The sequence below is a fragment of the Kitasatospora sp. NPDC088779 genome (genome assembly GCF_040685395.1).
In the GTDB taxonomy this organism is placed as follows: domain Bacteria; phylum Actinomycetota; class Actinomycetes; order Streptomycetales; family Streptomycetaceae; genus Kitasatospora.
In genome coordinates this window covers 1-56,640 of the sequence record NZ_JBFBHW010000036.1, presented here as the reverse complement: position 1 = coordinate 56,640, position 56,640 = coordinate 1, and the positions used below count along the sequence as shown (strand labels likewise).

Annotated in this window: 50 protein-coding genes and 1 riboswitch (1 of these 51 only partly in view); of the genes, 29 read left to right on the top strand and 21 right to left on the bottom strand. The window is 72.3% G+C overall.

Annotated elements, in window-relative coordinates:
* Together dxs and AB0P03_RS28425 are read left to right on the top strand one after the other, a co-directional pair.
* A protein-coding gene (dxs, locus tag AB0P03_RS28430) for a 1-deoxy-D-xylulose-5-phosphate synthase (protein WP_363585868.1) crosses the window boundary here: on the top strand, positions 1-1,827 show its 3' portion. The gene continues 84 nt to the left of window position 1, outside the view; 1,827 of the gene's 1,911 nt are visible here — the last part of the coding sequence; the start codon falls outside the window, past its left edge; its stop codon occupies positions 1,825-1,827.
* Positions 1,817-3,226 carry an aspartate aminotransferase family protein gene (locus AB0P03_RS28425; protein WP_363631516.1) on the top strand — a complete coding sequence of 470 codons (1,410 nt, stop codon included), beginning with the start codon at positions 1,817-1,819 and terminating at the stop codon, positions 3,224-3,226. Before dxs ends, AB0P03_RS28425 begins: the two co-directional genes overlap by 11 nt.
* Positions 3,227-3,342: 116 nt before the next feature.
* Here AB0P03_RS28425 and AB0P03_RS28420 read toward each other — a convergent pair whose 3' ends face one another.
* Positions 3,343-3,618, bottom strand: coding sequence for a DUF6343 family protein (locus AB0P03_RS28420; protein ID WP_363585870.1), 276 nt, complete (start codon positions 3,616-3,618; stop codon positions 3,343-3,345).
* Between the two features lie 77 nt (positions 3,619-3,695).
* Here AB0P03_RS28420 and AB0P03_RS28415 point away from each other — a divergent pair, with 77 nt between their 5' ends.
* On the top strand, positions 3,696-3,896 hold the full coding sequence (locus AB0P03_RS28415; protein ID WP_063350104.1) for an I78 family peptidase inhibitor: 201 nt from the start codon (positions 3,696-3,698) through the stop codon (positions 3,894-3,896).
* Positions 3,897-3,928: 32 nt separating this feature from the next.
* Here the strand turns inward: AB0P03_RS28415 and AB0P03_RS28410 are convergent, their stop codons facing one another.
* Positions 3,929-4,696, bottom strand: a complete 768-nt coding sequence (locus tag AB0P03_RS28410) for a phosphatase PAP2 family protein (RefSeq protein WP_363585871.1) — start codon at positions 4,694-4,696, stop codon at positions 3,929-3,931.
* 231 nt (positions 4,697-4,927) lie between these two features.
* Entirely contained in the window at positions 4,928-5,695 is a 768-nt protein-coding gene (gene fabG / locus AB0P03_RS28405; RefSeq protein WP_350875567.1) for a 3-oxoacyl-ACP reductase FabG, read from the bottom strand.
* Positions 5,696-6,070: 375 nt separating this feature from the next.
* On the opposite strand from fabG, the gene AB0P03_RS28400 reads away from it, so the two are divergent.
* On the top strand, positions 6,071-6,967 hold the full coding sequence (locus AB0P03_RS28400) for a MarR family winged helix-turn-helix transcriptional regulator (protein WP_363585873.1): 897 nt from the start codon (positions 6,071-6,073) through the stop codon (positions 6,965-6,967).
* A gap of 242 nt (positions 6,968-7,209) precedes the next feature.
* Here AB0P03_RS28400 and AB0P03_RS28395 read toward each other — a convergent pair whose 3' ends face one another.
* Positions 7,210-8,073 carry an aldo/keto reductase gene (locus AB0P03_RS28395; protein ID WP_363631514.1) on the bottom strand — a complete coding sequence of 288 codons (864 nt, stop codon included), beginning with the start codon at positions 8,071-8,073 and terminating at the stop codon, positions 7,210-7,212.
* 457 nt (positions 8,074-8,530) lie between these two features.
* On the opposite strand from AB0P03_RS28395, the gene AB0P03_RS28390 reads away from it, so the two are divergent.
* The 11 genes from AB0P03_RS28390 to AB0P03_RS28340 all read left to right on the top strand — a co-directional run bounded on the left by AB0P03_RS28390 (position 8,531) and on the right by AB0P03_RS28340 (position 19,355).
* Positions 8,531-10,303 carry an ABC transporter ATP-binding protein gene (locus tag AB0P03_RS28390; RefSeq protein ID WP_363631513.1) on the top strand — a complete coding sequence of 591 codons (1,773 nt, stop codon included), beginning with the start codon at positions 8,531-8,533 and terminating at the stop codon, positions 10,301-10,303.
* 64 nt (positions 10,304-10,367) lie between these two features.
* Positions 10,368-12,140 carry an ABC transporter ATP-binding protein gene (locus AB0P03_RS28385; protein ID WP_363585875.1) on the top strand — a complete coding sequence of 591 codons (1,773 nt, stop codon included), beginning with the start codon at positions 10,368-10,370 and terminating at the stop codon, positions 12,138-12,140.
* 130 nt (positions 12,141-12,270) lie between these two features.
* Entirely contained in the window at positions 12,271-12,516 is a 246-nt protein-coding gene (locus tag AB0P03_RS28380; protein ID WP_363616943.1) for a LapA family protein, read from the top strand.
* Between the two features lie 47 nt (positions 12,517-12,563).
* Positions 12,564-13,292: an amino acid ABC transporter ATP-binding protein gene (locus AB0P03_RS28375; RefSeq protein ID WP_363585905.1), complete on the top strand. Its 729-nt coding sequence runs from the start codon at positions 12,564-12,566 to the stop codon at positions 13,290-13,292.
* Between the two features lie 10 nt (positions 13,293-13,302).
* Positions 13,303-14,223 (top strand): glutamate ABC transporter substrate-binding protein, encoded by a 921-nt coding sequence (locus AB0P03_RS28370; RefSeq protein ID WP_363585877.1) that lies wholly within the window; start codon positions 13,303-13,305, stop codon positions 14,221-14,223.
* Positions 14,224-14,235: 12 nt separating this feature from the next.
* The gene (locus AB0P03_RS28365; RefSeq protein ID WP_363585878.1) at positions 14,236-14,880 is read left to right on the top strand and encodes an amino acid ABC transporter permease; all 645 of its coding nucleotides are present in this window, start codon (positions 14,236-14,238) and stop codon (positions 14,878-14,880) included.
* Positions 14,877-15,746, top strand: a complete 870-nt coding sequence (locus tag AB0P03_RS28360) for an amino acid ABC transporter permease (protein ID WP_063350111.1) — start codon at positions 14,877-14,879, stop codon at positions 15,744-15,746. The genes AB0P03_RS28365 and AB0P03_RS28360 overlap by 4 nt, the downstream gene beginning before the upstream one ends.
* Before the next feature lie 107 nt (positions 15,747-15,853).
* Positions 15,854-16,768 (top strand): LysR family transcriptional regulator, encoded by a 915-nt coding sequence (locus AB0P03_RS28355; RefSeq protein ID WP_363585879.1) that lies wholly within the window; start codon positions 15,854-15,856, stop codon positions 16,766-16,768.
* 107 nt (positions 16,769-16,875) lie between these two features.
* Entirely contained in the window at positions 16,876-17,457 is a 582-nt protein-coding gene (locus AB0P03_RS28350; protein WP_363585880.1) for a cysteine dioxygenase family protein, read from the top strand.
* 13 nt (positions 17,458-17,470) lie between these two features.
* A complete protein-coding gene (locus AB0P03_RS28345) occupies positions 17,471-18,562 on the top strand; it encodes a putative sulfate exporter family transporter (RefSeq protein ID WP_363631522.1) in 1,092 nt (363 codons plus the stop codon).
* 85 nt (positions 18,563-18,647) lie between these two features.
* Complete coding sequence (locus AB0P03_RS28340) at positions 18,648-19,355, top strand: spermidine synthase (RefSeq protein ID WP_363631511.1); 708 nt, start codon at positions 18,648-18,650, stop codon at positions 19,353-19,355.
* Positions 19,356-19,495: 140 nt separating this feature from the next.
* Here the strand turns inward: AB0P03_RS28340 and AB0P03_RS28335 are convergent, their stop codons facing one another.
* From AB0P03_RS28335 to AB0P03_RS28325, 3 genes are all read right to left on the bottom strand, one after another.
* The gene (locus AB0P03_RS28335) at positions 19,496-21,214 is read right to left on the bottom strand and encodes a hypothetical protein (protein WP_363631509.1); all 1,719 of its coding nucleotides are present in this window, start codon (positions 21,212-21,214) and stop codon (positions 19,496-19,498) included.
* Positions 21,215-21,343: 129 nt separating this feature from the next.
* Complete coding sequence (locus AB0P03_RS28330) at positions 21,344-22,102, bottom strand: TetR/AcrR family transcriptional regulator (protein WP_363631521.1); 759 nt, start codon at positions 22,100-22,102, stop codon at positions 21,344-21,346.
* Positions 22,103-22,318: 216 nt separating this feature from the next.
* Positions 22,319-22,828, bottom strand: a complete 510-nt coding sequence (locus AB0P03_RS28325; protein ID WP_363631507.1) for an NUDIX domain-containing protein — start codon at positions 22,826-22,828, stop codon at positions 22,319-22,321.
* A gap of 157 nt (positions 22,829-22,985) precedes the next feature.
* Between AB0P03_RS28325 and AB0P03_RS28320 the strand changes: the two genes are divergently transcribed.
* Positions 22,986-24,209, top strand: coding sequence for a serine hydrolase domain-containing protein (locus AB0P03_RS28320; protein ID WP_363631505.1), 1,224 nt, complete (start codon positions 22,986-22,988; stop codon positions 24,207-24,209).
* A gap of 22 nt (positions 24,210-24,231) precedes the next feature.
* On the opposite strand, the gene AB0P03_RS28315 is transcribed toward AB0P03_RS28320, so the two are convergent.
* From AB0P03_RS28315 to AB0P03_RS28305, 3 genes are all read right to left on the bottom strand, one after another.
* Complete coding sequence (locus AB0P03_RS28315; RefSeq protein ID WP_363377241.1) at positions 24,232-24,555, bottom strand: nuclear transport factor 2 family protein; 324 nt, start codon at positions 24,553-24,555, stop codon at positions 24,232-24,234.
* Positions 24,556-24,803: 248 nt separating this feature from the next.
* Positions 24,804-26,327, bottom strand: coding sequence for an aldehyde dehydrogenase family protein (locus tag AB0P03_RS28310; RefSeq protein ID WP_363631503.1), 1,524 nt, complete (start codon positions 26,325-26,327; stop codon positions 24,804-24,806).
* A 269-nt stretch (positions 26,328-26,596) separates the two neighbouring features.
* Positions 26,597-27,544, bottom strand: coding sequence for a terpene cyclase (locus AB0P03_RS28305; RefSeq protein WP_363631502.1), 948 nt, complete (start codon positions 27,542-27,544; stop codon positions 26,597-26,599).
* A gap of 323 nt (positions 27,545-27,867) precedes the next feature.
* Here AB0P03_RS28305 and AB0P03_RS28300 point away from each other — a divergent pair, with 323 nt between their 5' ends.
* Both AB0P03_RS28300 and AB0P03_RS28295 read left to right on the top strand, forming a co-directional pair.
* A complete protein-coding gene (locus AB0P03_RS28300; RefSeq protein WP_363585887.1) occupies positions 27,868-30,879 on the top strand; it encodes an AAA family ATPase in 3,012 nt (1,003 codons plus the stop codon).
* Positions 30,880-31,060: 181 nt separating this feature from the next.
* Positions 31,061-32,125 (top strand): aldose epimerase family protein, encoded by a 1,065-nt coding sequence (locus AB0P03_RS28295; RefSeq protein ID WP_363631500.1) that lies wholly within the window; start codon positions 31,061-31,063, stop codon positions 32,123-32,125.
* Here the strand turns inward: AB0P03_RS28295 and AB0P03_RS28290 are convergent.
* On the bottom strand, positions 32,118-32,759 hold the full coding sequence (locus AB0P03_RS28290) for a GNAT family N-acetyltransferase (RefSeq protein ID WP_363585889.1): 642 nt from the start codon (positions 32,757-32,759) through the stop codon (positions 32,118-32,120). The genes AB0P03_RS28295 and AB0P03_RS28290 overlap by 8 nt on opposite strands.
* Positions 32,760-33,068: 309 nt before the next feature.
* On the opposite strand from AB0P03_RS28290, the gene AB0P03_RS28285 reads away from it, so the two are divergent.
* The 5 genes from AB0P03_RS28285 to AB0P03_RS28265 all read left to right on the top strand — a co-directional run bounded on the left by AB0P03_RS28285 (position 33,069) and on the right by AB0P03_RS28265 (position 39,204).
* Positions 33,069-34,346 (top strand): extracellular solute-binding protein, encoded by a 1,278-nt coding sequence (locus tag AB0P03_RS28285; protein ID WP_063350123.1) that lies wholly within the window; start codon positions 33,069-33,071, stop codon positions 34,344-34,346.
* A gap of 109 nt (positions 34,347-34,455) precedes the next feature.
* Positions 34,456-35,457 carry a sugar ABC transporter permease gene (locus AB0P03_RS28280; protein ID WP_363585890.1) on the top strand — a complete coding sequence of 334 codons (1,002 nt, stop codon included), beginning with the start codon at positions 34,456-34,458 and terminating at the stop codon, positions 35,455-35,457.
* Between the two features lie 40 nt (positions 35,458-35,497).
* A complete protein-coding gene (locus AB0P03_RS28275) occupies positions 35,498-36,403 on the top strand; it encodes a carbohydrate ABC transporter permease (RefSeq protein ID WP_363585891.1) in 906 nt (301 codons plus the stop codon).
* 37 nt (positions 36,404-36,440) lie between these two features.
* Positions 36,441-38,159 carry a glycoside hydrolase family 13 protein gene (locus AB0P03_RS28270; protein WP_363585892.1) on the top strand — a complete coding sequence of 573 codons (1,719 nt, stop codon included), beginning with the start codon at positions 36,441-36,443 and terminating at the stop codon, positions 38,157-38,159.
* A 25-nt stretch (positions 38,160-38,184) separates the two neighbouring features.
* Positions 38,185-39,204 (top strand): LacI family DNA-binding transcriptional regulator, encoded by a 1,020-nt coding sequence (locus tag AB0P03_RS28265; RefSeq protein ID WP_208869121.1) that lies wholly within the window; start codon positions 38,185-38,187, stop codon positions 39,202-39,204.
* Positions 39,205-39,313: 109 nt separating this feature from the next.
* On the opposite strand, the gene AB0P03_RS28260 is transcribed toward AB0P03_RS28265, so the two are convergent.
* Positions 39,314-40,708 (bottom strand): transglycosylase family protein, encoded by a 1,395-nt coding sequence (locus AB0P03_RS28260; protein WP_363631499.1) that lies wholly within the window; start codon positions 40,706-40,708, stop codon positions 39,314-39,316.
* Positions 40,695-40,855: riboswitch (cyclic di-AMP (ydaO/yuaA leader) on the bottom strand. Its footprint overlaps the gene before it by 14 nt.
* Positions 40,856-41,289: 434 nt before the next feature.
* The gene (locus AB0P03_RS28255) at positions 41,290-42,267 is read right to left on the bottom strand and encodes a hypothetical protein (RefSeq protein WP_363631498.1); all 978 of its coding nucleotides are present in this window, start codon (positions 42,265-42,267) and stop codon (positions 41,290-41,292) included.
* Positions 42,268-42,826: 559 nt separating this feature from the next.
* Here AB0P03_RS28255 and AB0P03_RS28250 point away from each other — a divergent pair.
* The gene (locus AB0P03_RS28250) at positions 42,827-43,090 is read left to right on the top strand and encodes a DUF397 domain-containing protein (protein ID WP_363585895.1); all 264 of its coding nucleotides are present in this window, start codon (positions 42,827-42,829) and stop codon (positions 43,088-43,090) included.
* A 379-nt stretch (positions 43,091-43,469) separates the two neighbouring features.
* Here AB0P03_RS28250 and AB0P03_RS28245 read toward each other — a convergent pair whose 3' ends face one another.
* Positions 43,470-43,991 (bottom strand): ATP-binding protein, encoded by a 522-nt coding sequence (locus AB0P03_RS28245; protein ID WP_363585896.1) that lies wholly within the window; start codon positions 43,989-43,991, stop codon positions 43,470-43,472.
* Positions 43,992-44,409: 418 nt separating this feature from the next.
* On the opposite strand from AB0P03_RS28245, the gene AB0P03_RS28240 reads away from it, so the two are divergent.
* Positions 44,410-45,276 (top strand): helix-turn-helix transcriptional regulator, encoded by an 867-nt coding sequence (locus AB0P03_RS28240; RefSeq protein ID WP_063350131.1) that lies wholly within the window; start codon positions 44,410-44,412, stop codon positions 45,274-45,276.
* A 77-nt stretch (positions 45,277-45,353) separates the two neighbouring features.
* Here AB0P03_RS28240 and AB0P03_RS28235 read toward each other — a convergent pair whose 3' ends face one another.
* Both AB0P03_RS28235 and AB0P03_RS28230 read right to left on the bottom strand, forming a co-directional pair.
* Positions 45,354-45,932, bottom strand: a complete 579-nt coding sequence (locus AB0P03_RS28235) for a TetR family transcriptional regulator (RefSeq protein WP_244293512.1) — start codon at positions 45,930-45,932, stop codon at positions 45,354-45,356.
* Between the two features lie 265 nt (positions 45,933-46,197).
* Positions 46,198-47,712 (bottom strand): MFS transporter, encoded by a 1,515-nt coding sequence (locus AB0P03_RS28230; protein WP_363585897.1) that lies wholly within the window; start codon positions 47,710-47,712, stop codon positions 46,198-46,200.
* Between the two features lie 87 nt (positions 47,713-47,799).
* Here AB0P03_RS28230 and AB0P03_RS28225 point away from each other — a divergent pair, with 87 nt between their 5' ends.
* Entirely contained in the window at positions 47,800-48,231 is a 432-nt protein-coding gene (locus AB0P03_RS28225) for a MarR family transcriptional regulator (RefSeq protein WP_363585898.1), read from the top strand.
* A 62-nt stretch (positions 48,232-48,293) separates the two neighbouring features.
* Here the strand turns inward: AB0P03_RS28225 and AB0P03_RS28220 are convergent, their stop codons facing one another.
* From AB0P03_RS28220 to AB0P03_RS28200, 5 genes are all read right to left on the bottom strand, one after another.
* On the bottom strand, positions 48,294-49,241 hold the full coding sequence (locus tag AB0P03_RS28220; RefSeq protein ID WP_363585899.1) for a M56 family metallopeptidase: 948 nt from the start codon (positions 49,239-49,241) through the stop codon (positions 48,294-48,296).
* A 140-nt stretch (positions 49,242-49,381) separates the two neighbouring features.
* A complete protein-coding gene (locus tag AB0P03_RS28215; protein ID WP_363631496.1) occupies positions 49,382-49,948 on the bottom strand; it encodes a DUF5134 domain-containing protein in 567 nt (188 codons plus the stop codon).
* Between the two features lie 207 nt (positions 49,949-50,155).
* Positions 50,156-50,911: an amino acid ABC transporter ATP-binding protein gene (locus AB0P03_RS28210; protein WP_063350137.1), complete on the bottom strand. Its 756-nt coding sequence runs from the start codon at positions 50,909-50,911 to the stop codon at positions 50,156-50,158.
* Complete coding sequence (locus tag AB0P03_RS28205; protein WP_350875703.1) at positions 50,908-51,729, bottom strand: amino acid ABC transporter permease; 822 nt, start codon at positions 51,727-51,729, stop codon at positions 50,908-50,910. The genes AB0P03_RS28210 and AB0P03_RS28205 overlap by 4 nt, the downstream gene beginning before the upstream one ends.
* A gap of 161 nt (positions 51,730-51,890) precedes the next feature.
* Positions 51,891-52,784 (bottom strand): ABC transporter substrate-binding protein, encoded by an 894-nt coding sequence (locus AB0P03_RS28200; protein ID WP_363585901.1) that lies wholly within the window; start codon positions 52,782-52,784, stop codon positions 51,891-51,893.
* A gap of 516 nt (positions 52,785-53,300) precedes the next feature.
* Between AB0P03_RS28200 and AB0P03_RS28195 the strand changes: the two genes are divergently transcribed.
* From AB0P03_RS28195 to AB0P03_RS28185, 3 genes are read left to right on the top strand one after another with little or no spacing between them, the layout of a single operon-like run.
* Entirely contained in the window at positions 53,301-54,701 is a 1,401-nt protein-coding gene (locus AB0P03_RS28195) for a DUF6421 family protein (RefSeq protein WP_363585902.1), read from the top strand.
* On the top strand, positions 54,698-55,456 hold the full coding sequence (locus AB0P03_RS28190) for an SDR family NAD(P)-dependent oxidoreductase (protein ID WP_350875646.1): 759 nt from the start codon (positions 54,698-54,700) through the stop codon (positions 55,454-55,456). Before AB0P03_RS28195 ends, AB0P03_RS28190 begins: the two co-directional genes overlap by 4 nt.
* Positions 55,453-56,529 (top strand): low specificity L-threonine aldolase, encoded by a 1,077-nt coding sequence (locus AB0P03_RS28185; protein ID WP_363585907.1) that lies wholly within the window; start codon positions 55,453-55,455, stop codon positions 56,527-56,529. Before AB0P03_RS28190 ends, AB0P03_RS28185 begins: the two co-directional genes overlap by 4 nt.
* Positions 56,530-56,640 lie beyond the last annotated feature (111 nt).

Genomic DNA, 56,640 nt, shown 5'->3' with positions numbered 1-56,640 from the left:
CGCGCGTTCCTGATCGACGCCGTCACCCGCACCGGCGGACACCTCGGGCCCAACCTCGGCGTGGTCGAGCTGACCATCGCCCTGCACCGGGTCTTCGACTCCCCGTACGACCGGATCGTCTTCGACACCGGTCACCAGAGCTACGTCCACAAACTGCTCACCGGCCGCCAGGACTTCTCCCGGCTGCGGATGAAGGGCGGGCTCTCCGGCTACCCCTCGCGCGGCGAGTCCGAACACGACCTGGTCGAGAACTCGCACGCCTCCACCGCCCTGTCCTACGCCGACGGCCTCGCCAAGGCCGCCCGACTGCTCGGCCAGCACGACCGGCACACCGTCGCGGTGATCGGCGACGGCGCGCTCACCGGCGGGCTCGCCTGGGAGGCGCTCAACAACATCGCCGAGGCCCGCGACCGGCCGCTGGTCATCGTCGTCAACGACAACGAGCGCTCCTACGCCAGGACCATCGGCGGCCTCGCCAACCACCTGGCCACCCTGCGCACCACCCAGGGGTACGAACGCTTCCTCGCCCTCGGCAAAGGTGCGCTGCAGCGCACCCCGCTCGTCGGCCAGCCGATCTTCGACGCGCTGCACGGGGCCAAGAAGGGCTTCAAGGACGCCTTCGCGCCACAGGGCATGTTCGAGGACCTCGGGCTGAAGTACCTCGGGCCGATCGACGGCCACGACCTCGGCGCCGTCGAACAGGCGCTGCGCCAGGCGCGCAACTTCGGCGGCCCCGTCATCGTGCACTGCCTCACCGTCAAGGGACGCGGCTACCGGCCCGCCGAACAGGACGAGGCCGACCGCTTCCACGCCGTCAACCCGATCGACCCGTACACCTGCCTGCCGATCTCGCCCAGCGGCGGAGTGTCCTGGACCTCGGTGTTCGGCGACGAGCTGGTCGCGCTCGGCGCCGAGCGGCCCGACCTGGTGGCGATCACCGCGGCCATGCTCCAACCGGTGGGCCTGGCCCGCTTCGCCAAGGCCTTCCCGGAACGCACCTTCGACGTCGGCATCGCCGAGCAGCACGCCGTCACCTCCGCCGCCGGCCTCGCCACCGGCGGCCTGCACCCGGTCGTCGCCGTCTACGCGACCTTCCTGAACCGGGCCTTCGACCAGGTCCTGATGGACGTCGCCCTGCACCGGCTCGGTGTCACCTTCGTCCTCGACCGCTCCGGGGTCACCGGCAGCGACGGCGCCTCGCACAACGGCATGTGGGACATGTCGATCCTGCAGGTCGTCCCGGGCCTCAGGCTCGCCGCCCCGCGCGACGCCGACCAGCTGCGGGCCCAGCTGCGCGAGGCCGTCGAGGTCGCGGACGCCCCCACCGTGGTCCGCTTCCCCAAGGCCACCATCGGGCCCGCCGTGCCGGCCGTCGAGCGGATCGGCGGGATGGACGTCCTGCTGCGCACCGGCCGGCCGTCGGAGATCCTCCTGGTCGCGGTCGGCACCACCGCCGCCGCCTGCCTGGACGCCGCCCGGCTGCTGCTCGCCGAGGGCTTCACCGCGACCGTCGTCGACCCCCGCTGGGTCAAACCGGTCGACCCGGCCCTGCCGGAACTGGCCGCCGCCCACCGGCTGGTCGTCACCGTCGAGGACAACGGCCGCACCGGTGGCGTCGGCGCCGCCGTCGCCCAGGCGCTGCGCGACGCCGACGTGGACGTGCCGGTGCGGGTGCTCGGCCTGCCGCAGGAGTTCCTCGGCCACGCCGCCCGCGGGGAGATCCTGGAGGAGACCGGCCTGACCGGCACCGGAGTCGCCGCGCAGACCGCCGTCTTCGCCAAGAACCTGCTACCGAACCGAGGAGCGAACCAGCGCCATGCCGGCTGACCCCGACCGCACCGCCGCCGCCAGCTTCGACCTCGCCGCGCTGATCGCCGAACGCGGCGCCGAGCGGTACGAGCTGCACGGCCGCCACCTCAACCCGCAGCTGCCGCGCATGCTGCACACCATCGGGTTCGACAAGTACTACGAGCGCGCCAAGGGCCCGTACTTCTACGACGCCGAGGGCAACGAGTACCTCGACATGCTGGCCGGCTTCGGCATCTTCGCGCTGGGCCGCCACCACCCGGTCGTGCGGTCGGCGATCCAGCAGGTGATGGACCTCGACCTGCCGGACCTGGTCCGCTTCGACTGCTCGCCGCTGCCCGGGCTGCTCGCCGAGCGGCTGCTCTCGTACGCGCCCGGGCTGGACCGGGTGTTCTTCGGCAACAGCGGCACCGAGGCGGTGGAGACCGCGCTCAAGTTCGCCCGGTACGCCACCGGCCGCAGGCGCGTCCTGTACGCCGACCACGCCTTCCACGGGCTGACCACCGGCTCGCTCTCCGTCAACGGGGAGAGCGGTTTCCGCAAGGGCTTCGACCCGCTATTGCCGGACACCGCCATCCCGCTCGGCGACCTCGGCGCGCTGGCCAAGGAGCTGAGGCGCGGCGATGTCGCGGCCCTGATCGTCGAGCCGATCCAGGGCAAGGGCGTCCTGGCGCCGCCGCCCGGCTGGCTGCGCGCCGCGCAGGCCCTGCTGCACGAGCACAGGGCGCTGCTGATCTGCGACGAGGTGCAGACCGGGATCGGCCGTACCGGCGAGTTCTTCGCCTACCAGCACGAGGAGGGCGTGCTGCCCGACCTGGTCTGCGCGGCCAAGGCGCTCTCCGGCGGCTACGTGCCGGTCGGGGCGACGCTCGGCAAGAGCTGGATCTTCGAGAAGGTGTACTCCTCGATGGACCGGGTGCTGGTGCACTCGGCCAGCTTCGGCGCCAACGCCCAGGCGATGGCGGCCGGACTGGCGACCCTGGAGGTGATGCGCGAGGAGAAGGTGGTGGAGAACGCGCGTCAGGTCGGCGACCAGTTGCGCGAGCGGCTGGCCGCGCTGGTCGACCGGTACGAGCTGCTCGCCGAGGTGCGCGGCCGGGGGCTGATGATCGGCATCGAGTTCGGCCGGCCCAAGTCGCTCAAGCTGCGCACCGGCTGGACGGCCCTGCAAGCCGCGCGCAAGGGGCTGTTCGCCCAGATGGTGGTCGTCCCGCTGCTCCAGCGGCACCGGATCCTGACCCAGGTGTCCGGTGACCACCTGGAGGTGATCAAGCTGATCCCGCCGCTGATCATCACGGAGCGCGACGTCGACCGGTTCGTGGACGCCTTCACCGACATCATGGATGACGCTCACCGGGGGAGCGGGCTGATGTGGGACTTCGGGCGGACGCTGGTGAAGCAGGCGGTCGGCAGCCGCTGAGCCGGTTCCGGGCCGGCTCTGGGTGGGTGCTCGGTGGCGGTGCGGAAGTGTTGCGGAAGTGCCCCGGGAGTGGGAAGTCGGCCGGGCCGACTTCCCACTCCGTGGGAGACACCGTGTCAGAGCTCGGTCCGGCGGCGCCGGATGACCACGATGAGATCGACGGTGGCGAACAGGGTGAGCAGACCGCAGGCGACGGCGAAGCCGGTCAGGGTCCCCTGGCTGGGGGCGCCGTTGGCGGGGGAGGCCGCCGCCCAGATCGCGAAGCCCGCCGTCGCGAGCGCGAACAGCGGTGTGAAGGTGAGCGACAGCAGGTAGCGGAGCTTGAGGTCGCTGCGGGCGGTGGCCGGCTCGGTGCCGCTGCGCCACGGCCGTCGCGGGGTGGTGGTGCGCATGGCCGTTCACCTCCGGGCCGCGCGGGTGGGGGCTACGATTCCAGCGTACGTCCGTGGGGGAGAGCGGGGGAGACGCGATGACGGGGTCGGACGCGGCGGCGGACGCCGAGGGCTACGCGGGGCTGCGGATCGAACGGGCCCGGGAGCTGGCCCGGCGGCACGGCTGGGCCTCGGTCCGGGTTCTGGAGCCGGGGGCGATGATGACCATGGACCACCGTGAGGGCCGGCTCAACCTCGCGGTGCGCGACGGCGTGGTCGAGCGCAGCTGGGAGGGGTAGGGCCGTCCTCCCGGTGGTCTTGGCGTGCGGGCTCAGTGGCCCGGCCGCCGGGCCAACCGCTGTTCGGCGGCGACGACCATCGGCTCCAGCAGCGGCAGCGAGAGCAGCACCAGCAGTCCGGCGGCCCAGCCGGCCAGCACGTCGGTGACCCAGTGGGTGCCCAGGTAGAGCGTGGTCAGGCCGATCGAGCAGGCGGTGGCGGCGGCGATCACCGCGCCGGTGCGCCGCCAGCGGACCGCGAGGTAGGCGAGCACGCCCCAGGTGACGACCGCGTTGGCGGTGTGACCGGACGGGAAGATGGTGCCGCCGGAGAACAGTTCGGGCGAGCCGACGTACTGGGCGTAGTGCGGGCCGAGCCGGCCGGTGACGATCTTGACCGCGCCGACCGTGACGTTGAGCAGCAGCAGCGCGACGGCCATCACCAGCAGCGGGCGCAGCCGCCCCAGCCGGTGCGCGCGCCAGCCGAGCCAGACGAAGGCGGCGATGGCGGAGGGGCCGCGTTGCCCGGCGACCACCCAGGTGTCGAGCAGCGGTTCCAGGCTGGGCCAGTGGTCGTAGGGGCGGAACAGCCGGACCGACCAGTCGAGGTCGACCAGGGCGGTGTTGAGCAGGACACCGGCCAGGACCAGCAGGTAGGCGACGCAGGTCACGGCGAGCAGGGCGGCCTGTCGGCGGCTCATCGGCGGCCAGCCGGGCTCGCGGCGGTGGACTCGTTCGGGGCTCGGGCGCTCGCGGTGGGTGGTGGTGAGCTGCTCCGGCCCCTGGTTGGGATAGGGCGCGGGGGTACTCGGGGCTTGCACGGGGGTGACCTTACCCATCCGGCCGGGGCTATTCCGGAGGGATTTGTCATTTTCCCGTGAAATCGACAATTGGCGGGGAGAGGTCCGCCCGGGGAGTGATTTCCGTGATTCTCGGATCGAATGCCAGTGTGGTGTTCGAATGATTCTGCAAAAGCCCCGGTAAAGAAAACGGAGTGGGAGGTCGGTGCGGCCGGCTTCCCACTCCGTGGTAACCCTGTGTAGGTTCCGTGCTCAGTCGAGGGGGCCGCCCGCGACGTAGATCACCTGCCCGGAGACGAAGCCGGCGCCCTCGCTCGCGAGGAAGGAGATGGTGTGGGCGACGTCCTCAGGCAGACCGACCCGCTGGACCGGGATCTGGGAGGCCGCAGCCCGCTTGAAGTCTTCGAAGTCCATGCCGACCCGGGCGGCGGTGGCCGCGGTCATGTCGGTGGCGATGAAGCCGGGCGCCACGGCGTTGGCGGTGATGCCGAACTTGCCCAGCTCAATGGCCAAAGTCTTGGTGAAGCCCTGCAGACCGGCCTTGGCGGCCGAGTAGTTGGCCTGACCGCGGTTGCCCTGGGCGGAGGAGGAGGACAGGTTGACGATGCGGCCGAAACCGGCGTCCACCATGTGCTTCTGCACCGCGCGGGTCATCAGGAAGGCCCCGCGCAGGTGGACGTTCATGACCGTGTCCCAGTCGGACTCGGACATCTTGAAGAGCAGGTTGTCGCGGAGCACGCCCGCATTGTTGACCAGCACGACGGGGGCGCCGAGTTCGGCGGCCACCCGGTCGACGGCGGCCTGCACCTGGTCGGCGTCCGAGACGTCGGCGCCCACGGCCAGGGCCCGCCCGCCGGCCGCGGTGATCCGGTCGACGGTGTCCTTCCCGGCGGTCTCGTCCAGGTCGAGGACGGCCACGGCGTAGCCGTCGGCGGCCAGTTGCACGGCGGTGGCGGCGCCCAGGCCGCGGGCGGCGCCGGTGACGACGGCGACCCGGGGGGCGGTGCTCTGCTCGGTCATGCGCGCTCTCGTCTCTCTCGGGGTGGTCTCCGCGGGGAGCGCCCCGGGGAGGGTGGCCACACCCTACCCGCGAGTAGGGAGGGCGAACAGGGTCGGAGAGCCGCACGTGACGGTCGGTAAGGACCGACCGGTCGGCTTTCTACTGAGAACGGGTTACCGAGAGGGCGTGGCGGCCGCGTAAATATGCCAATGTTGCCGAACCTGCGTCTACTATCCGCCCCTGCCTGCCAGCAAGGGCCCGCCGTTTGTATAGTGTCCGCCAGCAGCCACCGGCTGCACGGCTGGAGCGCCCTCCCTCATAGCTGGACGCCCACTCGCCGTTACTGCCCCACCCGGGTGTCCCACACACACCGGGTGTGACATCGGGACGGATACATGGTGCTGGGGGAGATCCCGACGACCCGCGTGTCCGCGCGACTGCAACAGTCGCCCGGACACCTGATTCGCGTTGCACAGCAGGTTCACACCAGGCTGTGGTCCGAGCATGTCGGAGCCGATCTCACGGCTCCGCAGTTCGCCGTTCTGCTGGTCCTGGCCCTCGAACCGGGTGCCGACCAGCGGACGGTCGGCGAGCGAGCCTCGCTGGACAAGGCGACGATGGCGGAGATGGTCGCGCGGCTGGTCCGCCGCGGCTTGGTGCTGCGAAGGCGTGACCCGGCCGACGGCCGGCGAAAACTGCTCGCGCTCTCGCAGAGCGGTGCCCAGGCGGTGCGTGAGGCCACCGGTGGTGTGGTCCGCGTGCAGCGCACCCTGTTCGAGCCGCTGACGGCGGAGGAGCAGGTGGAGATCGTGCGGGTGATGGCCAAGATAGCCAGGCTGGAGCCCGCCGCGGTCGCCGTGTTCTCCGACGCGCGGCCGACACTGGACGCGCAGCGGGCGATCGGCTACCTGATCAGGGTGGGCCAGCAGGTGCACACCAAACTCTGGTCGGAGCACGTCGGTGCGGAGCTGACGGCTCCGCAGTACGCGGTGCTGGACGCGCTGGAACTGGAGCCGGGCGCCGACCAGCGTACGGTCGGTGAGCTGGCCTCGCTGGACAAGGCGACGATGGCCGAGATGGTCAGCCGGCTGGTGCGCCGCGGTCTGGTGCAGCGCCGGCGCGACCCCTCGGACGGGCGCCGCAACCTGCTGTCGCTCTCGCCGGCGGGCCAGGACCTGCTGCACCGTTCGACGGCCGGCGTGGCCGAGGTCCAGCGGCTGCTGCTCGCCCCGCTGGACGAGGGTGAGCACGGGCCCGCGCTGGCGCTCCTCGGCAAGGCGGCGCGGCTCTAGAGGGATCCTTTGAGCGCCAGCCAAAACGATTCGCCAACGTACGGAAGGCCCGGTGTGTTGAGGGCTTGAGGCGTTGGTGGTTCAAGGAGTTGGCGGCTCAAGGCGTTGGTGGCCTGACCCGCCGGAGGCCGTTGCTCGTTGGCGCCGGCGGATCGTGGCACACCGAAGACCGCCCACCCCTGATCGGGGTGGGCGGTCGTTCGACATGACCGCTCGTCAGAGAAGTCGGACGGCGGGTGCCGTCAGTTCCAGTCGAACTCCTGCGGGTCCGGACCGATCCGCGTGCCGGTGGCGACACCGGCGATCGCGGCGAGGTCCTCGGCGTCCAGCTCGAAGCCGGCGACGTCCAGGTTCTCCCGGATGCGGGCGGGGGTGACCGACTTCGGGATCGCGATCACGCCGCTCTGCAGGTGCCAGCGGAGCACCACCTGGGCGACCGTGCGGCCGTGCTTCTCGGCGATCTTCGCCAGCGCCGGCTCGGCGAGCAGCTCCTTGCCCTGGCCCAGCGGGCTCCAGGCCTCGGTGGCGATGCCGTGCTGGGCGTGGAAGGCGCGCAGCTCGGTCTGCGGGAAGTACGGGTGCAGCTCGACCTGGTTCAGCACCGGGACGACCGAGGTCTCGTCGAGCAGCCGGGTGAGCTGCTCGGGCCCGAAGTTGGAGACGCCGACCGACTTGACCCGGCCGTCCGCCTTCAGCTGCTCGAAGGCCTTCCAGACGTTCAGGTAGCTGCCGTGCTTCGGGCGCGGCCAGTGGATCAGGTAGAGGTCGACGTAGTCGAGGCCGAGCTTGGCCAGCGACGCGTCGAACTCGCGCAGGACGGCGTCGCGGCCCTGCTCGCCCGACCAGTCGCGGGTGCCCGAGTTCCACAGCTTGGTGGTGATGTAGAGGTCCTCGCGGGCCACGCCGCCGGACAGGGCCTCGGTGATCGCCTGGCCGGTGCCGGCCTCGTTCTCGTAGATGGCCGCGGTGTCGATGGAGCGGTAGCCCGCCTCGATCGCGGTGCGGACGGCGGCCGTGGCCTCGTCGTCCGGGACCTGCCACACGCCGAATCCGAGCTGCGGGATCTGCGCGCCGTCGTTCAGCGTGACGTTGGGGATGTTGCTCACGGGAAGGGGTGCCCTCCTGGTCGTCCGTGTGATTCCAGAAAGGGGCAACTGGCACCCGGGCGGGATTGTTCCCGCCGTTCGGGGGAATCTTGCGGGGCCGGAGGCCCGCTGCGGCGGGGATTCAGGGGCCGGGTAGCGAAAAAACCTGTTGCGCGGATCACATCGGGGTTGGCAGGCTCGCGGCCATGACCTCCTGAGATCCGGGCCCTTCATGCCCTTCCCGCCTCCGCCCGGCCGTCCCGTCCGGCGCCGCTCCGGACGCGCCGATGCCGCCGGGGCGAGGTGCCGCGCTGTCGCCCGCCGCCGTCCGGCTTCCGTCGTTCGCGCGAGCCGGGCCCGCCGTGCCGCGAGACCCGCGCCTCCGGCTCGTGACCTTCTCCCGGCGTGTCCGCTCACGCCTGTTCGCACCCTCCAGCACCCTCCAGTGCCGTCCCGCACCCTCCTGTATCGGAGCGTCATGCTGCTCACCCCCCTGCCGTTGGCCGACCCCGGCAGTCCCGACCTCTCCTCACCCCTGGCCTTCCTGCGCTGGCTCCAGCGCGGCCAGCGGCGCGGGCAGGTGCTCGCCACCTGCTGGGCGCTGCTGGAGATGGGCGGCCAGGCGGCGCTGCCGATACCGCTCGGGTGGGGCGTGCAGGCCGCCGTCGACGGCGAGGCCGCCGGGATCTGGCGGGCCGGCGCCCTCGCGGTGGCGCTCGCCGTGCTGTCCGCGCTCGGTGCCGTGCTGCTGCACCGCCAGGCGGTCTGGAACTGGATCCACGCGGCGTGCCACGTGCGGCAGCTGGTGGCCCGGCAGGCCTCGCACCTGGGCGCCGGGCTGTCCTGCCGGATCGCCACCGGCGAGGTCGTCGCGGTCGGCAGCGGGGACGTCGAGCGGATCGGCTGGTACGTCGAACTCGTCGCCCGGGTCCGGGCCGCGGTGATCGTCTGGCTGGCCGTCAGCTCGGCCGTGCTGGTCGTCGAACCGGTGCTCGGGGTCGGGGTGCTGCTCGGCGTCCCGGTGCTGGCAGCCGCCGTCTGGCCGCTGATCGGGCCGTTCGAGCGGCGGTACGAGCAGCAGCGCACGCTCGGCGGCAAGGCCACCGAGCTGGCCGCCGACACCGTGGCGGGGCTGCGGGTGCTGCGCGGCATCGGCGGCGAGGAGCTGTTCCTCGACCGGTACCGGGCCGCCTCCCAGAAGGTCCGGGCCGCGGCCGTCCGATCGGCCCGGCTCTGGTCGCTGATGCAGGCCCAACAGGTCCTGTTGCCGGGCCTGTTCGTGATCGGGGTGACGTGGTACGGCGCCCGACAGGCGGCCGCGGGCGAACTCGCCGTCGGCACCCTGATCGCCGTGTACGGCGCCACCGCCTTCCTCGCGGCGCCGCTGCGGATCCTGGGCGAGGCCGCACACGCCTGGAGCGTCGCCCGGGTCTCCGCCGGGCGCGCCGTCCGGGTGCTCTCGCTCAGCCGTACCAGCGGCGTGGCCGAGGCCTCGCTGAACAAGCCGGGGAACGCCGACCTGTTCGACCCGGCGACCGGGCTGACCGCGCGGGCCGGGGAGCTGACCGCGGTCGTCTGCGGGGACCCGGACTTCGCCGGGGCGCTCGCCGGGCGGCTCGGCGGGCACGTCCCGGCCGCCGGCGACGAGCCGGAGCAGCCCTCCGTCCGGCTCGGCGGGACGGAGCTGGACGCGGTACCGCTGGCCGAGGCCAGGGCGGCGGTGCTGGTCCACGACAAGGAGCCGGTGCTGCTCTCCGGCACCCTGGCCGGGCTGTTCGACATCCCGTCCTCGGGGCGGGTCTCGGTGGCCGAGGCGCTGGCCGCCGCCCGGTCCGACGACGTGCTGGAGGCTCTGGTGGACGGCTCGCCGGAGTGCGAGGGCGACGCGATGCTCGCCCGGATCACCGAGCGCGGGCGCTCGCTGTCCGGCGGGCAGCGCCAGCGACTCGCCCTGGCCCGTGCGCTGCTGGCCGACCCGCCGGTCCTCGTCCTGGACGAGCCGACCAGCGCGGTGGACGCCCACACCGAGTCCAGGATCGCCACCGGACTGCGGGACACCCGGGCGGGGCGCACCACCGTGCTCTTCGCGACCAGCCCGCTGCTGCTCGACCAGGCGGACCGGGTGGTGCTGCTGCGCGACGGCCGGGCGGCCGTGGCCGGGCGGCACCGCGACCTGATGCGGACCGAGCCGGCCTACCGGGCCGTGGTCACCCGCGAAGAGCAGCCGGAACCGGTGGGGGAGCCGGTATGAGCGGCCGCGTGGGCACCCGCGCCGTCCGTCCCGCCCGACCCGCCGCACACCTGAGGAGCACGTCATGAAGCCCCCCGTCCATGAGGAGCAGGGGCCGGCCACCACCCTGCCGGTCGGCTCACCGGCCGCCGTGCGCGCCTACCTGCGCCTGCTCGCCCGGCGCCACCGCGGCGGGTTCTCCGCGGTGGTGGGGTTGCACTCGGTGGCCACCGTGGCCGGGCTGGTGGGCCCCTGGGTGCTCGGCAGCCTGGTCGAGTCGCTGGCCACCGGCACCGCCGAGGCCACCATCGCGGTCGCGGTCGGCTGGTACCTGCTGGCGCTGGTGGTGCAGTCCGCCTTCACCGGCTGGTCCCGGATGCGCGGTGCCGTCCTCGGCGAGCGGGTGCTGGCCGACCTGCGCGAGGACTTCCTGGTCCGCTCGGTCGCGCTGCCCACCGGCGTGCTGGAGCGGGCCGGCACGGGGGACCTGGTCTCCCGGGGCACCACGGACATCGACCGGCTGGACAAGTCGGTGCGCGAGGCCGTGCCCGAACTCGCCGTCGCCATCGTGTCGTTGCTGCTGGTGATCGGCGCCCTGCTGGTCACCTCGCCGCTGCTCGCGCTCACCTCGCTGGTCGGCCTGCCGCTGCTGCTGGTCAGCTCCCGCTGGTACTTCAAGCGCGCGCCGCAGTCCTACCGCAACGAGTCGGCCGGGTACGCCGCGGTGAACACCGTGCTGGCCGAGACGGTGGACGCCGGGCGGACGGTGGAGACGCTGCGCCTGGGCGACCAGCGGATCGCCCTGACGGACCGCAAGCTGGGCGAGTGGCTCGCCTGGGAGCGCTACACCCTGTGGCTGCGCTCGGTCTGGTTCCCGACCATCGACGCGTTCTACTCCTCGGCGGTGCTGGCCACCCTGCTGCTCGGTGGGCTGTTCACCCTCAAGGGTTGGATCACCGTCGGCGAGTTGACCACAGGAGTGCTGTATGCGCAGATGCTGACCGGTCCGGTCGACCTGATCCTGCGCTGGTACGACGAACTGCAGATCGGCCAGGCCTCGCTGGCCCGGCTGGTCGGCGTCCGCGAGGTGCCGGAGCACGAGGGTGACGAGTCCAGCCACCCGGACGGCCGCCGGGTCGAGGCCCGGGACGTCCGGTTCGGCTACCGGGAGGGCGCCGACGTCCTGCACGGCATCAGCCTGGACGTCGCGCCGGGCACCCGGGTCGCGCTGGTCGGGCCGTCCGGGGCGGGCAAGTCCACGCTGGGGCGGCTGCTGGCCGGGATCTACGCCCCCGGGCGCGGCAGCGTGACGCTCGGCGGGGCGGCACTGGCGCGGATGCCGGCCGAGCGGGTGCGGGCGGAGGTCGCCCTGGTGAACCAGGAGCACCACGTCTTCGTCGGCACCCTGCGGGACAACCTGCGGCTGGCCGCGCCCGGGGCCGAGGACACCGAACTGCGCTCCGCGCTGGACGCGGTGGACGCCGGCGGCTGGGTGGACGCGCTGCCGCACGGCCTCGACACCGAGGTCGGCTCCGGCGGTACCGTGCTGACTCCGCCGCAGGCCCAGCAGCTGGCGCTGGCCCGGCTGGTGCTGGCCGATCCGCACACCCTGGTGCTGGACGAGGCCACCTCGCTGCTGGACCCGCGCGCCGCCCGGCACCTGGAGCGCTCGCTCGCCCGGGTGCTGGAGGGCCGCACGGTCATCGCCATCGCCCACCGGCTGCACACCGCGCACGACGCGGACGTGATCGCGGTGGTCGAGGGCGGCCGGATCAGCGAGTACGGCAGCCACCCGGAGCTGGTCGCGGCCGGCGGCCCGTACGCGGCGCTCTGGCGCTCCTGGCGGGACGAGCGGTAGCGGGCCGGCGCCGTTGACCCGTACGGCACTTCAAACCCGCACGGGGCCGGATTGCCCCGTGCGGGTTACTACCTCACCCATCAGGGCGCGTAACCGGGCAAATCGGAGCCCCGGCCCGCAGACTGCTCCGGTGACCAAGATTTCGGACGGCTCGTCCGGCTCCAAACGCAGCGAGATCGCTGGGATCCCCACCCGGTACATCGGGATCGGCGTCATCGTCGTCCTCGCCGTGTGGTTCCTGTTCGCGAACCTCGACAAGGTGAAGATCCAGTTCTGGGTGTTCACCGTTACCGCGCCGCTCTGGATCGCACTGCTCGCCACGCTGCTCGCCGGCGGCGCGCTGGGCTGGCTGCTGAAGGGGCGTCGCGGCCGGTGACCAGCGCTCCCGGGCCGGCCCAGGCGGGGCCCTCGGCCTTCACGCCGCTGATCGAGGTGCGCGGCGTCAACAAGCACTTCGGGGACCTGCACGTCCTCCAGGACATCGAGCTGACCGTGGGCCGCGGCGAGGTCGTCGTGGTCATCGGACCGTCCGGCTCCGGCAAGTCGACGCTCTGCCGGGCGATCAACCGCCTGGAGCCGATCGAGGACGGCACCATCCTGATCGACGGCGAGCCGCTGCCCGAGGAGGGCAAGGGGCTGGCCCGGCTGCGCGCCGAGGTCGGCATGGTGTTCCAGTCCTTCAACCTGTTCGCGCACAAGACCGTGCTGCAGAACGTCTCGCTCGCGCAGATCAAGGTCCGCGGCCGGCCCCGGGCGGAGGCGGACGCCAAGTCCCGCGCCCTGCTGGAGCGGGTCGGGCTGGAGGCGCACGCCGACAAGTACCCGGCCCAGCTCTCCGGCGGCCAGCAGCAGCGGGTGGCGATCGCCCGGGCGCTGGCGATGGACCCGAAGGCACTGCTGTTCGACGAGCCGACCTCGGCGCTCGACCCCGAGATGATCAACGAGGTGCTGGACGTCATGCGCCAGCTCGCGCACGAGGGCATGACGATGGTCGTGGTCACCCACGAGATGGGCTTCGCCCGGGCCTCCGCCAACCGGGTGGTCTTCATGGCCGACGGCCGGATCGTCGAGGACCGCGCCCCGGAGGACTTCTTCAGCGCTCCGGAGAGCGAGCGCGCCCGGGACTTCCTGTCCAAGATCCTGAAGCACTGAGGCGGCGCCCGTGACGAGGAAGACCACGCCCGCCGCCCGGAGCCGGACGGTGCTCGCCGCCGTCCTGCTGCTCGCCGTGCTGGCCGCCGGCTGCGGCAAGCCCGGCACCCCGCCGCCCAAGGGCCCGCAGGCGAGCGCGCTGCCCAGCTACCAGGTGCGCGACGCCGCCTCCATCACCGGCTCGCCGACCCTGGACGCCGCCCGGAGCCGGGGCCACCTGGTGGTCGGCGCCAAGGAGGACCAGCCGTACCTGGGCGAGAAGAACCCGGCCACCGGCGTGTACTCCGGCTTCGACATCGAGATCGCCAAGATGGTCGGCGCCTACCTCGGCTTCCCGCCGGACCGGATCGAGTTCAAGACCATCGCCTCGGCCAACCGCGAGACCGCGCTGCAGAACGGCCAGGTGGACTTCTACGTCGGCACCTACACCATCAACGACAACCGGAAGAAGCTGGTCGGCTTCGCCGGGCCGTACTTCGTCGCGGGGCAGTCGCTGCTGGTGCGCAGGAACGACAACACCATCCACGGCCCGCAGGACCTGGACGGCAAGAAGGTCTGCTCGGCGGCCGGCTCGACCCCGTACCAGCGCATCCAGTCGCAGTACCCGAAGGCGAAGCTGATCGGCTACGACACCTACTCGGCCTGCGTGGACAACCTGATCACCGGCCAGGTGGACGCCGTCACCACGGACAACGCGATCCTGCTGGGCTACGCGGCCAAGGTGCCGGACGAGCTCAAGGTGGTCGGCCCGCTGTTCTCCCAGGAGCCGTACGGGATCGGGACTCCGAAGAACGACACCGTGCTGCGCCTGGCCCTGGACGACGCGCTGGCGCAGAACGAACAGAACGGCGACTGGAAGAAGGCCTACGACGCGACCCTGGGCCTGTCCGGGGAGCCGGCGCCGACACCGCCGCCGATCGACCGGTACTGAGAGGGCCGCGCCGTGAAAACGCTGACCGACAACTGGTCGACCTACTGGGACGGCTTCCTCGGCACGCTCTCGCTGTTCGCGGTGAGCGCCGTGCTGTCGCTGGTGCTGGGAGTGATGATCGCGGGTTTCCGGGTCTCGCCGGTCCGGCCGCTGCGAGTGTTCGGGACGGCGTGGGTGACGCTGCTGCGCAACACGCCGCTGACCCTGCTGTTCTTCATCGTGGTGCTGGGCCTGCCGCGCTTCAACATCACGCTGCCGTTCTTCGTCTTCGCGGTGGCCGCGCTCAGCTGCTACACCTCGGCCTTCGTCTGCGAGGCGATGCGTTCGGGCATCAACACCGTGCCGGCGGGGCAGGGGGAGGCGGCGCGCAGCCTGGGCATGAGCTTCGGGCAGACGATGAGCGTGGTGGTGCTGCCGCAGGCGTACCGGTCGGTGGTCGCGCCGATCGGCAGTGTGATGATCGCGCTGGCGAAGAACACGGCGATCGCCGGCTCGTTCAGCGTCACCGAACTGCTCGGCACCTACCGGACGATCAACGAACTGGGCTACAGCATCATCTGGACCTTCGTCTGGATCGCCGTCGGCTACCTGATCATCACCCTGGCCGTCAGCGCCGTCTTCAACCTGCTGGAACGACGAGTGGCGGTGTCGCGATGACCGTTGGATCCTCGGCGCTGTACGACATCCCCGGTCCGAAGGCGCTCGCCCGCCACCGGCTGTACGGCGGGATCGCGCTGCTGCTGATCGCGGCGCTGATCGGCTGGATCGTCTACATGCTGTTCCACACCCACCAGTTCACGTACCAGAAGTGGATGCCCTTCGAGTACCGGGGCGTCCAGGACCTGCTGCTGAGCGGGCTCGGCAACACCCTCAAGGCCTTCGGCTGGACGGTGCTGTTCGCGTTGCCCTTCGGCGCGCTGTTCGCGGCCGGGCGGCTGTCCGACCACAAGGTGGTGCGGGTGCTCTCCACGGTGGTGGTGGAGTTCTTCCGGGCCATGCCGCTGCTGGTGATGATCTTCTTCGTCTTCGTCGCGCTCAAGGTGCAGCCGCTGTGGGCGCTGGTGGCCGGGCTGGTGCTGTACAACGGCTCGGTGCTGGCCGAGGTCTTCCGGGCCGGCGTGCTCGCGGTGCCCAAGGGCCAGCGCGAGGCGGCCTACGCGCTCGGCCTGCGCAAGACCCAGGTGATGACGTACGTGCTGGTGCCGCAGGCCAACCGGGCCATGCTGCCGGCCATCATCAGCCAACTGGTGGTCGCGCTCAAGGACACCTCGCTGGGCTTCCTGATCACCTACGAGGAGTTCCTGCACGCGGGCAAGCTGATCGCCACCAACCTCGACTACGACCTGCCGTTCATCCCGGTGGTGATCGTGATCGCGCCGATCTACATCGGCATGTGCCTGCTGCTCTCCTGGCTCGCCCGCTGGGTCGAGCGCCGCAGTCGGCGCAGCCCGAGCATGCGGGGCGGGGCGCCGGTGGTCAAGGCCGGGGTGGCGATGGGGCTGCCGCCGTCCGCGCAGCAGTGAGAGGCCTGGTTCGATCCTGAACCATAGGTGTGGGTGGGGATAGAGCGGGCATCTCCAATTTCCTCTTATGATTGCGGAGGTTCGACGACGACGACCGGGGGAGGGCCATGGAGCCGGTATTCGACTCGCGGCACATCAGGACGTTCCACGAGGTCGTCAGAGCGGGCTCCTACTCGGCCGCCGCCCGCGAGCTCGGCTACACCCAGCCCGCCATCACCCAGCAGATGAAGGCGCTCGAACGCACCGTCGGCGTGGCGCTGTTCACCCGGGCCGGGCGCGGACTGCGGCTCACCGAGGCGGGCGAGGCGCTCTCCCGGCACGCCGAGCTGATCCTCGGCAGCCTCTCCGCCGCCCAGCAGCAGCTCGCCGCGCTCGCCCGGCTGCGGGCCGGGCGGGTGCGGGTCTGCGCCTTCCCCAGCGCCAACGCCACCCTGATACCCGAGGCGATGGCCCGGCTGCTCGCGGAGCATCCCGGTGTGCGGGTCGAGCTGCTGGAGGCCGAACCGCCGGACTCCGTCCAGCGACTGCTGCGCGGGGAGTGCGACATCGCGCTGGCCTTCCGCTACCCCGGCGGCGCGACCGAGGTGCCCGACGGGCTGGACGAGATCCCGCTGATGGAGGACCTGCTCACCGTGCTGCTGCCGGTCGGACACCCACTCGGCCGTCGGCACGCCGTTCGGCTCGCCGACCTCGACGGCGAGCGCTGGATCGCCGGGTGCCCGCGCTGCCGGGCCAACCTGCTGAACGTCTGCGCGGAGGAGGGCTTCGCGCCGGACATCGTGTTCTCCACGGACGACAACCTCGCGGTGCAGAGCCTGGTCGCCGCCGGGGTCGGGATCGCGCTGATGCCCGCGTTGGTGCTCTCCTTCATGTGCCACCGCAAGGTCACCGGGCGGGCCGTCGAACCGCACCTGCGCCGGCAGGTGAGCGCGTACGTGCTGCGCGAGCACCGGCGGATACCGGCCACCGGGCTGGTGCTGGACCACCTGCGGCGGGCGGCGGCGAGCCGGATCGGGTGCTGAGTCGTGGCTCCGGGGGTGCTCACCGGGGCGATTCATAAGCTGAAGTTGGGGGGAAGCTTAAGAACCATCGTTGGACGTGATAGGTCGGTGCAGCCGAACCTGCTGGCATGACACCCCCAGCCACGGTCGGCAGCGACCGGCTCACCGAGCGGATGACCGCCCTGATCGGCGAGATCCGTGCCGTCGTGGACCGCGGACTGCCCCCGGAACTCACCGCCTACCTGGTCGGCGAACGCCTCGCCCCGCACCTGCGCGCCGACCCCGACGGGCCCGACGCGCTGCTCACCCCCGCCCAGCGCGAGGGCGACCCGACGCGCTACCGCCAGCACGTCCTGCACGCCGAGGAGGACGGCGGCTTCTCCGTCGTCGCCCTGGTCTGGCTGCCCGGCCAGCAGACCCCGATCCACGACCACGTCTCCTGGTGCGTGGCCGGCGTCCACCAGGGCCAGGAGAGCGAGACCCGCTACCGGCTGGTCTCCGACGGCCGCACCGCCCACCTCGTCGAGACCGAGCACGTCGCCGGCCCGGCCGGCACCGTCGCCGCCTTCGCCCCGCCCGGTGACATCCACCTGGTGCGCAACGCCTGCAACAGCACCGCCATCTCCATCCACGTCTACGGCGCGGACGTCTCGCGGCTCGGCACCAGCATCCGGCGCGTCTACCGGCTGCCCGCCGACCAGCAGCAGTGAGGGCGGCGTGGCACTGACCCTCCGGGAGCGCGCCACGCGCACCCGCTCACTGCCCCCGCTCGGCGGGGACGCCCCCGGCCTGCTGCTCGCGGCGGCCGGGGTGGCCGCCGCGATCGCCGTCCACGCGGCCGTGCCCGCCGTGCCCAAGCTGACCGCAGCCGTCGTGCTCGGCATGGCGGCTGCCCACCTGCCCGCGCTGCGCCCGGTGGTGCGCGGGGTGGCCCGGCCAGGGCTGTCCATGGCCGGCAAGCGGCTGATGCGGCTCGGGATCGTCCTGCTCGGGCTCAAGCTCAGCCTGGACGACGTGCTCGGCCTCGGCTGGGCCACCGTCGCCATGGTGCTCGCGGTGGTCGCGGCCACCTTCACCGGCACGCTCTGGCTCGGCCGGCGGCTCGGCCTGCCGGGCGACCAGCCGCTGCTGGTCGCCACCGGGTACTCCATCTGCGGAGCCTCGGCGATCGGCGCGGTCAGCCAGGCGGCCGGCAGCGAGGAGGAGGACGTCGCCGCCTCGGTGGCCCTGGTCACCCTGTGCGGGACGCTGGCCATCGCCGTGCTGCCGCTGCTCCAGCAGCCGTTCGGGCTGGGCGACGTGGAGTTCGGGCGGTGGGTCGGCGCGAGCGTGCACGACGTCGGGCAGGTGGTCGCCACCGCGCAGACCGGCGGGGCGGGCGCGTTGCGGGAGGCCGTCCTGGTCAAGCTGATGCGGGTGGTGCTGCTGGCGCCGCTGGTCGCCGGGATGGCCGTCGCGGTACGGCGCCGGGCGCGACGGGCCGGGGAGGCCGTCGTCGGGGCCGGCCAGGAGTTGGGGGAAGGCCCTGCGAAGAACCCGGGCACCATCGGCAGCCGCCCGCCGATCGTCCCGCTGTTCGTGGCGGGGTTCCTCGCGATGATCGTGCTGCGGACCACCGGGGTGCTTCCGGAGCGGGCGCTCACCCTCGCCGGGGACGCCCAGGAACTGCTGCTGGCCGCCGCGCTGTTCGGCCTCGGCAGCGCCGTGCACCTGCCGACCATGGTCCGCACCGGCGGGCGGCTCGCCCTGCTCGGGCTCGGCTCCTGGGTGGTCGTCGCGGGCGTCTCCTACGCCGGGGTGCTGGTCACGACGTGACGGGCGCAGGGGCGGACTCGGCTATTGTCGGGCGGGTACTCGTCCGCCGGGACGCTCCTGCACCCGAGTCCGCTGAGGAAGCCGCATGTCCACCGCACTGCCCGAACGGGACGCTCACGAGGCCGTCGTCACGCTCGACCGGCGGGACGGCCCGTTCGGCGAGGTGGTGCTGCGCCGGCGCGGTCGGCACTTCGAGATCATCGCCAACGGCTGCTTCCTGATGGACACCGCCGACGGCCGCTCCGAACGCCTGCTGATCCAGGCGGCGCTGGACGAACTGGACCGCACCGGCGCCCCCGCGGAGCCCTCGGTGCTGATCGGAGGCCTCGGCGTCGGCTTCTCGCTGGCGTACGCGGCGGCCGAGCCGCGCTGGGGGCGGATCGCCATCGTCGAGCGCGAGAGCGCCGTCATCGACTGGCACCGGAGCGGGCCGCTCGGCGCCTTCTCCGGCGGCGCGCTGGAGGACCAGCGGGTCCAGGTCCTCCACACCGACCTGCTGGAGTACCTGGCGGCGGCCGACGGCGAGCGCTACGACGCGCTGTGCCTCGACATCGACAACGGCCCGGACTGGACCGTCACCGACTCCAACGCCGGGCTGTACGGCGCCGACGGGCTCGCGGTGCTCTGGCACCGGCTGCATCCGGGCGGGGTGCTGGCGGTGTGGAGCGCGCAGCCCTCCGCGGACTTCGAGGAGGCACTGCGGGCGGCGGGCTTCTCCGACGTCGTCACGCACGAGATCCCGGTCAGCCGCGGCGTGCCGGACGTGGTCCACCTGGCCCGGCGCGCCGGCTGACGGCGTAGGGCCTCCCAACCTTCCTGTCGCGTCCGGGCGTTGTCCACAATGGCGGTCAACTGCCGGCTCTCGGCGTCGCGTTGTCGCGGCCTCCTGTCGATCCTGCGGTTGGATCCTGGCGGAGGGGCAGTGGTCGGGGCTCAGCCGAACGGCCTGGTCTCCGGGCCCGAAGCCTCCGCCGCGTCGGTCTCCGTCGCTTCGTCCGGGGTGGACGGGAGGCTTTCCGGGGCGAAGGGGTTGAAGTCCGGCGGAGGCACCATGACCGGCGTGCCCTTCCGCGGGGCGTCCTGCGCGGGAGCAACCTGCGCGGGAACGGCCGGCGGTGCGGAGGGCGGCGGTGGGACGGCCGGGCCCTGCGCCGCGAGCGTGGTGCCGAACGGGTCCGACTGGTCGGCCGTCACCGTGCCGAACGGGTCGGTGGCCGGGGCGGCCGCCGCCGGGGACGTGTCCGGGGTGGACGGGAGGCTTTCCGGGGCGAAGGGGTTGAAGTCCGGCGGGGGCACCATGACCGGCGTGCCCTTCCGCCTGGCCGGCGCCGCCTGTGGCTCGGCGTCGGCCGGGGAGGCCTCCGCGACGGGCGCGAACGGGTTGAAGTCCTCGGGCGGGAGCTGCGCCGGCACCTCTTCCGGCTCCTTCTCGACGGGAGCGGGAGTGGGAGCGGCGGCAGGCGTGGCGGGCACGGGCGCGCGCACGGCGCCGGACACCTCCCCGTCCCAGCCGAACTGAACGCTCTTCAGCAGCTCCGCGAACGCCTGCGTGTACAGGTCCCAGTCCTCCGGCTGCGCCGTGGACAGCTGGACACAGAGCACGGTGCCGCCGTCCGGCAGCGGGACGAAGGCCTCGACCGCCGAGGTGACCACCCAGCGCCGCTGCCCGTCGGCGGACAGCGGCCCCGGCACCGGGACGGTCCGTCCCTCGACCAGGACGGCGGCCGGCCCGGCCGGCAGCAGGACCGTCCACACCTCGGCGTGCCGCCGGACGGTGGCGAGCTCGGTGGCGAGCGCGGTGATCGGCAGCGGGTGCCGGGCGAGCGAGACGACCAGGGCGGCGTCGGAGGGCCGGCCGTCCACGTCCAGCGCGCAGACGCCGGCGTAGACCGTGCCGGCGTCGTGGACCAGGTCGGCGAGGGTGGCGGAGATGACCGCGAAGTCGCGGCGCTGCTCCGGACCGTCACCGCTGAACAGCTCCTCGGCGACCTCGGCCAGATGCCCGGTCAGTTCCTCGGCGGCCGCGGCGGTGGCCGGGTCGACGCCGTCCGCCCCGCCCGCCGGCGCGGGCACCGTACGGGAGCAGACCCCGGCCGGACCACCGGGGGAGGTCAGCGGGTGGAAGCCGGGCGGGACCACCAGCCGGACCTCGGCGCCCGCGCCGGTGGCCAGTTCGACCGGCTGGCGGGTCTGCTGCCCAGCGGCCAGCGCGGCCAGCGCCGGGGCGAACGGAGGGCGCAGCTTGGGGTCGGCGAATTCGCCGGTGACCGGCAGTTGGAACAGCGCGGCCGAGGTGGTGCCCCGGTCGGCGATCGCGCCGCGCACCGCCCCGCCGCCGTAGCGGGTGTGGAGGGCGGTGGTCACCCGGTCGGCGACCCGGGCGCCGGTACCGGGGCGGGCCGTGCCGGCGGTGAGCACCGTGCCGAGCCGGTCCACGGCCGCGTGCACCGGGCCGTTCGGGGCCAGCGGGAGGCCGAACAGCGCCTCGGAGGCGGGGTGTTCGGCCGGACGCAGGGCGCTGAGCGAGGCCGCCGGATGGCGGGAGGTGCGCTCGTCGAAGAGGGCGTCGGTGAGCGTGCCGAGGGTCGCGCAGACCTGCTCCGCCGCCGCGAAGGGATTGGCCTCCGCGCTGAACTGGACGTCCTGGGTCAACTGTTGAGCCCCCCGCTCTGCTGCGTCTGCGGTCCGCTGGTTCGGGTGGGTCCGCGCGCGCCGTGGCGGCGTGCCGTCGGATCCGTGCTCATTCCTATCAGAGCCCGCTGTCGGGACCGAACCGGCGGATCACCCGATGGGAGCCGCGGCCGTTTCGCCCGTGGCCTGCGGGGACGTTTCGCCGGACGGTGCGGTGGCGAGCGCGGTGACCGCCTCGGCGATCCCGGGGACGGCGAACAGTCCGGCGAGCTCCCGCACCAGGCGCCCGGTCGGGCCGTCAGGACGCTCGTCCGCGAAGAACGAGGCGAGTTCGGCGGCGAGCGCCGGCTCCCGGGCGGCGGTGAGGGTGAGGGAGGCGACGAACTCCTGCACCAGGTGCAGCTGCAGGTCCTCCAGCGGCACCGAGCGTTCGGCCAGCCACTCCAGCGAGGTGATCTCGGCGTTGGCGATCCAGGCCCGGACGGTCAGCCGTAGCCCGGGGCTCGGCGCGGGGATCGCCAGGTGGGAGAGGATCTGGTCGTGGGCGGCCCGCCGCACCTCGTCGATCACCGCCGAGGTGCCCGCGCTGGCCGCCACCGAGCCGCCGCGCAGCAGCGCCGCGAAGCCGGGCCCGTGGCTCTGCACGAAGTCCAGGTAGCGGCCCATCACCCGGTACAGCCGCTCGGACAGCGGCCCGTCGGCGGCCTCCTCGAAGCGCGCCGAGAGCTCCCGCCCGGCCCGCCGCAGCGACTCCTCGTACAGCGCCTGCTTGCCGGGGAAGTAGTGGTACACCAGCGGCCGGGAGGCCCCCGCGGCGGCGGCGATGTCGTCGATCGACACCTCCTCCGGCGGGCGGCGGCTGAACAGCTCCAGCGCGACGGCGATCAGCTGCTCGCGCCGCTCGTCCACGCTGAGCCTGCGGCGCGGCCGCTCACCGGCAGCCGCCCGGGCCGGTGCCCGGTCCGGCGCCTGGCCTGCCGCCCGGGCCGGTGCCTGCTCCGGCGCCTGGCCCGCCGCCCGGGCCGGTGCCTGCTCCGGGGCGGGGGTCCGTGCAGCGCGGGCGGCCGTCGGCGACGGCGTACGGGAGGCCATGCGCGCCACCCTATCCGCCGTCCGGGGCGGGGCCTACGCGGCGTGGAGGTCCAGGTAGCGGCGGTAGGCCTCGCGGCCGTCGGGGACGAAGTGGTCGCGGGCGAGGCGGTCGGCGAGCTCGGCGGGGGTGAGCCAGGCGTGCCAGGCGACCTCGGACTCCTGCGGCTGGACCGGGCCGTCCCACTCGGCCTCGTACATGTCGCTCCACCAGGAGAGCCGGTCCTGCCGGAAGAGGAACTTGAAGAGCGGACGCGGGCTGATCCCGTGCACGCCGAGCTCCTCCTCGGCCTCGCGTACGGCGGCCTCGGTGTACGTCTCGCCGGAGCCGACCACGCCGCCGACGAACATGTCGTACGCGCCGGGGGCGAACAGCTTGGTGTCGGTGCGGCGGTGGACGAAGATCCGCCCGGCCGGGTCGCGGACCAGGATGAAGACGCACCGGTGGGTGAGCCCCTGCCGGTACACCTCCCCGCGCAGCGCCGTCCCGATCACCCGGTCGTGCTCGTCGACGACGTCCAGCAGTTCTTCGGCAGGGTTGGTCATGATGGACAGGTTAGGGTTTCGGGGCCCGCTTCGAACGCTTTTCGAGTGCGATCCGAGCTCGATTCGCATGTGATGCGCACTGTGATGCGCATGCGATTCGTGTGCGATCCGACGCGGGCGGGAACGCGGGAACCGGACAGGCTGAGGGCGGCGCGCGGTGGTGGAGATCTGGGGAGAGACGGCCGAGGGGTTCGAGCCCGTACGGGAGGCCTTCGCGCGGAACTTCCGCGAGTACGGCGAACTGGGCGCGGCCTTCGCGCTGTACGCGCGCGGCCGCAAGGTGGTCGACCTGTGGGGCGGTGACGCCCGGCCCGAGGTCGGCGGGCGGCCCGCGCCGGCGGTGCCCTGGACGGCGGACACCGCCCAGGTGCTGCGCTCGGTCACCAAGGGCCTGACCGCGGCCACCGCGCTGCTGCTGGCCGAGCGCGGCCTGCTCGACCTGGACGCCCCGGTGGCCTCCTACTGGCCCGAGTTCGCGCAGGCCGGCAAGGGCGGGGTGTCGGTGCGCTGGCTGCTGTCGCACCAGGCCGGGGTGCCCGCGCTGGACGTGCCGCTGCGGTTGGAGGACGTGCTGACCTGGGAGCGCGCGGTGGCCGCGGTGGCCGCGCAGGCGCCCGCCTGGGAGCCGGGCACCGCGCACGGCTACCACCCGTACACCTTCGGCTGGCTGGTCGGCGAGGTGGTGCGGCGGGTGAGCGGGCGCACGATCGGCCAGTACTTCGCCGAGGAGATCGCCCGGCCGCTCGGGCTGGACCTGTGGATCGGGCTGCCGGCCGGGGCCGCGCCGAGGGTCGGCCGGCTGGTCGACCTGCCCGCCCCGGAGGCGGCCCGGACCGGGCCGAGCGGGCTGCGACTGCGACCCAAGCAGTCCGTCCGGGACGCCTACCAGGACCCGGCCTCGCTGACCGCGCGGTCCTTCGCCTCGGTGCGCCCCGGGGTGGACCTCAACGACCCGGCGGTGCAGGCCGCCGAGATCCCCGGCGCGGGGGGCATCGGCACCGCCCGCTCACTGGCCCGGTTCTACGCGGCGCTGATCGGCGCCGCCGACCGCCCGGACGGCTCCGGCGCGCTGCTGCCGCCGCTGCTCGGGTCCGGGGTGCTGACCCGCGCGGCCGGGCCCGAGGTGAGCGGGCCGGACCGGGTGCTGATCGTCAACTCTACTTTCGGCCTGGGCTTCTGGCGGCACGGCCCGACCGCGCCGATGGCCTCCCCGGCGAGCTTCGGCCACCCCGGCCGGGGCGGCTCGCTGGGCTTCGCCGACCCGGAGCTCGGGCTGGGCTTCGGCTACGTCACCAACGGCATGCAGCCGGGTGTCACCGGCGACATCCGCTCGCGCAACCTGATCCGCGCGGTGCGGGGGTGCCTGGGGCTGTCCGGGTAGCGGCGGGCCCGGTCCCGAGCCGTCAGGCCTGGCCGGTCTCGAAGCGGGTGATCTTGGGGCCGGTGAGGGTGAAGCGCCAGGCGGTGCGCATCTCGCCCCAGGTGTCGTTGGTGAAGTTGGCGATCAGCGCGTGGCCGCCGTCCGATTCGGTCTGGACGTCCATCCGGCCGCGGACGGTGAAGATCTCCTTGTCGATCCACTGGGGCAGGTCGCGGTCGGAGCCGTCGTCGGACATGGTCGCGTCCGGGGTGAGGGTGGCCAGGAAGGCGTCGCGGTCGCCCGCGTTGACCGCGGCGACGAAGGCGCGCACGGTGGGGTCGGAGAGCTTGGCGGGGGAGATGGTCATCGGGACTCCCGGGGGTGAGGGACGGGGAGTCCTGTTTACGGCGTTCGCCGGGTGTGTTCGGGCATGTCGGCGGCGCGTCGAGAAAATCGCGCATTCATGTGCTTAGATCCCGAAATGGGCGTTTTGCCCTACGGAGGGTTGCGCAGCGTGGACGTCCCAGCGGGCGTTCGCGGTGCGGCCACGGGGAGTGGCGGCGGAGCGGGAGGCCGGGACCGGTCTCCCGCTCCGTGTTTCGTGAAGGCCGTGGCCTAGAAGAGGCCGACCGCGTCCGGGGAGTAGCTGACCAGCAGGTTCTTGGTCTGCTGGTAGTGCTCCAGCAGTGCCTTGTGGTTCTCCCGGCCGATGCCGGAGTTCTTGTAGCCGCCGAAGGCCGCGTGGGCGGGGTAGGCGTGGAAGCAGTTGGTCCACACCCGGCCGGCCTGGATGGCGCGCCCGGCGCGGTGGGCGGTGTTGAGGTCGCGGGTCCAGACGCCCGCGCCGAGCCCGTACTGGGTGTCGTTGGCGAGGCTGATCGCCTCGGCGAAGTCCTCGAAGCGGGTGACCGAGACGACCGGGCCGAAGATCTCCTCCTGGAAGACCCGCATGCTGTTGACGCCCTCGAACACCGTCGGCGCCACGTAGTACCCGCCGGCCAGGGCGCCGCCGAGGTCGGCCCGCTCGCCGCCGGCCAGCAGCTTGGCGCCCTCGGCCTGGCCGATCTCGAAGTAGGAGAGGACCTTCTTCAGCTGTTCGGCGCTGGCCTGCGCGCCGACCTGGGTCTCGGTGTCCAGCGGGTCGCCCTGGCGCATCGCGCGCACCCGCTCCAGACCGTCGGCGAGCAGCCGCTCGTAGACCGAGGACTGGATCAGCGCCCGGCTGGGGCAGGTGCACACCTCGCCCTGGTTGAGGGCGAACATCGCGAAGCCCTCGACCGCCTTGTCGTAGAAGGCGTCCGAGGCGTCGGCGACGTCCGCGAAGAACAGGTTGGGGCTCTTGCCGCCGAGTTCCAGCGAGACCGGGATCAGGTTGTCGCTGGCGTAGCGGGCGATCAGCCGGCCGGTGGTGGTCTCGCCGGTGAAGGCGATCTTGCGGATGCGGTTGCTGGAGGCCAGCGGGGCGCCGGCCTCCTCGCCGAAGCCGGTGACGATGTTGACCACGCCGGGCGGCAGCAGGTCGGCGGTCAGCTCGGCCCACAGCAGCACCGAGGCCGGGGTCTGCTCGGCGGGCTTGAGCACCACCGCGTTGCCGGCCGCGAGCGCCGGGGCGAGCTTCCAGACCGCCATCAGGATCGGGAAGTTCCACGGGATGATCTGGCCGACCACGCCCAGCGGCTCGTGGAAGTGGTACGCCACGGTGTCCTCGTCCAGCTGGGACAGGCCGCCCTCCTGGGTGCGCAGCGCGCCCGCGAAGTAGCGCAGGTGGTCGACCGCGAGCGGGAGGTCGGCGGCCAGCGTCTCGCGCACCGGCTTGCCGTTCTCCCAGCTCTCCGCGACGGCCAGCCGCTCCAGGTTCGCCTCCATCCGGTCGGCGATCCGCAGCAGCACCTGGGCCCGCTCGGCGGGCGGGGTGCGGCCCCAGCCGGGGGCGGCGGCGTGGGCCGCGTCCAGCGCGGCCTCGATGTCCTCGGCGGTGCCGCGGGCGACTTCGGTGAACACCTCGCCGGTGACCGGGGTCGGGTCGCCGAAGTACTCGCCGCGCGCCGGCGGGGTCCAGCCGCCGCCGATCCAGTGCTCGTACCGGGAGCGGTAGGCGACGATGCTGCCGGGCGTGCCGGGGGGCTGGTAGACCGTCATGCTCTGGTGTCTCCTCGCGACGTCGGGCGCCGCCCGGACCGGGTGGCGGGGGCGGCGCGCCGGGCCGCGCCCGGCGCGGGGCGGCCCGGCGGGAGGGTGCGGACACGCAATTCGGGGCGGAGGCCCGCCGGGGCGTCCGCCGTCGAGCACGATAGCCGCCCGGCGCGGGGCGCGGCTACGGTCCGTGCGCCCGGCCCGTACGGAGGGTGCGCGTTCCGGCCGTCGCGCGGGGGCGCGCACCGTGTCTCCGCGCTCCGATCGGGACGGTGTCAGACCGCGTGGTAGCGGCCGGTGCGGGACTCCCAGTACAGGTAGCCGGCGAGCCAGGTGACCAGCCCGTCCGCGTACCGCTGGGCGATCGTCCGTTCGACTCGGGAGAGGCCCAACTCCCGGTAGACGTCCGGCAGTCGGCCGTGCAGGTCCCGGCAGCGCTCGACCATCAGCTGCGCCTCCTCCAGCACCACCGCGCAGGCCTCCTCGGCCGAGCAGCGGCGCTCGCGTTGGACGATCATCACCAGGTTGTTGACGTCGCCGCGCGGGGCCTCCAGCGGGAACGACCGGACGTCGTTGCTGAGCGAGGGGATGTCGGCGGCCAGCTGGCGCAGTTGACGCAGCACCGGGTGGTGCAGGACGGCGGCGGGGACCTCGAACTGGCCGAGGCGTTCGACCATGTCGAAGATGGTCTCCATCGCCGCGGTGCCTCGTCTGAGCACCAGGTAGCCGTCGCGGTCGGGTGGCCGGGTGGAGATGCGGCCGGCGGCCTCGGCGGGGTGACTGGCCAGGTACCACTCCCAGTTGTACGCGGCGCGGGCCTGCCAACGGGCGGGCATGCCGCGCACGCTGCGGTCCCAGAGGTCGGCGAAGGCGGTCTCGACCGGCGAGTCCTGGTCGGGGCGGGCGCCGTGCAGGACGGCGATCAGCCGCTCGCAGATGGGGGCGACCTCCGTCGGGCGGCGGCCGAGCGGGCCGTCGAACTGGTCGTCGAAGAGGAAGTAGAAGCCCATCAGGTCGGCGGCGAGGGAGAGTTCGTCCGGGCTGGTGTCGGGGTAGCCGAGGGCGGCGAGGTCGACCACCTCCCAGTGGGCGTACCCGGGGTGGTCGACGTCGGGGAGCAGCGGGTGGCGGACCAGCCAGTCACGGTGCAGTGCGGTGGCCTGCGGGCCGTGCGGGCTGCGGCGGTGCGGGAACGGAATCTGAAGTGAGGTGTCGTCAGACATCGGACTCCCGGTGCGGCGAAGGGTGGGGGCACTAGTGGTTCGAACGCTCGGTGTGGGGGGAGTTGACGCGGCGAGGCTTCCGGGGAGAGGGTGGTAGCGAAAGATCATCTTCGCCTCGCGGGCCGTAGGGTATCTGATGTAATGATCGGACGTTAGGGGTATAGGGCAATTGCCCTTGGCAAGGCGTCCGAACCCTCACCGTCCGCCCCAGCCTGCGCGAATGCCCCACAGTGAGTGCCACGCAGCGCTAACCTCGGCTCCACGGGCAGTGATGCGAGCAGCGACACGGGCTGTGACGCGAGTGGCGAGGCGGAGGCACGACGGTGACCGAGCAGGACAACGAACTTCGGACGGGATCAGGTTCCGGCCGGGACGGCGACAGCACCTCGCCGAGGGTCAGGCTGCGCGACCGCGACGCCGAACTGCGCTCCGTCGAAACGGCCGTCGACAAACTCTGCTGCGAATTCGCGGCCGGCGGCACCGAGATCGGCGAACTGCTCGCCTTCTCCGGCCGCCCCGGCATCGGCAAGACCAGCCTGCTGCACGAGGTCCGACGGGTCGCCAAACTCCGCGACCGCGCCACCGTGTTGTTCGCCCGCGGCGGCGAACGCCAGTTCAACGAGCCCTACCACGTGCTGCGCCAGCTCCTCCAACCCCTCCTCACCAGCCTGGAGCCCGACGAGTTCCGCCAGGTCATGGGCACCTGGGAGGAGGTCGTCGGACCGGCCATGGGCCTCAAGCGGCCCAAGGCCGGCGCCCGCCGCCTCGACCCCCAGGGCGTGCGCGACGGCCTCGACTACGTCCTCACCCAACTCGCGCCGCGCCGGGCCCCGCTGGTCATGATCGTCGACGACCTGCACTGGGGCGACCACGAGTCGCTCTCCTGGCTCACCCAGTTCGCCGTCCGCTCCCGCGAACTGCCCGTCCTGCTCGTCTTCGCCTTCCGCGAGGACGAGAACGACTGGCCGACCGAGATCCAGCAGCACCGCAAGGCCGTCCTCGGCCTCGCCACCAGCAAGCACGAGCTCAACCGGCTCTCGCTGGTCTCCGTCACCGACATGATCCGCGCCGAACTCGGCGACAAGGCCGAGGACGCCTTCTGCTACGAGTTCTGGAACGTCGTCAACGGCAACCCCTTCGAAGCCGTCGCCCTGCTCGACCAGGTCCGCGACCAGGACCTCGAACCGGTCGAGGAGAACTCCCAACAACTGCGCGAACTCGCCGTCGACGCCACCGGAATGACCCTCAAGAGCTGGATCGACCGGCTCGGCTCCGGCACCCTGCGCTTCGCCTGGGCCTGCGCGATGCTCGGCACCGACATCCGGGTCGACCTCGCCACCCGGATCTGCGCCCAGACCACCGAGGGCGCCCGCGACGCCATCAAGCAGCTGCGCAAGCAGCGCGTGCTCACCCAGACCCCCAACGGCAACCTGGAGTTCGTCCACCCGCTGATCGGCAGCTCGATCTACAACACCATGCCGGAGGCCACCCGCACCGGCATGCACGGCGTCGCCGCCGCCGAGATCGAGAACGCCGGACTCGGCCTGCTCGCCGCCTCCCGCCACCTCGTCGAGACCTTCTCCGGCGAGGGCGACGACAAGACCGTCCGCAAACTGCGCCGGGCCGCCGTCGAACACCTGCTGATCGGCGCCCCCGAAGCCGCCCAGCGCTGCCTGCACCGAGCCCTCAACGAACCCCCGGCCGACGACATCCGCGCCGAGGTGCTGTACGAACTGGGCTGCTCCGCGCTGCTCACCGACCCCGTCGCCACCGTCAACCAGCTCAAGCTCGCCCTCGACCCCGACGAGGGGCCGCTGCGCCCCGAACTGCGGGTCGACGCCACCTTCCGGCTCTCCGAGGTGCTCGCACACAGCGGCGAACTGCGCCAGGCCGCGGTGGTCTGCCAGGACGAGGCCGAGCAGACCGCCGACCCGGCCGGCCGACTCCGGCTCCAGGCCGCCTCGTTCATGTGGCACGCCTTCCGCAAGTCCGAGGACGACGGGCCCGGCCGCTCCACCCGGCTCGGCCTCATGTGCGACGGCCTCAGCACCCGCGACGCCGCCGACCGGGCCGTCCTCGCGATGCGCGCCTGGGACCTCACCCTGCGCGGCGCCCCCTCCGCCGAGGCTCTGACCTACGCCGACTCGGTCCTCGACGCAGGCCGACTGCCCAAGGGACTCGGCTGGACCAACAGCACCTGGGGCTTCGAACTGCCCTCCATGCTCGGCCTCACCTACACCTACAACGACCGCATCGCCCAGGCCGAGCGGCTGTTCGCGGACGCCATCATCCAGTTCGAGGTCGCCGGGTGGAGCGGTGCCCACCGGGGCTTCGCGTACTTCCTGATGGGCCTCGCCCGCTTCCGCCGCGGCCTGCTCGCCGAGGCCGAGGACTTCCTGCGCCGCGCGCTGCGACTGTCCGAGCGGATCGGCCCCAAGCTGCCGCTCGCCTGGGACGCCGTCGGCGTCCTGGTGGACACCCTGCTCGCCCGCGGCCGGACCGAGGAGGCCTGGGAACTCGCCGTCAAGTTCGGCTTCCACCCGCCGTACCACGCGACCGCGATGGTGCTGCCCGACGCGCCCTCGCTGTACGGCAAGCTGCTGATCGCCAAGAAGCGCTACGCCGGGGCGGCCGCCGCACTCACCGAGGCCGGCGCCCAACTGGAGGCCCGCGGCTGGCACAACACCGTATGGGCGCCCTGGGCCGGCCACCTCGCCATCGCGATCGCGGCCGACGAGCCCGACCGGGCCCGCGAGTACGCCCACAAGGCCGTCCAGGACGCCCGTACCTTCGGCACCGCCTCGGCGATCGGCACCGCGCTGCGGCTGAACGCCCAGATCGAGGACGGCCAGCAGGCGGTCGAACTGCTGGAGCAGGCCGTGATGTACCTCGGCCAGTCGCCGGCCGGGTACGAGCACGCCGTCGCGCTGGTCGACCTCGGCGCCGCGCTGCGCCGGGTCGGGCGGCTGGAGGACGCGCAGGAGTACCTGTACCAGGGCATTGAACTGGCCCAGCACTGCTCGGCCGAGGGGCTGGTCGACCAGGCGCGGCGGGAGCTGGCCAACTACGGCCTGCGGCCCAACCGGCTGGGGCTGCGCGACTTCCGGGAGACGCTCAGCCAGCCCGAGTGGGAGGTCGCCAACCTCGCGGTGCAGGGCGTGCCGCCGCAGCGCATCGCCGACGAGCTCGGCGTGCACCTCAGCCTGGTCAACCGTCGACTGGCCGCGGTCTACCGCAAGGCGGGCAGCGGGCCGGACGGCCTGGCCTCCGCCCTTGGGCTGCCGACGCAGCCGCGCGGGGCCACCCGGCCGGGGGCGGAGCCCGAGGAGGAGTAGCCGTGGCGGCCCGGGCGCGTGGGCGGCGGGCGCCCGGGCGGCGCGCGGAGGCACGGGAGCGCTCCCGGGGCGGTCGCCGTCGCTAGGCTGACGCAGACGTGGGGGTCGCCGCGGCGACCCCCTGGACGGACCCGGAACCGGGGCGGTCACGGCACCCGCGACCGCCAGTGAGGAGCAGGCCATGGCGAGCGAGGCCACCAGCGTGCGGCACGAACCCCTCGACCCCTCGGGCGCGGGCGCCGCGATCGAGCGCTGGACGCTCTCCGCCGGCCCGTACGAGGCGAGCGTGCTCACCCTCGGCGCCACCCTGCACACCCTCACCGGCCCGGACCGCGCCGGGCGCCCCGCCCAACTGCTGCTCTCCACCGACCAGCTGACGCAGATCCTCGGCCCGGCCCGGCACTACGGCACCGTGGTCGGCCGGTACGCCAACCGGATCGACGGCTCCAGGATCACCATCGACGGCGAGGAGCACCCGCTCGCCCCGACCGGCGGCGGTATCACCATCCACGGCGGGCCGGACGGCTTCGCGCAGCGGATCTGGGAGGCCGACGGGATCGAGGGCGGGGTGCGGCTGCGGCTGCACAGCCCGGACGGCGACCAGGGCTTCCCCGGTGCGCTGGACGTCACCGTCTCCTACACCCTGGACCCGGCCGGCGAGCTGGTGATCGCCTACCGCGCCGCCACCAGCAAGCCGACCGTGGTCAACCTGACCAACCACGCGTACTTCAACCTTGCGGGTGAAGGGAACGGCGACGTCCTCGGCCACCTGCTCACCCTCGACGCCGACGCCTACACCCCGGCCGACGAGCGGCAGATCCCGTACGGGCGGACCGAACCGGTGGCCGGCACGCCGTTCGACTTCACGGTGGCCACGCCGATCGGCAAGTCGGTGCACGACGACCACCCGCAGCTGGCCGGGCCCGGCGGCTACGACCACAACTGGGTGCTCCGGGCCCGGCCGGCCGACGGCGGCCCGGCCCGGGCGGCGCTGCTGGAGGACCCGGTCAGCGGGCGCACCCTGGAGGTGCTGACCACCGAGCCGGGCGTCCAGGTCTACACGGCCAACAAGTTCCAGGGCGCGGTCACCGGCGCGAGCGGCGTCCCGTACGGGCCGTTCGCCGGGATCGCGCTGGAGACCCAGCACTTCCCGGACTCCCCGAACCACCCGGCGTTCCCGAGCACCGTGCTGCGGCCGGGGGAGGAGTTCCGCTCGACGACCGTGCTGCGGCTGGGCGTCAGCTGAGCGCTCCGGGCGCGTCCGGGGTGAGGTCCCGCTGGGGGTCCTGCCGGGGGTCCCGTGCGAGGTCCCGGCGCATGCAGAGCCGGGGCCAGCGGTCGAGACCGTGCTCGGCCTCCTTGCGGCGGATCTCCCGCAGGCCCGGGGTGAGCTCGTGGTCGGCGAGCGGGCGGAAGCCGCAGCGGGCGTAGTAGGGGGCGTTCCAGGGGACGTCGGCGAAAGTGGTGAGGGTGAGCGCGGGGGCGTCGGTGCCGGCCGCGAGGTGTTCGATCAGTGCCCGGCCGATGCCCCGGCGGGCGTGGTCGGGGTGGACCGACACCTGTTCGATGTGCAGGGCGCCGTCCACCGGCTCGGCGAGCAGGTAGCCGGCGATCGGACCGGGACCGGGCTGCTGGGGCAGGTCGGTCCCGTGGGGCAGGTCGGCCGCGTCGGGCAGGTCGGTCCCGTGGGGCAGGTCGGTCGCGTCGGGGACGGCGACCAGGGCGACGCCCGCGTCCAGGTAGTGGGCCAGCTCGTGCGGGGCCGGTGGTTCGTCGTCGGCGATCTCCGGCATGCCGATCGCGGCGAAGGGGGCCCCGGCGGCCCGCTCCAGTTCGCACAGCAGCGGTAGTTCGTCCCTCATGGCGGCTCTGATACGCATGCGTTCAGTCTGCTGCAAGCGGTTTTCGGCCAGGGATGGTGGTGCTCTCGGCCATCCGGTACCGGATCGAAACGGGTGAACCCGGACATTTGGTCGCACTGTCAACTACCGTGCGGCTACGTCCAGGACACGTGGGCGTAACGATCGCCGTTTCTTGCAGAAACTTGCTGCAAGGACTTTCCGTCGCTATTGCACCGCTGTTAACTTCCTTCCGAGCCCGACGGCAGCAACGGTGCAGTCGGCACGAGGCAGCCATTATGCGCCTGTCTCCGAAGATCTCGGGCACCCCCACCCTCCCAAGGAGTTCTCATGCGGCGTGGCATCGCGGCCTCTGCCCTCGTTGTGGCCCTCGCGGTCTCGATGGCTGCCTGTGGCAGCAGCGGCTCCAGCTCAAACGGCAAGGCCGACGGGCCGGTCACCCTCACCTACTGGGACACCTCGAACGCCACCAACGAGGCGCCGAACTACCAGGAGCTGGTCAAGAAGTTCGAGGCCGCCAACCCGAACGTCAAGGTCGACTTCGTCAACGTCCCGTTCGACCAGGCGCAGAACAAGCTCCAGACCGCCATGGGGGCCAAGGGTGCTCCGGACGTGTTCCGCTCCGAGGTCGGCTGGACCGCCGCCTTCGCCAAGGCCGGCTACCTGGAGCCGCTCGACGGCACCCCGGCCGTCGCCGACACCTCCGCCTTCCAGCCCAGCCTGATCCAGCAGGCCAAGTTCGACGGCAAGCTGTACGGCGTGCCGCTGGTCACCGACACCCTGGGCCTGCTCTACAACAAGGAGCTGTTCGCCAAGGCCGGCATCACCGACGCCCCCAAGACCTGGGACGAGCTGAAGACCGACGCCGCCGCGCTCAAGGACAAGGCCGGTGTCGACGGCTTCTGGCTGAAGGCCGCGGACGGCTACTACGCGATGCCGTTCCTGTTCGGCGAGGGCACCGACACCGTCGACGCCGCCGGCAAGAAGATCACCGTCACCTCGCCGGAGGCCGTCAAGGCCATCGAGACCTACAAGACGATGTTCACCGCGCCCGGCATGGCCAAGGCCGACGTCACCACCGACGCCTACGCGCACATGATGGACGCCTTCAACAACGGCAAGGTCGCGGCCATCGTCCAGGGCCCGTGGGAGATCACCAACATCTACAAGGGCGCCGCGTTCGCCGACAAGAACAACCTCGGCATCGCGCCCGTCCCGGCGGGCTCCAGCGGCAAGTCCGGTGCGCCCACCGGCGGGCACAACATCTCCGTCTACGCCGGTGCCGACCAGGCCCACAAGGCCGCCGCCGAGAAGTTCGCCGCCTTCATGACCTCGGCGGAGAGCCAGGCGTTCATCGCGCAGAAGAACTCCACCCTGCCGACCCGCTCCGACGCCTTCACCGCCGACGTCAAGGCCGACCCCGGCATCGCCGGCTTCCAGGCCGTCCTCGGCAGCGCCAAGCCGCGCCCCGAACTGCCCGAGTACAGCTCGCTGTTCTCCTCGCTCGGCACCAACCTGGGCAAGGCCGTCCAGGGCACCGGCACCCAGGACGCGCTGAACACCGTCGCCACCGACTACGCCAAGCTGCTGCCGGGCTTCGCCAAGTAGTCGCCGTCGGCCGTCCGGGCCGCCGCCGCTCTCGCGGCGGCGGCCACCCGGCGGGCCCGGCGGCCGGACCCGCTCTCCCCGAGACTTCCCCCCGAGAAGGTGTCAATCGATGTCAGTCGCCGTGCAGGGCGCCACCGGCAAGGGCAGCCCGGAGCGCGAGCAGCGTCCGGGCCTGCTGGAACGCGTCAAGCGCTCCTACGCCAAGCACTGGTACGCCTACGCGATGATCGCCCCCGTGGTGCTGGTCCTCGGTGCGCTGGTGCTCTACCCGCTGGTCCAGGGCCTCTGGCTCACCCTGACCGACGCCAACAGCCTCAACGTCGCCCGCAAGATCGGCGTCAACGAGATCCCGGCCAGCTACAACTTCGTCGGCTTCCACAACTACGCCGACATCCTGTGGGGCCCCGGCTCGTACGACCGCTTCTGGTCCCACTTCGTCTGGACCATCGCCTGGACGGCCATCTGCGTCCTCCTGCACTACACCCTCGGCCTGGGCCTCGCCCTGCTGCTCAACAAGAAGCTGCGCGGCCGCGCCGTCTACCGGATGCTGCTCATCCTGCCCTGGGCCGTGCCGACCTTCGTCACCGTCTTCTCCTGGCGACTGATGCTGTCCGACGGCGGTGTCGTCAACAGCATGCTCTCCTTCCTCCACCTGCCCGAACCCGGTTGGCTCACCGACCCGTGGGCGCAGAAGTCCGCCGCGATCCTGGTCAACACCTGGGCCGGCGTGCCGTTCATGATGATCTCGCTGCTCGGCGGCCTGCAGTCGATCCCGGCCGAGCTGTACGAGGCCGCCGAGATGGACGGCGCCACGCCGTGGCAGCGCTTCCGGTACGTCACCCTGCCCGGGCTGCGGGCCGTCTCCTCCACCGTCGTCCTGCTCGGCGTGATCTGGACGTTCAACCAGTTCAACGTCATCTTCCTGCTCTTCGGCACCGGTGCGCCCGACGCCCAACTGCTGGTCACCTGGGCCTACCGGCTCGGCTTCGGCCAGATCCCCCGGGACTACGCGCAGTCCGCCGCCTACGGCGTGATCCTGCTGTCCATCCTGATCGTCTTCACCGCCTTCTACCGGCGCTGGCTCGCCCGCAACGAGCAGGCCAACGGCTGAGGCCCCGGACCCAGTTGACCCACGAAGGCAGGTACCCCCGATGAGCACCACCACCGAACTCCCCACCCCCGCGACGACCGTGGCCCCGGCCGCCCGGCCGGCCAAGGTCCGCCGGCGCGGTGAGAGCAGCCTGCTGGCCAGGGCGCTGTCCCACGGCACCCTGATCGTGGCCGGCCTGATCGCGCTGTTCCCGGTGGCGTGGATCCTCTTCGTCTCGCTCGGCCCGGACAAGACCGACTACCTCCACCCCGGCGCGATCCTCGACAAGCTCACGCTGTCGAACTACCACCACGTGCTGTTCGACACGGACTTCTTCACCTGGTTCGGCAACGCCCTGCTGGTCTCCGGCGTCACCACCGTGTTCGGCGTCCTGGTCGCCGCCACCACCGGCTACGCCGTCTCCCGGATGCGCTTCCCTGGCCACCGGCCGCTGATGTGGTCGCTGCTGGTCACCCAGATGTTCCCGATCGCGGTGCTGATCGTGCCGATGTACACGATGCTCTCCGACCTCGGCCTGCTGGACAGCTACCTGGGCCTGATCCTGGTCTACTCGACCACCACCGTGCCGTACTGCGCGTGGCTGCTGAAGGGCTACTTCGACACCATCCCGGTGGAGATCGACGAGGCCGGCCGGGTCGACGGGCTCAGCCCGTTCGGCACCTTCTGGCGGCTGGTGCTGCCGCTCGCCCGCCCGGGCCTGGCGGTGGCCGCCTTCTACTCCTTCCTCACGTACTGGGCCGAGGTGCCGTTCGCCTCCACCTTCATGCTCAGCTCCGACAAGTACACGCTGGCCGTGGGCCTGCAGACCTTCGTCAGCGAGCACGACGCCCAGTGGAACCTGATGGCCGCGACCGCCGTGCTGATCGCGATCCCGTCGGCAGCCTTCTTCTACCTGGTGCAGCGCCACCTGGTCACCGGTCTGACCGCCGGTGCCTCCAAGTCGTAACGCTCCTCGCTCCTCTAGTCCCCAAGGGATACCGTCCATGACCCAGAACCTGGCCGACACCTCCCGGCCTGCCGCCGACGCCGCCGCCCACGAGGCGGTCACCCCGGCTCCTGCGACTGGCGGCGCGTCCAGAGGCTGGTGGCGGGACGCGGTCATCTACCAGGTGTACCCGCGCAGCTTCGCCGACTCCAACGGCGACGGCATGGGTGACCTGCCCGGCATCCGCAGCCGCCTGCCGTACCTGCGCGACCTCGGCGTGGACGCGGTCTGGCTGTCGCCGTTCTACGCCTCGCCGCAGGCGGACGCGGGCTACGACGTCGCCGACTACCGCGCCGTGGACCCGATGTTCGGCAGCCTGCTGGACGCCGACGCGCTCATCCGGGACGCCCACCAGTTGGGGCTGCGGATCATCGTCGACCTCGTCCCGAACCACTCCTCGGACCAGCACGAGTGGTTCCAGCGCGCCCTGCGCGAGGGCCCCGAGTCCCCGCTGCGCGAGCGGTACCACTTCCGCCCCGGCAAGGGCGAGAACGGCGAACTGCCGCCCAACGACTGGGAGTCCATCTTCGGCGGCCCGGCCTGGACGCGCAGCGAGAACCCGGACGGCACCCCCGGCGACTGGTACCTGCACCTGTTCGCCCCCGAGCAGCCCGACTTCAACTGGGAGAACCGGGCCGTCGCCGACGAGTTCCGCTCGATCCTGCGGTTCTGGCTCGACATGGGTGTCGACGGCTTCCGCATCGACGTCGCCCACGGCCTGGTGAAGGCCCCCGGCCTGCCCGACCTCGGCGGCTCGGACCAGCTCAAGCTGCTCGGCAACGACGTCATGCCGTTCTTCGACCAGGACGGCGTGCACGAGATCTACCGCAGCTGGCGCAAGATCCTCGACGAGTACCCGGGCCAGCGGATCGGCGTCGCCGAGGCCTGGACCCCGACCGTCCAGCGCACCGCCAACTACGTGCGCCCCGATGAGCTGCACCAGGCCTTCAACTTCCAGTACCTGGGCACCGGTTGGGACGCCGCCGCGCTGCGCGAGGTGATCGACGTCTCGCTCGACTCGATGCGCCCGGTCGACGCCCCGACCACCTGGGTGCTGTCCAACCACGACGTCACCCGGCACGCCACCCGCTTCGCCAACCCGCCCGGCCTCGGCACCCAGATCCGCACGCCCGGCGACCGCGAGCTCGGCCTGCGCCGCGCCCGCGCCGCCACCCTGCTGATGCTCGCGCTGCCCGGCTCCGCGTACATCTACCAGGGCGAGGAACTCGGTCTGCCGGACGTCACCGACCTGCCGGACGAGGTCCGCCAGGACCCGTCGTTCTTCCGCAAGGCCGGGCAGGACGGCTACCGCGACGGCTGCCGCGTCCCGATCCCGTGGTCCGGCACCGAGGCCCCGTACGGCTTCGGCCCGGTCGCCGGCGGGCCGTCCTGGCTGCCGCAGCCGGCCGAGTGGGCCGCGCTGAGCGTCGAGGCGCAGACCGGCGACCCGGCGTCCACCCTGGAGCTGTACCGCAGCGCGCTCGCCGTCCGCCGTTCCCAGGACGACCTCGGCGCCGGGACGGCCGTGGAGTGGCTGGAGGGCCCCGAGGGGACCCTGACGTTCCGCCGCGGCTCCTTCGTCTGCACCGTCAACGCCACGGACGAGCCGGTCCGGATAGCGGCGCCCGGAAAGCTGCTGCTCTCCTCGGTGGAGCTGGTGGTCGACGGCGGCGAGACGGTGCTCGCGCCGGACAGCACCGGCTGGTGGGCGGTCTGACGTGGTTGCAATAGGCTCTGGGACCGTGACTACGGCGCGACTCTCAGACATCGCGGCGCAGGCGGGGGTCAGCGAAGCCACCGTCTCCCGCGTACTCAACGGCAAGGCGAACGTCTCCGCCGCCACCCGGCAGACCGTGCTGGCGGCGCTCGACGTGCTCGGCTACGAGCGGCCGACCCGACTGCGCCAGCGCAGCGCCGGCCTGATCGGGCTGATCACGCCGGAGCTGAGCAACCCGATCTTCCCCGCACTGGCCCAGGTGATCGAGCAGGTGCTCAGCCGGCACGGGTACACCCCGGTGCTGTGCACCCAGACACCGGGCGGGTCCACCGAGGACGAACTGGTCGAGATGCTGGTCGACCGGGGCGTGGCGGGCATCGTCTTCGTCTCCGGGCTGCACGCCGACTCCACCGCCGACCACGACCGCTACGCCCGGCTGACCGGGCGAGGGGTGCCGTTCGTGCTGATCAACGGCTACAGCGAGCGGATCGACGCGCCGTTCATCTCGCCGGACGACCGGGCCGCGATGTGGATGGCCGTCCAGCACCTGGCCGAACTCGGGCACGAGCGGATCGGGCTGGCGGTCGGGCAGCGGCGGTACGTGCCGGTGCTGCGCAAGATCGAGGGCTTCACGGCGGCGATGCGCGAGGTGCTGGGACGGAGCCAGGAGGAGGCCGAGGAACTCGTCCACCACACGCTGTTCAGCGTGGAGGGCGGGCACGCGGCGGCCGGCGCGCTGCTGGACAAGGGCTGCACGGCGATCGTCTGCGGCAGCGACATGATGGCGCTCGGGGCGATCCGGGCGGTGCGGCAGCGTGGGCTGTCGGTGCCGCACGACGTCTCGGTGGTCGGCTTCGACGACTCGCCGCTGATCGCCTTCACCGAGCCGCCGCTGACCACGATCCGCCAGCCGGTCGAGGCGATGGCGACCGCGGCGGTGGACGCGCTGCTGGAGGAGGTCGGCGGAAACGCGGTCCAGCGCGGGGAGTTCATGTTCCAGCCGGAGCTGGTCATGCGCGGGTCCACGGGGGCCTGCGCGCGCTGAGGACGGTCAACGGACGGGCCCCGGAGAGCAGTTGCTCTCCGGGGCCCGTTGTGTGCCGCCCGGGTGCCGGGTCAGCCGTCAGTTGTCGGCTGTCACCCGTCGGTCGTGCTCAGACCCGGCCGGCGAAGTCCGGCGCCCAATTGGCGACGGTCTGCAGGCGCACGCCCGAGCTCGGGTTGGCGGCCTCGACGTACTGGCCGCCGCCGATGTAGATCGCGACGTGGTAGACGCCGGAGTTCTGGCCGTTGTTGGACCAGAACAGCAGGTCGCCCGCCTGCAGGCTGTCCAGCGAGACGCGGGTGCTGGCGGCGGCCTGGTCGGCGGCGACGCGCGGGACGGAGACGCCCGCGGCGCGCAGCGCGGCCTGGGTCAGGCCGGAGCAGTCCCAGCCGCCGTTGCCGGTACCGCCGTAGACGTACGCCTGGCCGACCTTCGACTGGGCGAAGGAGACCGCGGCGGCCATGCTGCCGGTGGCGGCCGGGGTCTGAGCCGGGGTCTGAGCCTGGGCGGCCGGCTTGGAGGCCGGCTTGGTGGCCGGGGCCTGGGGCTGGGCGGCCGGCTTGGCGCTCGCGACAGCGCCGTTGGAGGTCTGGCCGGACTTCTGCGAGCGGTCGAACCAGGTGAAGTCCGAGCCGGACGTGGCCGACGAGCCGGAGCCGGACCGGTCGGCCTGAGCCGACTGCTGGGCCTGGCCGCCGTCCTTGAACGAGAGGCGCTGGCCCGGGTAGATGGAGTCCGGGCCCTCGGTCAGGGTGCCGCGGTTGAGTTCGTACAGCCGCTGCCAGCCGCCCTGGAGGTTGTGCTTGTCGGCGATCGAGGACAGCCAGTCGCCGGAGGCGACGGTGTAGTCGTCGGCCTGGGGCTGGGCGCTGTTCCGGGCCTGGCTCTGGCCCTTCTGGGCCGAGGTGCCGTTGGTGGAGTCGGCGGGGGCCTGCGCCTGGTCCTGGGCCGGTGCGGCCGGCTTGGCGGGCTTCGCGGCCGGGGCCGGGGTCTGGGTCTGCGCGGGCTTGGCGGCCGGGGCGGCCGGCTTCGCGGCGGGCTTGGTGGCGGTCGAACCGGCAGCCGAGCCGGTGGTCGAGCCGGCCGAGGTGTCGACGGCGGCCGGGGTGCCGCCCTTGGTCAGGCCGGCCTGGACCGAGCACACCGGCCAGGCGCCGGGGCCCTGCGAGGCGAGGACCTTCTCGGCGACGGCGATCTGCTGGTCCTTGGTGGCCTGGTTGGCCTGGGGGGCGTAGGCGGTGCCGCCGAAGGCGGCCCAGGTGCTGGAGGTGAACTGCAGTCCGCCGTAGAAGCCGTTGCCGGTGTTGATGCTCCAGTTGCCGGTGCTCTCGCACTGGGCGACCTTGTCCCAGGTGGCGACGGAGGCGGCGGAGGCCGTGCCGGAGGTGAGGCAGGGGATGGTGAGGCCGACGCCCGCGACGCCGACGGCGGCGATCACGCGTCGGGTACGACTGGACAGACGGGTGCCGTTGGTGGGCAGCATGAAGACGCAGTCCTCTCCCACGCCTGCGAGGTGAGCTGTCGGATTCGGGCTGGAGTTGCCCGGCCGCGCTGTGGGCGCGGCTTCACCCCTAGCCCTGGATCGTTCCGGGGAACGGTCCGGGGCGACTTACCTGTGGGTCCCCCGCTCCTGCCGTGGTGCGTTTTCGCGCTGCCAGGACATCCGACGGCAGGACTCGGCGTCGCGGATGAACTGGGTTCGTGTGGCCACGAACGGGGAGCACGTTAAGCAGACTTAAGTTCAAACTGCAAACACCTGTGACGCGCATCACGGTTTGGCGAGAACGGTCGTTCCCCTCGCTTGTCGCGATCGGAAATGACCGATTTCCGGCAACCCCGCGAAGGGTGCGCGCAACTGTCTGCGCTTCAGGAGGCAGGTGACGGTGGGTCGGGTCGCCCGGGGGCCCGCCCGTCGGGAGGGCGGCGTGTCCGCACTGTGGTCATCGGGGGATGCGTCGAGCGATGGTGAACAAATACGGATAGAACGGACATCACACCCATTCGTCCTTTAACTCCCTTACGGGACAAGCGGGAAGGGCCCGGAACGTAGCCGTTCCGGGCCCTTCACACGTACGGTGACCGCTACTACTGGCCGGCCGACTCCTCGGCGGCGGCGTGAGCGGCGTGAGCGGCGCGACCACCCCGGCCGGAGTGGTCGGCGTGGGTGCCCTCGGCGGCCTCCGCCGCCTCGGCCTCGGCCCGCGCCAGGGCCTCGGGGGAGGGCGCCGGCAGCGCGGCCAGGTAGGTGGAGGCGATCAGCTGGCCGACCGTCGGGTAGGCGCCCAGCGGCGCCGCGGACGGGCAGCCGGTCTCCTCGGCGGCCGTGGCGAGCAGCTCGGAGTCGGCCTCCGGCCCGATCACCAGCGGGGCCAGCGCCGGGCGCTGGGAGCCGGTCTCCTTGAGGTGGTTGACGGCCGCGGCGACCGAGCCCGGCACGTCGAGCGCGGCGGGCACGACCGGGACGGCCAGCCGGGCCGCCAGCAGGACACCGGTGATGCCGGCAGCGGCAGCGGCCTCCTCGCCGCCGACGGTGGTCAGCACGACGCCGTCCGCGGCGGTCGCGATGGCGAACAGCCGGGCCCGGTCGGCACGCGCCAGGCCGGCCTCGGACAGGCGCACGTGCACGGCCTCGGCGAGCAGCGGGTGCGGGCCGAGCACGTCGGTGACGGGGGCTCCGTACTCGGCGGCGAGGGCGTGGAGTTCGGTCAGGAATCCGTGCGGGCCGGGTACCAGCGGCACCAGGACCGGCGCGGGCAGGCCGGCCTCGGCGGCCATGGCCAGCAGTTCGGCGACGGTGCGGTCGTCGCTGTCGGCGCCCTGGGCGGCTTCGCCCGGGAGGTAGCCGACGGCGGTCTGGATGTCGCCCTGCTCGCTGCGGACGATCGACAGCAGCTCCTCGACGACCGAGCGGGACTCGGGCCCGGCGGTCGCGGGCACGGCGAGCACCAGGGCCGGGGATCCGGCCGGGATCTCGGGGCGCTCGGGGCGACGGTGGCGCCCCCGCGCACGGGAGCCTGGAGTGCGGACGGGCAGTGGCGCGCCCGGGATGGCTGCGGTGCTCATGCCGGAGATCGTAGGACATCGGCCCGTCAGGCCTGCATTCGGCTGCCGTTCGAGTTTCACGTGGTCATGGCGGGTGCGCCGCGCTCCCGTCGTGTCCGTCCGGGCGGTTTGCCCGCAATCCGGACATATCTCACCCAGCCTTCGAGCGATCACCGCTGGTTGCCCTGACGTGTCCGACGGGGCGTCGAGTTGCTTCTGTGGCGCGTGAGATGTCTCACAGCCAGGAGGTCGCCTGACGGAGGGTCACGAAGGCGCGACTCCGGGCGTCTGAAGATCAACATTCAGCGGGGAATCGCTCACGGCCGGTTATCGAGAATCTGGCGATTCACTCGGCTATGTCCGTTTACGTACCGTCAGGAGAAGGGTCCGTGAAGAGTTCAGAACTGCCGGTGAAAGGCCTCGTGCACCTGCAATGTCCCGTGCTGATGCACGTGCACAGCAGCTATCATCGCGTCAAGTGAGGCGTTGTGCCGGGCCGGTACGGGGCCGGTCCGTTCGTTCGGCGGGTGCCGGGAGCGCCGCGCTGGACGACCACTCCGGAGCTCTTCGGGAGATTTCTATGCACGACTCGCAGGACACGTACGGCTCGTACGACACCTACAACGGGATGGCGGCCGCCGACCTCAAGGGGGTTGTCTGGCAGAAGAGCCTGCACAGCAACTCCCAGGGGAACTGCGTCGAGTTCGCGGCCCTGCCGGGGGGCGATGTGGCGATGCGCAACTCGCGCTTCCCGGAAGGTCCGGCGCTCATCTACACCCGGGCCGAGATCGCCGCCCTGCTGCTGGGGGCCAAGGACGGGGAGTTCGACCACCTGGCGGTCTGACCGGCCGCCGTCCTGCCATCGGGGGGCCGTCGTGGGTGCTGACACCGCGACGGCCTTTGTCTTGTCCGGGGCCGGTCCGGGGCCACATGACGGGCGCTCTCGTGGCGGCCGTTCTCGCGGCCGACCGCGCGCAGGTGTGGCGGGTGGTCCCGCGCACGGCTGGGGGCCCGGACGTGGACGGGAGTCGGGCCGCCGGGGTGCCCGGCCGTCGGTCCGGCCGGCTCGTCCGGGAGACAGGCCCGGGAATCGTCGTGGAAATCGCCCTGAGGGCTGGGCCGGAGCCCGTGGCGCACCTGTGCCAGGCCCGCCGATCCGCTCCGCGGAGCCCGGGGTGCGGTCCTCCCGGGGCCTCCCTCGGCCGGCCGCGCGCCGCCTGGCGCTAGGCCGAGCGCCGGTGCCGTCCACCGAGTTCGGAACCGGTGGCCGGCTCCGCCTCGAACAGGGCCCAGACCACCTTGCCGCTGCCCAGCGGGTGCCAACCCCAGGAGCGGCTGAAGGACTCCACCAGGTGCAGTCCGCGGCCGGACTCGGCGACGAAGTCCGCCTCCCGGGCGACCGGGCCGATGCAGCTCGGGTCGCTCACCGCGCAGACCACCTGGGGGGAGCGGTGGACCAGGCTTATTCGGATCGGCAGCCGGCCCTCAGGGGTCGGCTGTATGGGAAAGTCGTACTCGCCCTGGACGCCACCCGCAGGGTCGGGCCGTGCGCCGATCGCATGCCGCAGTGCGTTGGTCACCAGCTCCGAGGCCACCAGCGCGACGTCGTCGAACAGCTCCATCAGGCCCCAGCGCTGAAGAGAGGTTCTGGCGAAGTCGCGCGCGGTTCTGACGGCTTCGAAGCGAGGAGCGAGCGTACAGGTGACCACATGGGGGTCAACCGCCAAAGCCGTACCGGTGCTCATGAAGAGCTCCTCCCATAAGGGGGCGGACACGGCTGGACCCGCCGGGGTCATGCCGGTCACCTCCGACTCGCTCGGCCGCTCGGCCGCCCCCTCGACCAGCGCGCGCGCACACGAACCCCCGGTGGCGCGGGGGAACGCTGCCGGGTCGGTGCACGGAGTCGCGCGTGGGGTCGACGCGGAGCCCGCGGGAATGCCAGGGATGTGCAGGTGCACGTGCACCATGGTGGTGTGCGCTCACTGCAGATGCAAGAGTCGATTCACGTGCAGTCGCACTATTGGCATATGCAAGCGCCGGATGCACGTGCATCCTGGTGTGTGGAGTGTGGAACTGATAGGAACATCCGTCAGTATCGGCACCGTGAGCGCTCAACTGATGGCAGACTGTGCGCTGTTTGCCCTAGGTGGAGGTTTCGACCGCATGACCACAGTTCAGCCGGGCGGCGGCTCGATGGTCCGCCGGATCCTCCTCGGTTCTCAGCTGCGTCGCCTGCGTGAGACGCGCGGCATCACGCGCGAGGACGCCGGCTACGCGATCAGGGCCTCGGAGTCCAAGATCAGCCGCATGGAACTCGGCCGCGTCAGCTTCAAGGAGCGCGACGTCGCCGACCTGCTCAGCCTCTACGGCGTGGACGACGGCCTGGAGCGGGAGGCACTGCTCGGGCTGGTCCGCGAGGCCAACAAGTCCGGCTGGTGGCACAGCTTCAACGACGTGCTGCCGGGCTGGTTCCAGACCTACGTCGGCCTGGAGGAGGCCGCCCAGCTGATCCGCACCTACGAGGTGCAGTTCATCCCCGGACTGCTGCAGTCCGAGGAGTACGCACGGGCGGTTTTCGGCCAGAGTCGGCCGGTCGTCAGCGAGGAGGAGATCGAGCGGCGGGTCAGCCTCCGCCTGCGTCGCCAGAAGCTGCTGACCGAGGGCGCCAGCCCGCGACTGTGGGCCGTGATCGACGAGGCCGCGCTGCGCCGCCCCGTCGGCGGGCCCAAGGTGATGCGCGGCCAGGTGCAGTACCTGATCGACGTCGCCGAGCAGGCCAACGTCGTGATCCAGGTGATGCCGTTCCGATTCGGCGCGCACGCGGGGGAGTCCGGGGCGTTCACGATCCTGCGCTTCCCTGAACAGGACCTCGCGGACGTCGTCTACCTGGAGCAGCTCACCAGCGCGCTGTACCTCGACAAGCGGGACGACGTCGACGCGTACATCCAGGTCATGGAGCGGCTCTGCGTGGACAGCCTCACGCCGGAGCGGACCGTGGACCTGCTGGCGTCGATCCTCAAGGAACGCTGAGAGGAACTCCCGGCAGAGCGTACGGGTCCGGCGCCCGCGATCGGTCGCCCGGACACCGAGCCGCCGTCCACCCGCCGTCAGCCGCGGGCCGGCGGCCGTTCGCGTTCCGGCGGCAGTGCCTGCGGCGGGGTGCCCAGTTCCCAGGGCAGGTCGTAGCGGCGGAACAGGTCGGCCCGGATCAGTGCCAGCGGGAGTTCGGCGCCCGGCAGCAGCACCCCGATGCAGCCGCCCATCAGCGCGCTGCGCAGCACCGCGTGCTCGGCGGCCGGGTCCGGTGCGCCCCAGTCGAGCAGCAGGCCTTGGAGGATCGCGCCGAGCTGCTGCTGCTCCGGGTCCTGGACGAAGGCGCCGGAGTCCGGGTCCAGGATCAGCGCGAGGTGCGAGCGCATCACCCGCGGATGCTCCAGGGCGAGGGTGAGAACCGCGTCGATCGCGCGGGCCAGCCGGGCCGCCGGCGTGGCGTCCGGGGTCAGCTCGGCGAGCGCGCCGGAGAGCGACTGGTGCATCATCCGGTGCGTCGCCGACTGCATCAGCAGCCGTTTCCCGTCGAAGTAGTAGGAGAGCAGCCCGCGCGCGAGCCCGGCCCGCTCGGCGATGTCGGTCAGCGTGGTGCCCGCGTATCCGTGCCGGTCGACCAGTTCGACGGTGGCTCGCATGATGCGCAGACGGGAGCGTTGCCGCATCTCCTCATTGACCGAATCCCCGCGAGGTGCCATCGTGTCTGCTCCGAACGTTCGTTGGCTCCGGGCCAATATACTGGCGGAGCCGGTAGTCGCACCGTGAAACCGCGCGCCGGTGGGCGCCGCTCGGGCGCCCGGTACAGAAGACGGCCGGCTCCACCAAAACGGGGGTTTGGTGGAGCCGGCGCCATTGTCCGACGGCGGGGGCCGGGGGGCCGGCCCCCCGGGCGGCGGTCGACGGTCAGCGGTTGGTCAGGACTTCGGTCCGCGCCGTGCTCGACCCGACCGGGGGGTAATCGTAGTCCCGCACCGGCGCGGGAGCTGACGTCCGCCGCCGGTCGACCAGGGCGCCCACCGCGGCGATCAGCAGGCCGAACAGCGCGACCGCCGTGACGAACACCAGGGCCGGCCGGTAGCCGTCCAGCTGCGCCTGCGGGCTGTCGCCGCCGGCACTGCCGGCGGCGATCATCGCGGTCGCGCCGGCCAGGACCACCGCGGTGCCGACCTGGATCGCGGTGTTGACCAGGCCGGAGGCCAGACCCTGCTCCTCGTCGCCCACGCCGTCGGTGGCGGCGATGTTCACCGAGGGGAAGGCCAGCGCGAAGCCCACGCCGAGCAGCAGCATCGAGGGCAGGACCAGACCCAGGTACGAGCTGTGCTCGTCCAGCCGCAGGAACAGTGCGAACGCGCCGACCAGGGCCAGCAGGCCGATCGGCAGCAGCCTGCCGGTGCCGAAGCGGTCCACGATCGGACCCATGAACGGTGCCGAGAGCGCGATGAACGCGCCGGCCGGCAGCAGCCCGAGGGCCATCTGCAGCGCCGACCAGCCCAGCAGGTGCTGCAGGTAGAGCGTGACGACGAACTGGAACCCGCCGTACGCGCCGGCCATGGCGAAGGCGATCACGTTGGCCCGGGCGACCGAGCCGTTGCGGAAGATGCCGAGCCGGACCAGCGGGTGGGCGGTGCGGCTCTCCACCAGCAGGAAGGCGGCGGCCAGTGCGGCGACCACGACCAGCGAGCCGACGGTGCGCAGGCTCAGCCAGCCGACGCCCTGCGCCTCGGTGACGGTGAACACCAGCAGCAGCACGGTCGCGGTGCCGGTGATCGCACCCAGCACGTCGTAGCCGCCCTTGGCGCGCTCCTCGGCGGGGCGGGGGAGCAGCCGGACCGCGAAGAGCAGGGCGAGCAGTGCGACCGGAACGGGCATCAGGAACGTCCAGCGCCAGCCGACCGAGGTGAGCAGCCCGCTGAGCACCAGTCCGAGCGAGAAGCCGCTGGCGCCGCAGGTGGTGTAGATCGACAGCGCCCGGTTGCGGGCGGGGCCCTGGGCGAAGGTCGTGGTGATGATCGACAGGCCGGCGGGGGCGGTGAAGGCGGCGCTGACGCCCTTGAGGAAGCGGGCGGCGATCAGCAGCCCGCCGTCGTCGACCAGGCCGCCGAGCAGCGAGGCGGCGGCGAAGACGCCCAGGGCGACCAGGAAGACCCGGCGGCGGCCGAGCAGGTCGGCGGCGCGGCCGCCGAGCAGCAGCAGGCCGCCGTAGCCGAGCACGTAGCCGGAGACCACCCATTGCAGGGCGGAGGTGGAGAGGTGCAGCTCGGAGCCGATGGACGGGAGGGCGACGCCGACCATGGAGACGTCCAGGGCGTCCAGGAACATGGCGGCGCAGAGCACGATCAGGGTGCCCCAGAGGCGGGGTGTCCAGCTCAGCCCGCTGGTTGACGGGGCGTCGGGTGACGTGGCGGTCGCGGTGGTCATGGGGAGGACAGTACATGCACGTGCATTCAATGCAAATGAATAAGATGTGAACACATAATTTTACGGCGCACGTGCTAGGCTGGCACCGTGGCTGATCTCGACTCCCCGGCGGAGGCCGGTCTCGTCGCGCAATGGCGCGACCTGCTGGCCCGGCATGCCGCCACGGCCTGCATGCTCGATCGCGAGCTGGGTGACAAGTGCGGACTGGGCGTGAGCGAGTTCGAGGTGCTGGAGCGCCTGGTGGAGGGGTGCCAGGGCGGCGGTCATGCGCTGCGGGCGCAGGAGCTGGCCCACACCGTCCACCTCAGCCAGAGCGCGCTGTCCCGGGTGATCGCACGCTTGGAGAAGGGCGGGCTGGTCACCCGGGCGATGTGCGAGAGCGACCGGCGGGCCATCGTGATCACCCTGACCGGGACCGGTCGGGAGCGGTACGAGCAGGCCAGGCCGCTCCATCGCGAGGTGCTCGAACTGACCCTCGGCGCTCCGCTCGGGCCGCTGGGCGAGCCGCCGGCAAGCTGACCTGGTGTCAACTCGGTGGGCCGACGCCCGGATCGGACCTTTCCGAAGGGGTGCGGGCCTTCTCAGAGGAGCGAGGTCAGCCCCGGGGCGACGGCCAGCAGGACGGCCGCGGCAGGTGCGGCGAGGGCGACGACGGTGAGCCGCAGCCGGTGCGGGACGGACAGCCGAGGACGGCCCGCGAGCAGCCGGTCCACCCGCCGCGGGGACTGCGCCAGACCAGGCGGGCAGGAGCCGAACACCCCGCGGTCCAGGTTGAGTTCGGCCAGCGCGAGGGCGGTGGTGTGCCGGCCGTGCCGGCGCGCCGCCCGGTCGTCGGCCGCCAGCTCCACCAGCTCCTCCACCTGGGCCCGGAAGGCACTGAACACGCCGACCCCGGGGAAACCGGAGGCGAGCGCCTGTGCGCACTGCTGGAGCCAGTGGTGCCGGGCCCGGACGTGCCCGCGCTCGTGGCTCAGGACGGCGGCCAACTCCCGGTCGGTCAGCTGTTGGAGGGCGCCGGTGGTGACCACCAGGCGGGAGTCCGGGCCGGGCAGCGACCACGCCTCCGGGCGGACGTTCTCCAGCACCACCAGCCGCTCCCGGCGGCTGCGGGCGGACGCGATGGCCTCGGGCAACTCCGGAGCACGGACCGTGAGTTGAGCATGTCGGTGGTCGCGGATCGCCTTCGCGGAACGGACTTCGCGGGTGAGCGCCAGCACCGTCTGCAGGCCGCCCGCCGCCAGCACCGCGGCGCACAGTCGGCCCCAGCCCTCGGCGTCCTGGAGGCCGTACGCGGCCTCGACGCCGTGCGGGGCGCCCGAGAACACCAGGGCGCGCAGTTCGGGCAGCGCGGCGGAGGCGGCCAGCAGCAGGCCCAGGACGCAGCACAGCAGCACGGCCACCACCAGGCACTGCCACGCCAGCAGCGCCAGCACCGGTTCGCGCTCCGCCCAGCGGGCCCGGGCCAGCAGCCGGGGCGCGACGGTCGAGAGCAGCAGTCCGAGCAGCAGCAGGCCGATCAGGGCAGTCATCGCATGGGCTCCCCGAGTACGCACGGAACGCGACAACGCGCTCCCTGCCAACCTATGCGCTGATGACGTCCGGAGGAACGGCTTTCGACCGGCCAGTGACCAACGCCACGTCAGGGATGGGCTCTTGGATCGATCCGGGCTCACATGGTCAGGAGCATGGCGAACATGCCGATGCCCATCGTGAGCCGGCAGGCCCGGGGCAGGCCGGCGGTGCCGAGTGCCACGGCCCCGGAGGCCGTGTGCAGGAGCCGGGTGCCGGCCCACAGGGAGTAGCCGCCGAAGTAGAGCAGGAGGGAGCCGGTCAGCAGCGGCGTGCCCGCGTCGGCGGCGTGGTGGTGATGGCCGGGGGTGGCGGTCATCGCGAGCGCCATGTACGTCATGGCGAGCGCACCGATCGCGTGGTGCAGCCGGTGTGCCCGGCGGGCCGGGGCGCGTACGGCGGCGAGCAGGAAGGTGGTGGCGGGGAGACCGAACACCCAGGCCCAGACGGTGGCCGGGACGGCGCCGCCGGTCACGGCCATGGCGGCCATGCCGAGCCCCATCAGGGCCTCGGCGGCGTCGGACTCCCGGGCGAGCAGGCGGCGGGCGCCGAAGTGGTGAGTGGTATCGGCGGCGCAGGGGGAGTGGCGCAGCCGGGTGAGACAGTAGGCGCCGGCGGTGGCGGTGAGGAGCGCGAGCAGCCAGCTGATCAGCGAGGGTCCGTGCAACGGCGGCCTCCCGGGGCGGAGAGGGCGGGCGGCCGACGGCGGTGCGGTGCGGCCCGCCACACCGTCGCCCGCCGACCGCGGTCTGGACGGTCGTCCAGTCCACGATCACCGCTGTGGCCGGGGCGCGGGCAGGGCGCGCACCGGGGCGCACAGTGGTGCCCCCGGTGTGCGGCCACCGGGCACACGCTCCGCCGCCCCGGCCGGTGCTCAGCCCGCGAGCCGCCCCGAGGCGACGACCCGGCTGAGGAACCGTCGCGTCCGCTCCTCCCGCGGATCGCCGAACACCTGCTCCGGCGGCCCCTGTTCGAGCACCACCCCGTCGTCCAGGAAGCAGACCTGGTCGGCCACCTCGCGCGCGAACCCCATCTCGTGGGTGGACAGGACCATCGTCATGCCCTGCTCCTTGAGGTCGCGCACCACCGAGAGCACCTCCCCGACCAGGACCGGGTCGAGCGCCGCGGTGATCTCGTCGAGCAGCAGCAGCCGGGGCCCGGTGGCCAGCGCCCGCACGATGGCGACGCGCTGCTGCTGTCCTCCGGAGAGCCGGTCCGGGTACTCCTTCGCCTTGGCCGCCAGCCCCAGCCGGTCGAGCAGCCCCAGCGCCTCCGCCTCCGCCTCGGCCCGCCCCCGTCCGTGCACCCGGCGGGGGGCGAGCGTGATGTTCTCCAGCACGGTCAGGTGCGGGAACAGGTTGTAGGACTGGAACACCACGCCGATCCGGCGGCGGACGGCGTCCTGGTCCGCGCGCGGGTCGGTGATCTCCTCCCCGTCCAGGAAGACCGCCCCGTCGTCGATCCCCTCCAGCAGGTTGACGCACCGCATCAGCGTGGACTTGCCGGAGCCGGACGCCCCGATCAGTGCCGTCACCGAGTGTTCGGGCACCGCGAACCCCACGTCGCGCAGCACCACCTGGCCGCCGAAGGTCTTGCGCACGGACTCCAGTCGGAGCACGTCCCCGCTCACACCGCACCTCCCTGGAACTGCCGACGGTTCGTCCGTGCGGTCAGCCAGTCGGCGAACCGCGTCAGCGGAATGGTCAGCACGATGAACACCAGTCCCGCCACCAGGTACGGCGTGAAGTTGAACGACCGGGCCGCGATGATCTTGGCCGCGTACACCGCGTCGATCGCCCCGCCGATCGACACCAGCCCGGTGTCCTTCTGCAGGCTGACCAGGTTGTTCAGCAGCGGCGGCACCACCCGCCGCACGGCCTGCGGGAGCACCACGTACCGCATCGCCTGCGCGTTGGTGAGCCCGAGCGACCGGGCCGCGGCCCGCTGGCTGGGGTGCACCGACTCGATGCCGGAGCGGAACACCTCCGACACGTAGGCGGAGTACGTCAGCACCAGCGCCGCCCCGCCGAGCACCAGCGGATCGGTGGTCACCCCGCCGAGCCGCAGCGCCGGTACCCCGGTGATCATCACCAGCAGGCAGATGATCATCGGCAGCCCGAGGAAGAAGTCCACGTACGCGGTGGCCAGCAGCCGCACCGGCAGGAACACCGGCCCGCGCAGCGTCCGCAGCACCGCGAGCAGCAGGCCGAACACCAGGATCAGGGCGCCGCAGCCGAGCATCAGCTCCAGGTTGAGCCGCAGCCCCTTCAGTACCTCGGGCAGCGCCTGGCGGGCGTAGTCGGCGTTGAAGAAGGTCTTCCGAGTCACCTCCCAGCCGGGGGAGTTGACGACCAGCAGGTAGAGCGCGACCGCCGTCGCCAGGGTCGACCCGGCGGCCATCAGCGCCGACCGGCGGGCCCGGCCGCGCCGGTACGCCTCGTGCGCCAGCCGCCGTTCGGACGGACGGTAGCCGTCGTCGTCCCCCTTGCCCCCGCCGCCGTCGAGGCCCTCCCCGTCGAGGTCACCCCCTTCGAGCCCCTTCCCGGCGCGGCCCTTCCCGTCCCGGCCCTTGGCGACCGACGCCGGACCGGCCGCCACCGCGTCGCCGCTCACTTGAGCACCGGTGCCGAGACGGCGTCGGAGAGCCACTGCTTCTCCAGCCTCGCGAGCGTGCCGTCGGAGCGCAGCGCGTCCACCGCCTGCGACACGCAGCCGGTCAGCTTCGAGCCCTTGTCCAGCACCAGGCCGAACTGTTCGCCCTGCGTGGCCCCCGCGAACTGGCCGACCACCTGCGCCTCCGGCACCTCGGCGCCGGTGATGTAGAAGGCCGTCGGCAGATCCACCACGAGCGCCTCGACCTGGCCGTTCTTCAGCGCGGCCTTCGCGAGGTCGTTGGAGTCGAACACGGCCGGCTGGACGCTCGGCTTGATCGTGTCGGTGATGGTGTCGAGGCTGGTGGTGCCGACCTGCGCGCCCAGCTTGGCGCCCTTCAGGTCGGCGATGCTCTTCGCGCCCGCCGCCTTGGAGTTCTTCAGCGCGATGACGGCCTGGCGCACGTCGTAGTAGCCGGAGGAGAAGTCGACGGCCTGCTTGCGCTCGTCACTGATGGACACCTGGTTGACGTCGAAGTCGAAGTCCTTGGCCCCGGGCGAGGTGGCCTTGCCGAACGGCGCGACCACCCAGCTGACCTTCTCCTTGGGGTAGCCCAGCTTCTCCGCCACCGCGAAGGCCACGGCGGACTCGAACCCCTTGCCGTTCTCCGGCTTGTCCTCGGTGAACCACGGGTCGTACGCGGGCTTGTCGGTGCCGACGGTCAGCGTCCCCGCCGTCCGGGTCGCCAGCGCGCCCGGTGCGCAGCCCGCGGCGGTACCGGCCGCACCCGAGGAGCCCGAGGCGGCGGCCCCGTCGGACTTGGCGTCCTGCGGCGCGCACGCGGTCAGCGCGGCGGCCGCGGCGAGCAGTGCGGCGAGGGGCAGTGCGGCGGACGGCTTGCGGATGGTCATGGCAGGGCTCCAGTGAGGAAGGGCCGGGCGGGACAGGGAGGAGGCAAGGGCCGGGTGGGACAGGGGAGGCGACGGGCGGGCCGGGGCCGGCCGCGGGCCCGGCGGGTCACTTCCCCCCGGTGGCGGCGCCGGAACACACACGGCATGGTCGGCGTACGGGCCCGCGTCCGCGGCGCCCTCCGAGCCGGATCAGCGACAGCGGCGGCAGAGGCCGCGCACGCGACAGCAGGCGTGACAACAAGAGGGCGCCCGGAAAAGGCCGATGTGGCACTCGGTCACCGTGATCACCGCCGGGAGCATGGCGGGAGGTTCGCATTCCGACAGTGCGTCTGTCCAGAACATCCAGATCCCTGTCCACATGGCGGACGCCCGGCCGGCGGGCCCGCGCCCCGGGGCCCCGCCAGGGGCTCGGCGGAGCCACGCCGAAGCTTTGTCGGTCGCGACCCCCTTGAACAGGAGAACCTTTCGTACTTATGGTGTCTCCGTTGAAATAACTCCTGTCGAAGTGAGTCCCCGATGCAGAATCTTTCGCCAAGGCTCGCTGCGGCGGCCGACGCCCCGGTCTCGACCCTCGCCGGCCACCCGGCCTGGCTGCGCCTGAAGGAGGCCGTCGAGACGCTGCGCCCGCTGCAGTCCAAGGACGGCTCGATCGACCTGTCCGCCGTCCAGCGGCACACCGTCGACCCGCTGCTGGCCACTGTCCGCGGCGCCGTCGAGGAGCTCGCCCCGCTGTTCCCGCACGACGCCGCCTACCTGGCCGCCGTCGACGCGGACCTGGCCAAGTGGGCCGACACCGGCTACCGGGAGCCCGACTTCCTGGACTCGCTGCTCGCCTTCCACCCCGCCGACCAGCGCGAGGACGGCCTGGAGCACCTCGTCGTCTTCCCGATGTACACGCAGAACGGCAACCCGGACCGCAACCTGGAAGCCGTCCTGCTGAGCGTCGTGTGGCCCGACTGGCTGGCCGAGCTGGAGCGGACCCGCTTCGACAACCCGATGTTCGTGCCGATCACCTTCACCGACTTCACGGCCGGCTACGACACCAACTCCGCCGTCCTCTTCCCCGAGACGGTGGCCGTGCGCAAGGCGCCGGAACGTTTCACCTGGGGCGGCATCTTCTGCGACCGCGAGGCCGCCCGCTTCCGCGCCGTCACCACCAGCGCCGTCCAGCAGCTCGGCCTGGAGATCCCGGCCGACGCCGAGGGCCTGCTCAAGGACCAGGACCGCGCGCAGGAGACCTTCGTCCTGTGGGACCTCGTCCACGACCGCACCCACAGCCACGGCGACCTGCCGTTCGACCCCTTCATGATCAAGCAGCGCAGCCCGTTCTGGATGTACGGCCTGGAGGAGCTCCGCTGCGACCTCACCACCTTCAAGGAGGCGGTGAAACTGGAGGCCGAGGGCAACACGCACGCCCGCGACGTCCAGTACGCGATCCTCTTCGACCGCCTGTTCCGCTTCCCGGTCAGCGGCGACCGCGTCCGTAACTACGACGGCATGGGCGGCCAGTTGCTCTTCGCCTACCTGCACAAGCACGACGCGCTGCGCTGGCGCGACAACCGCCTCAGCATCGACTGGGACCGGGCCCCGCAGGTCACCAACGCGCTCTGCGCCGAGATCGAGACCCTTTACCGCGACGGCATCGACCGGCCCAAGCCGGCCCACTGGATCGCCGCCTACCAGCTGGTCTCCCGCTACCTCACCCCGCACCCCGCCTCCACCTGGGCGAAGGGCTCCGAGGCGCTGCCGCTCGACATCACCGATGGCAAGGCCCTCAACAAGGCGCTGTGCGACGCGGTGCTCCCGGACGAGTTCCCGCTGAGCATGTTCTACGAGGCCCTGTCCAAGAAGCTCGGCGGCGTCATCGCCGCCACCGCCGGCATCACCGGCACCGGTATCCAGGGAGCCGCCGCGTGACCACGACCACCAAGTCCCCGCTGACCGGCAAGGTCATCGCCGTCGCCGGAGCCAGCGGCCCGGCCGGCCAGGCGGTGCTGCGCCGCCTCACCGCCGACGGCGCCACCGTGATCGGTGCCGACATCGACGCCCAGCGCCTCGAATCCGCGCTGGACGCCACCCGCATCGCCGTGCGCGGGGCCAAGGTCAGCGGACAGGTGATCGACCTGCTCGACCCGCAGGAGGTCCACGACTGGGCCGACCACCTGGAGGCCGAGCACGGCCATGTCGACGGTCTGTTCCACCTGGTCGGCGGCTGGCGCGGCAGCAAGACCTTCTTCGACACCCGCCTGGACGACTGGGACTTCCTGCACGACACCGTCGTGCGCACCCTCCAGCACACCTCGCTGGCCTTCCAGCCCGCCCTGGTCCGCAGCTCCGCCGGCCGCTACGCGATGATCTCCGCCGCCGCCGCGCACAAGCCCACCGCCGGCGGCGCCGCCTACGCGGCCGCCAAGGCTGCCACCGAGGCCTGGACCCTCGCCATGGCGGACTCCTTCAAGAAGGAGACCACCGCCCCCGACGGCGAGCCCACCGCAGCGGCTGCGATCCTGGTCATCAAGGCGCTGGTCAGCCCCGAAATGCGGGCCGAGAAGCCGGAGGCGAAGTTCGCCGGCTTCACCGACACCGCCGACCTCGCCGGACACCTGGCGGGCCTCTGGGACCGCCCCGCAGCAGAACTGAACGGACAGCACCTGTGGCTGACAGCCCGATGACCGACCTCACCCGTACGGACGCGGTACGGCGGCACGACCCCGCCGTCCGCGGCTTCGCCAGCGACAACTACGCCGGCGTGCACCCGGAGATCCTCGCCGCGATAGCCCTCGCCAACGGCGGCCACCAGATCGCCTACGGCGAGGACGACTACACGGCCCACCTCCAGGACGTCTTCCGCCGCCACTTCGGCGACAAGGCCGAGGCCCACCCCGTCTTCAACGGCACCGGCGCCAACGTGGTCGCCCTCCAGGCGCTGCTCCCGCGCTGGGGTGCCGTGGTCGCCGCCGAATCCGCCCACATCAACGTGGACGAGGGCGGCGCCCCGGAGAAGATGGGCGGCATCAAGCTGCTCACCGTCCCCACCCCGGACGGCAAGCTCACCCCCGAGCTGCTCGACCAGCAGGCCTGGGGCTTCGGCGACGAGCACCGCGCGCAGCCGCTCGCGGTCTCCATCACCCAGAGCACCGAGCTCGGCACCCTCTACACCGCCGACGAGATCCGTGCGATCACCGAGCACGCCCACCAGCTCGGCATGCTCGTCCACGTCGACGGCTCCCGCCTGGCCAACGCCGCCGCAGCGCTCGGCCTGCCGCTGCGCGCCTTCACCACGGACGTGGGCGTCGACGTGCTGTCCTTCGGCGGTACGAAGAACGGCCTGCTGTTCGGCGAGGTCGTGGTGGTGCTCAACCCCGAGCGGGTGCGGAACATCAAGTTCCTGCGCAAGACCTCGATGCAGCTCGCCTCGAAGATGCGCTTCCTCTCCGTCCAGTTCGAGGCGCTGCTCTCCGGCGACCTCTATCTGCGCAATGCCGGGCACGCCAATGCGATGGCCAGCCGGCTGGAGGCGGCCGTTCGCGGGATCGACGGCGTCGAGATCGTGCGCCCGGTCCAGGCGAACGCGGTGTTCGCGATCCTCCCGCGCGAGGTGAGCGAGCGGCTTCAGAAGCACTACCGCTTCTACTTCTGGAACGAGCACACCGGCGAGGTGCGCTGGATGTGCTCGTACGACACCACGGAGGCCGACATCGACGGCTTCGTGGCGGCCATCGCCGAGGAGATGGGCCGCGTCTGACGGCGCCTGAACATCGGATCGCCCCTGCCCGGGACCCCGGGCGGGGGCGATTTGCATGTGGCGGTCCTGTCCCCGTACAGTTCCGGAGTCGCCGCGAGAGAGCGGGGGCAA

Bases quoted from the DNA above. Each gene is read 5' to 3' on its own strand.
- AB0P03_RS28255 (WP_363631498.1), bottom strand. From the start codon at position 42,267: ATGAGCACCGCAGCCATCCCGGGCGCGCCACTGCCCGTCCGCACTCCA.
- AB0P03_RS28275 (WP_363585891.1), top strand. From the start codon at position 35,498: ATGAGCACCACCACCGAACTCCCCACCCCCGCGACGACCGTGGCCCCG.
- AB0P03_RS28235 (WP_244293512.1), bottom strand. From the start codon at position 45,932: ATGCGAGCCACCGTCGAACTGGTCGACCGGCACGGATACGCGGGCACC.
- AB0P03_RS28355 (WP_363585879.1), top strand. From the start codon at position 15,854: ATGGAGCCGGTATTCGACTCGCGGCACATCAGGACGTTCCACGAGGTC.
- AB0P03_RS28390 (WP_363631513.1), top strand. From the start codon at position 8,531: ATGCTGCTCACCCCCCTGCCGTTGGCCGACCCCGGCAGTCCCGACCTC.
- AB0P03_RS28270 (WP_363585892.1), top strand. From the start codon at position 36,441: ATGACCCAGAACCTGGCCGACACCTCCCGGCCTGCCGCCGACGCCGCC.
- AB0P03_RS28350 (WP_363585880.1), top strand. From the start codon at position 16,876: ATGACACCCCCAGCCACGGTCGGCAGCGACCGGCTCACCGAGCGGATG.
- AB0P03_RS28230 (WP_363585897.1), bottom strand. From the start codon at position 47,712: ATGACCACCGCGACCGCCACGTCACCCGACGCCCCGTCAACCAGCGGG.
- AB0P03_RS28385 (WP_363585875.1), top strand. From the start codon at position 10,368: ATGAAGCCCCCCGTCCATGAGGAGCAGGGGCCGGCCACCACCCTGCCG.
- AB0P03_RS28240 (WP_063350131.1), top strand. From the start codon at position 44,410: ATGACCACAGTTCAGCCGGGCGGCGGCTCGATGGTCCGCCGGATCCTC.
- AB0P03_RS28285 (WP_063350123.1), top strand. From the start codon at position 33,069: ATGCGGCGTGGCATCGCGGCCTCTGCCCTCGTTGTGGCCCTCGCGGTC.
- AB0P03_RS28425 (WP_363631516.1), top strand. From the start codon at position 1,817: ATGCCGGCTGACCCCGACCGCACCGCCGCCGCCAGCTTCGACCTCGCC.
- AB0P03_RS28340 (WP_363631511.1), top strand. From the start codon at position 18,648: ATGTCCACCGCACTGCCCGAACGGGACGCTCACGAGGCCGTCGTCACG.
- AB0P03_RS28245 (WP_363585896.1), bottom strand. From the start codon at position 43,991: ATGAGCACCGGTACGGCTTTGGCGGTTGACCCCCATGTGGTCACCTGT.
- AB0P03_RS28415 (WP_063350104.1), top strand. From the start codon at position 3,696: ATGACGGGGTCGGACGCGGCGGCGGACGCCGAGGGCTACGCGGGGCTG.
- AB0P03_RS28280 (WP_363585890.1), top strand. From the start codon at position 34,456: ATGTCAGTCGCCGTGCAGGGCGCCACCGGCAAGGGCAGCCCGGAGCGC.
- AB0P03_RS28290 (WP_363585889.1), bottom strand. From the start codon at position 32,759: ATGCGTATCAGAGCCGCCATGAGGGACGAACTACCGCTGCTGTGCGAA.
- AB0P03_RS28400 (WP_363585873.1), top strand. From the start codon at position 6,071: ATGGTGCTGGGGGAGATCCCGACGACCCGCGTGTCCGCGCGACTGCAA.
- AB0P03_RS28305 (WP_363631502.1), bottom strand. From the start codon at position 27,544: ATGTCTGACGACACCTCACTTCAGATTCCGTTCCCGCACCGCCGCAGC.
- AB0P03_RS28310 (WP_363631503.1), bottom strand. From the start codon at position 26,327: ATGACGGTCTACCAGCCCCCCGGCACGCCCGGCAGCATCGTCGCCTAC.
- AB0P03_RS28420 (WP_363585870.1), bottom strand. From the start codon at position 3,618: ATGCGCACCACCACCCCGCGACGGCCGTGGCGCAGCGGCACCGAGCCG.
- AB0P03_RS28220 (WP_363585899.1), bottom strand. From the start codon at position 49,241: ATGACTGCCCTGATCGGCCTGCTGCTGCTCGGACTGCTGCTCTCGACC.
- AB0P03_RS28315 (WP_363377241.1), bottom strand. From the start codon at position 24,555: ATGACCATCTCCCCCGCCAAGCTCTCCGACCCCACCGTGCGCGCCTTC.
- fabG (WP_350875567.1), bottom strand. From the start codon at position 5,695: ATGACCGAGCAGAGCACCGCCCCCCGGGTCGCCGTCGTCACCGGCGCC.
- AB0P03_RS28295 (WP_363631500.1), top strand. From the start codon at position 31,061: ATGGCGAGCGAGGCCACCAGCGTGCGGCACGAACCCCTCGACCCCTCG.
- AB0P03_RS28195 (WP_363585902.1), top strand. From the start codon at position 53,301: ATGCAGAATCTTTCGCCAAGGCTCGCTGCGGCGGCCGACGCCCCGGTC.
- AB0P03_RS28250 (WP_363585895.1), top strand. From the start codon at position 42,827: ATGCACGACTCGCAGGACACGTACGGCTCGTACGACACCTACAACGGG.
- AB0P03_RS28360 (WP_063350111.1), top strand. From the start codon at position 14,877: ATGACCGTTGGATCCTCGGCGCTGTACGACATCCCCGGTCCGAAGGCG.
- AB0P03_RS28200 (WP_363585901.1), bottom strand. From the start codon at position 52,784: ATGACCATCCGCAAGCCGTCCGCCGCACTGCCCCTCGCCGCACTGCTC.
- AB0P03_RS28185 (WP_363585907.1), top strand. From the start codon at position 55,453: ATGACCGACCTCACCCGTACGGACGCGGTACGGCGGCACGACCCCGCC.
- AB0P03_RS28325 (WP_363631507.1), bottom strand. From the start codon at position 22,828: ATGACCAACCCTGCCGAAGAACTGCTGGACGTCGTCGACGAGCACGAC.